Raw genomic sequence first — 56,054 nt, 5'->3', positions numbered from 1 at the left:
TGACCTGCTGCTGCAGCGCGGCCCGGCGGGACAGCGCCTCGCGCGCCAGGTCCTCACGGCCCAGTGCGAGCGCCTTGCGGCCCTGGTCCTCCAGCTTGGCGGACTGGCCCTGCAGCTGGTTCAGCTGCAGCTCCAGGCGCTTGCGCGAGGTCGCCACGTCCGCGACGCCACGGCGCACCTTCTGGAGCAGCTCCAGCTGCTTCTGGTACGAGTAATCGAGGGTCTCGCGCGGATCCTCGGCCCGGTCAAGGGCCTTGTTTGCCTTCGCGCGGAAGATCATCCCCATACGCTTCATGACACCGCTCATGGGCTTCGCGCGCCCCCTTCTGACGGAACTCGGCTGCAGCACTCCAACAGAACCCACAGTACGGGCCCTGCATCCATTACCGCACTGTTCGAGCGCGGATGCGCTCATCCCCAAGGACGACTGCGTACGCCTCCGATCCGGCGCAAGGAGTAGGGCCCTTGCCGGGGTGGACGCATGCTGTTGCCGGATCGTTCCCCGCGGGGGTGGGGTCCATGCGGCGTACCCCGTACCCTTGGGCTTTGTGTTCCGTAGCCGTTCGAAGGATGAGAAGGCCCCCACCGACAAGGTGACGGCGGACCTCTCCAAGCAGCCCCGCGACCCCGAGGCCCCCAAGGGCCGCCCGACCCCGAAGCGGAGTGAGGCCCAGACCCAGCGCCGTCGTGCCCAGACCGTGCCGACCGACCGCAAGGAGGCCATGCGCCGCCAGCGCGAGGCCCGCCGCGCGGACCTGGCCAGGCAGCGCCAGGCCCTTGCCAGCGGCGACGAGCGTTACCTGCCGGCCCGGGACAAGGGCCCGGTCCGCCGCTTCGTGCGCGACTTCGTCGACTCCCGCTTCTGCGTCGCCGAGTTCTTCCTGCCGCTGGCGGTCGTGATCCTGATCCTGTCCAGCCTGCCGTCCACGCAGCTGAAGAACATCGCCCTGCTGCTGTGGCTCGCCGTGATCGCCCTGATCATCGTGGACTCGGTCGGCATCTGGCTCCGGCTGAAGAAGCAGCTCGCCGCCCGCTTCCCGAACGAGCCGAAGCGCGGCGCCGTGGCGTACGGCCTGATGCGTACGCTCCAGCTGCGCCGGCTGCGGCTGCCCAAGCCGCAGGTCAAGCGCGGAGAGCGGCCCTGAGCACCCTGGTCTCCGGCTTCGGAGGCGCGTCGGGGGACTGGCTGGACGGGCTCGGCGGACTGCGCACCACGGTCCGCCAGGAGCTCGTCGCCCGCCAGCTGGACGAACAGATAGCCGCCCGCTACCCGGTGGGGCAGCGGCTGCGGATACTCGACGTCGGCATGGGGCAGGGCACGCAGGCGCTGCGCCTGGCCCGTGCCGGACACACCATCACGGGCCTGGAGTCCGACCCCGAGATGCTGAAGGGGGCCCGCGAGGCGCTGGCGTCCGAACCCGCCGGTATCCGGGAGCGGGTCCGGCTGATCGAGGGGGACGGCCGGGAGACCGGCGTGCACTTCCTGCCGGGCAGCTTCGACGTGGTGCTGTGCCACGGCGTGCTGATGCACGCGGAGGAGCCGGACGCCGTGCTGGCGGGGCTCGCCCGGATGCTCGCGCCGGGCGGTCTGCTGTCGCTGCTCGTGCGGAACGCGGACGCGCTGGCCATGCGGCCGGGGCTGGCCGGGGACTGGTCGGGGGCGCTGGCGGCGTTCGAGTCGGAGAGCGACATCGACAGGCCGGGACCGCCGGTGCGGGCCGACCGGCTCGAGACACTGACGGCGACGCTCGCGGGGATCGCGGCGCCGCTCCGGGCCTGGTACGGCGTGCGGGTCTTCACCGACAACGTACCGAACGAGGTGGGGCTGCCCGCCGCGGAGGAGCTGGAGCGGCTGCTGGCGGCGGAGGACCGGGCGGGGCGTACGGAGCCGTACCGCCGGGTGGCGGCGCTGCTGCACCTGTGCGGCGTGCGGGGCTGAAGCCCGGGGCGGCCCCCTGATCGGGTGCGCAGCGGGCGCCGCATCGGGGGGGCGAAAGGGATACTCCGGACATGGATGCCCTTCGTGTGCTCGCGCCCCTGACCTCCGTGGCCTGCGCGGCCGCCCTGGTGGGCGGCTGTTCGGCCGGTTCGCCGCCCGCCGGAAGGGCCGCGGCCGAGCCGCAGGAGCCCCGGCCGGCCGGAAACGCGCGGGCGGCCGAGCTGGAGGACGACTACCGGACCGCCATCAGGAACGTCCTGCCGTCGGTCGTGCAGATCGACGCGCGGGCGAGCCTCGGCTCCGGCGTCGTCTACGACGACCGGGGCCACATCGTCACCAACGCGCACGTCATCGGCCGCGAGAGGACCTTCCGGGTCACCGTGGCGACGGGCGAGGAGGCCCTCTCCGCCAAGCTGGTCTCCAGCTATCCGGAGCAGGACCTGGCCGTCATCAAGCTGGACCGCCCCCCGGACGGGCTGAAGCCGGCGACGTTCGGCGACTCGTCCAAGGTGGAGGTGGGCCAAATCGTCCTGGCCATGGGCTCACCGCTCGGCCTGTCCGGCAGCGTCACCCAGGGCATCGTCTCCGCGACCGGACGCACCGTCAGCGAGAGCCGGTCGGGCGGTGGCACGGGCGCGACGATCGGCAACATGGTCCAGACGTCGGCGGCGATCAACCCGGGCAACAGCGGCGGCGCGCTGGTCAACCTGGACAGCGAGGTCATCGGCATCCCGACGCTCGCGGCGGCGGACCCGGACCTGGGCGGCAGCCAGGCGCCGGGCATCGGCTTCGCGATCCCCGCCTCCATGGTGCGCACGGTCGCCGACCAGATCGTGAGGACGGGCCGCGTCACCGACTCGGGCCGGGCGGCGCTCAACATCACCGGCCGTACCGTCCTGACCGACGACTACCAGCCGGGCGGCGTCGCGATCGTCGAGGTGGCCCGGGGAGGCGCCGCGGCGGACGCGGGCCTCAGGGCGGGCGACATCATCACCAAGCTGGACGACGAGGCGATCACCACCATGACGTCCCTGCTGGAGGCGCTGGCGTCGTTGAAACCGGGCGACGAGGTGACGGTGACGTACACCCGTGGCGGGCGCCCGGCGACGGCACGGGTCACGCTGGGCGAGATCTGACGCCACCCGCACCCGGAAAGCGGGGCGGGAGCGGGGAGGCGGGGCGGGGCCGGCGGTGGGCGCCGGCCCCGCCGGCGGGGTCAGCCCTGCGCCGCGTCTTCCGCGTGGAGGCTCATCGGACCGTAGATCTTCGTGTCGTCCTCGAAGAGGACGACCTGGTCGGCGCCGCCGTCCTTGAGGTCCTTCCAGTACTCGCCGACCCACGATTCCGCGTCGCCCTGGGTGGTGAACTCCTCCGGCTCGACCGCCGGCTGGACCTCCGTGCCGTCGGACCGCTCGAACCGCCACGTCCATGCCATGTGGGCCTCCAGATGATCGGTTTCCTGCCCGCAGCGTAGCCGGGCGCGCAGCCCGCGCGGGGACGCGGGAGGATCGTCCCGTGGAAGTGACTCTGCTCGGCACCGGCGCCCCCGACGGCCTGCCCCGCCCCGACTGCCCCTGCGCCTCGTGCGCGACCGCCCGCGGCACCCGGGCACGCGCCGCCACCGCGCTGCTGGTGGACGGGGCACTGCTGCTCGACCTGACGCCCGGCGCCGCGCTGGCCGCCGCCCGGGCGGGGCACTCGCTGACCGGCGTACGGCAGGTGCTGCTGACCCATCCGCACGACGGGCCGGCGCTCGAACTGCCGGCCGGGCTGCCGGCGGCCGGGCGGGTACCGGACGGGCGGGAGCTGACGCTGATCAGCGGTCACCGGGTGCGGGCCGTGCCCATGGACTCCCCCGGCACCGGGTACGAGGTGACGTCGCCGGAGGGGCTGCGCCTGCTGTACCTGCCGCCGGGCGGCGCCCCGGCCGGGGTCGCCGAGGTGCGGCGGCCCTACGACATGGTGGTCGCCGACGTGGTGGCCCGGCCCGACGGGCTGGCCCGGCTGCGGGCGGCCGGGGCCGTCGGGCCGGCGACCGACGTGGTCGCGGTGCACCTGGACCACGACGTGCCGTCCTGCGGCGAGCTGGACCGGCGCCTGGCCGCCGCGGGGGCGCGGGCCGTGCCGGACGGGTCGACGCTGATCGTGGGCGAGTACCACGAGGTGCCGGACGTCCCCCGGCGCACGCTGGTCACGGGCGGGGCGCGGTCGGGCAAGTCCCTGGAGGCCGAGCGGCGCCTGGAGGCGTTCCCCGAGGTGGTGTACGTGGCGACGAGCGGCGCCCGGGACGGCGACACCGAGTGGGCGGCCCGGGTGACCGCCCACCGCGACCGGCGGCCCGGGGCGTGGCGTACCGAGGAGACGTGCGAGCTCGCCCCGCTGCTGCGGCAGGACGGGCCGCCGCTGCTCATCGACTGCCTGTCGCTGTGGCTGACCGACGCCATGGACCGGGTCGGGGCCTGGGACGACGACACCTGGGCCAAGACAGGGGAGCGGGAGCTGCGCGAGCGGGTGGCGGAACTGGTCGCGGCGGTGCGCGCCACACCGCGTACGGTCGTCGCGGTGACCAACGAGGTGGGCGCGGGAATCGTGCCCGCCGACGCGGGGAGCAGGCGGTTCCGCGACGAGCTGGGGCGGCTGAACGCGGCGTTCGCCGACGAGTGCGAGCACGTGCTCCTGGTGGTCGCCGGGCAGGCTCTTGTGCTGCGGGGATGACCGGTACTGTTCCTCGAATGAGCAGGCTGAATCTCGACGACTTCTCCGATCTGATCGAGCGCCCCGACAGCGGTACGCGGCAGGACGCCGAGGAACGCCGGGAGCGCCTCACCGTGCCGCCCGGTGCGCTCGGGCGTCTCGACGAGTTGGGCGAGTGGCTGTCGGCCGCCCAGGGGGCCGTTCCGGTGCGGCCCATCGAGCAGCCGCGCGTGGTGCTGTTCGCCGGCGACCACGGGGTGGCGCGGCTGGACGTGTCGGGGCGGCCCGCCGGCGGCACGCACGAGCTGGTGCGCGCCGTGCTGGACGGGGCGAGCCCGGTGGCGGTGCTGGCACGGCGGATGAACGTTCCGGTGCGTGTCGTGGACGCCGGGGTGGACTGCGACCCGGAGCTGCTGCCCGCCGACGTGGCGCGCCACCGGGTGCGGCGCGGCAGCGGCCGTATCGACATCGAGGACGCCCTGACGCCCGAGGAGGCCGAGCAGGCCGTACGCCTCGGCATGGCGATCGCCGACGAGGAGGCCGACTCGGGCACCGACCTGGTCGTGCTCGGTGACCTCAGCGTGGGCGGTACGACACCCGCCGCCACGCTGATCGCCGCCCTGTGCGGCACGGACGCCTCGGTGGTGACCGGCCGGGGCGGCGCCGGGATCGACGACCTGGCGTGGATGCGCAAGTGCGCGGCGGTCCGCGACGCGCTGCGCCGCGCCCGGCCGGTCCTGGGCGACCAGCTGGAGCTGCTGGCGGCGGTCGGCGGGGCGGACCTGGCGGCGACGACCGGGTTCCTGCTGCAGAGCGCGGTGCGGCGGATGCCGGTGATCCTGGACGGCGTGGTGTCGGCGGCGTGCGCGCTGGTCGCGCAGCGGGCGGCGTTCCGGGCGCCGGACTGGTGGCTGGCGGGCCAGGTGAGCGGCGAGCCGGCGCAGTCGAAGGCGCTGGACCGGATGGCGCTCAATCCGCTGCTCGACCACGGCGTCACCGTGGGCGAAGGGACCGGGGCCCTGCTGGCGCTCCCCCTCGTCCAGGCGGCCGCGGCGTTCGCGGCCGAACTGCCGGAGAAGGACTGAGGCGCCCACGGCCCACGGGGTACGGCCGCCGCCTGGAGGCGGCCGTACCCGTGGGCCCGCCATGTCATGCGATGCCCCATATGATCGCGTTTCATGGGAGATGCCCGGTTGTCCGACGATGCCCCCGGCAGCACCGTCCGTTCGCGCCGCGGCGCCGCGTTCGCCGTCTGGTACCTGCGTGTCGTCGCGTTCCTCAACGTCCTGGGCGCCGTCTGGGTCTCCTTCGGCCAGGACCTGCGGCGGCACAACACGGACGACTACTTCACGCCGTACCTGCTCACCGCCGGCTTCTTCTCCGGCGCGTTCACGCTCTTCCTGGCGATCACCATGCGCCGCCGCAAGCGCGCCGCGTGGATCCTCAACCTCGTCCTCGCCGGGCTGTTCCTGCTGCTGTTCGCCGTCGCGATGGTCTTCCCCGAGATCCGGCAGCACGCGCAGAACTGGGTCTCGCTGGCACTGACCGCCGCCTTCGTCCTGGCACTGCTGCTCGGCCGCCGGGAGTTCTACGCGAAGGGCGACCGCTCCAACCCGGTGCTCGCCACGGCGGTCGCCGTCGGCGGACTGCTCGTCACGTCCCTGCTCGCCGCGCTGCTGGTCACCGCCACCGACACCGCCCGCGCCGGTTTCCCCGAACGCTGGCGGTACGGCGTGCTGCGCCTGGTCACGCTGGCCACCGACACCTCGCCGGACATCCGTACACCCGGCTGGGTCGACGTCGTCATCAACATCATGTCGACGCTCCTGCTCATCGCCGTGCTCTACGCCGCGTTCCGCTCCCGCCGGGCCGTCGACCCGCTGAGCGAGCGGGACGAGCAGGAGCTGCGGGCGCTGCTCGAACGGCACGGTGAGCGCGACTCGCTCGGCTACTTCGCCCTCCGCCGCGAGAAGAGCGTCGTGTGGTCGCCCACCCGCAAGGCAGCCGTCGCCTACCGCGTCGTCGGCGGCGTCTGCCTGGCCTCCGGCGACCCGATCGGCGACCCCGAGGCGTGGCCGGGCGCGATCGAGCCCTGGCTCGCCCAGGCGCGCGAGCACGGCTGGATCCCGGCCGTGATGGGCGCGAGCGAGGAGGCGGGCACCGTCTACGCGCGGCACGGCATGGACGCCCTGGAGCTGGGCGACGAGGCGATCGTCGACACGGCCGAGTTCACCCTGGAGGGGCGGGCGATGCGGACCCTCCGCCAGGCGTACAACCGGGTCAAGCGCGCCGGGTACCAGGTGCGCATCCGCCGCCACGAGGACATCCCGCCCGACGAGATGGCCGAGCTGCTGCGGCTGGCCGACGACTGGCGCGACGGCGCCACCGAGCGGGGCTTCTCGATGGCTCTGGGACGGCTCGGCGACCCGGCCGACGGGCGGTGCGTGATGCTGGAGTGCACCGACGCCGACGGCGTACCGCGGGCCCTGCTGTCCTTCGTGCCGTGGGGGCCCAGGGGCCTGTCGCTGGACCTGATGCGCCGCGACCGGACCGCCGACAACGGCCTGGTGGAGTTCATGGTCATCGAGCTGCTCCAGCGCGCCGGAGAGACCGGGATCACGCAGGTCTCACTGAACTTCGCCATGTTCAGGTCGGTCTTCGAACGTGGCGCGAGGCTCGGGGCGGGCCCCGTGCTGCGACTGTGGCGCTCCCTGCTGAGCTTCTTCTCCCGCTGGTGGCAGATCGAGTCGCTGTACCGCGCCAACGCCAAGTACCGACCGATCTGGGAGCCGCGATTCATGCTCTTCGAGAAGAGTTCCGACCTGCTGCGCATCGGCCTGGCCGCAGGCCGCGCGGAGGGGTTCCTGGAGGCACCGGGCCTGCCCAAGTGGACGCACCGGCACCTGGAAGGCAGACGCCGGTGAGGCGGTTCGCGCGCCGCGAGTGGGGGGCGCTGTACGCGGCCGTACGGACGGCACTGGTGACGCGCAAGTGGCGGGCTGTCGCCATGACGCTCGGCGCGGTGTGCCTCACGGCGCTCTTCCAGCTCGTACAGAACCAGCCCTGGGGGTACGGGCCGGTGCAGAACATCGGCTCGGTGCGGGCCGAGGACCCGCTGTGGCTGGCGCTGCTGCGCACCCCGCTGTCGCTGTTCGTACCGGCGCTCGACCTGCCGGTATGGGGCGCGCTGGCGCAGATCCTGCTGGTGTTCGGCATCGCGGAGATCTGCCTGGGCCGGCTGCGTACGCTGCTGATCGCGTACGCCGCGACACTCGCCGGGACGATGTACGCGCGCCTCGGCATCGCGCTCGGCCCGGACGCCCCGCTGGGGCTCGGCCTGCCGGCCTCGGACGCGCAGGTCGTGGACACCGGGCCGTCGGCGGCGGTCGTCGGGCTCGCGGTGTACGTCTGCCGGCGCCACCGGGCGTGGGTGACGGGCGCTCTGGTGGTCGTGGCGATGGTGGTCGAGGTGCTGGTGAAGTCCAACCTCGCGGGCAAGGAGCACCTGGCCGCGATCGCGGCGGTGCTGGTCGTCTGCGCGGTGGTGTCGTGGCGTCAGCGCCGCTCGGGTCCGTCGTCCGGTGGGCGGTCGCCGGGCGGGTGGCGCGAGGGCAGTACGCGGTCGGGGGCGCCGGCGATCAGGTCCTGAAAGCGGCGCCTGGCCGTGTCCCAGCGCCGGTCGTGGTGGAACGCCCGCAGCCCCGCCTTGGCGCGCGCCCTGGGCCTGTTGCGGTAGAGGCGGCGGGCCCACAGCGAGCCGGGGCGGGCCAGGCGCAGCGCGCCGAAGACGGCGACGGGCCACACGAACAGCCCGATGATCGCCATCCGGAACTTGCCCTTGAACAGGGCGACGAGCACGAAGACGAAGTTCAGCGCGATGGTGAGGATCAGGCTGCCCCGGCCCTGCCGCTCCTCCGGGGTGACCTCGTCGACGCCCAGCGGTGAGAAGCCGCCGAGGACCAGCAGGAGCAGCGCGGTGGTGAGGACCACGACCTCCACGCTCTTGCGGCCCTGTTCGGTCCAGTAGACGTCGTCGAGGTGGAGGATCAGCGCGAACTCGTCGAGCACCAGCCCGGCGCCCATCCCCAGCAGCACCGCGCAGGCGATGGCCCCGGCCTCGTGCCGTCCCACCGCGACGGAGCCGAAACCACCGATCAGGGTGAGGACGACGCCGGGAACCACATGGTGGATGTGCAGCCCGCCGGGCCTGACGTTGCGGAAGGGCCCCCTGCCCGCCCGGATCAGCCTGGTGACGGTGCGGGTGGCCAGGAAGGTCAGCACGAAGGAGGCGAGGGCGACGAGCAGGGGCAGCTTCCCCGGTTCGACGATGTTGCGGTAAAACCAGTGACCCATCCCACCCGCTCCAGGATCGTGCGTTCTACCGACTACCCTGCGCGCGGTGACCATTTCCCGCACCCGTACCCGCGCCCGTGCGAGCGCCGACGGCATACGTTTCGCCTTCGGGACCCTGACCGTGCTGCCCGTGCGGGTGACCCGCTGGGACCGGGAGGCGGCCCGCGCCGGAATGCTGTGGGCGCCGCTCGCCGGCCTGGTGGTGGGGCTCGCCGCGGCGGCCGCCGGCGGGCTGTTCCTGCTGCTCGGCTCGGGCCCGCTGCTCGCCGCCGTGGCGTCGGCGGCCGTACCCGCCGTACTGACCCGGGGCCTGCACCTGGACGGGCTCGCGGACACCGCGGACGGGCTGGGCAGCGGGAAACCCGCCGAGGACGCGCTGCGGATCATGAAGCAGTCGGACATCGGTCCGTTCGGGGTGATCACCCTGCTGCTGGCGCTGCTCGCCCAGGTGGCGGCGCTGTACCAGCTGTACGGGTCGGGCGGCTGGGCGTACGGGATGACCGGCGCGGCCGTCGCCGGCACGGTCGCCCGCCTCGCGCTCACCCTCGCCTCCCGTACCCGCGTCCCGGCGGCCCGCCCCGAGGGGCTGGGCGCGGTGGTGGCGGGGACGGTCCCGGTGCGGTCGGCGGTGGCGGTGGCGGCGCTGGTCCTGGTGTGCGCGGCGGGGGCGGGCGGCGCGCTGGACGGCCCCTACGGGGCGCTGCGGCACGCCGTGGCGGCGGTGGTGGCCCTGGGGGCGGCGCAGTGGCTGCTAGGCCGCTGTGTGCGCCGTTTCGGCGGGGTGACGGGCGATGTGTTCGGGGCGGTGGAGGAGACGGCGGCGACGGCGGCGCTGATCGTGCTGACTTTCGGCTGAAGGGTGTTTGAGTGGCGTGGGTCCCGGTAGTCGGCGGGTGAACGAAGAAGGAGATCGATCACCATGGCTACTGGCACTGTGAAGTGGTTCAACCCGGAGAAGGGCTTCGGTTTCATCGAGCAGGACGGCGGCGGCCCCGACGTGTTCGTGCACTACTCGGCCATCGCTTCCACCGGTTACCGGGAGCTCCACGAGGGCCAGAAGGTGCAGTTCGACGTCACCCAGGGGCCCAAGGGCCCGCAGGCCGAGAACGTCAGCCCGTCCTAGGGCGACGCCGCCCCGTCGTAGGGGCCCGTCGTAGGGGCCCGTCGTAGGGCCCCGTCGTAGGGCTCAGCAGGGTCGGCGCCAGGCGCCCAGCTCGTACCGCTTCAGCATCGAGCTCATCCGCAGCCGTTCCGCCTCCGCGCAGAACTCCGGCGGGCTGAGCTCGTACTCCACATGGAACACCGCCTTGCCCGCCTCGATGAACGGGCTGAGGGCGGCGCACTCGTCGTGCTCCGCGCACTGTTCGTTGACGGCGAAGTCGAAGTCGTCCAGCAGCTGCGGGATCTGGTCGAGGTCGTTCTTGAGGCCCACCGCGAGGCCGCGCTCGTGCGCGAGGCGGGCGATGAGGCGGTTGTAGCGCAGCTGGTGCGCGGCCGTCAGGGGGAAACCGGTGCGGTTGGCGTAGCCGTCCATGTTGTCGGGCTCCACCGCGTCGAACCCTTTGTCGCGGCACATGTCGAGGCGGGCCGCCATCAGTGGTTCGAGGACGTCCGTGCGGCGGATGTCGAGCCACCGCTCGCCCTCCCAGCCGTTGCCCTTGCCGATCACGGACTTCGGGAACCTCGCGGCGTCCGGGCGCCAGTCCTCCCACGCCCCGGTGGACAGGTAGCAGATCACCTTGCGGCCGCGCCGGTGCAGGTCGGCGACGGTCGACGCCGGGTGGTCGAAGCCGTCGATGTCGTACACCGGCACGTCTACGGTCGGATCGAGCCGGCCGCTGAGCTGCCACTGCCACGCCTGGCCGGGCGTGGGCTGCCAGCGGTCCCGCCGGGGGCCGGGTTCGTCGTCGGACGTGCTCGTGCAGCCGGCCAGCACCAGGACCAGGGCGGCGAGGAGGAGGGGGGCGCGGCGGATCACGAGCGGCACTCCAGGACGTGCGGGAGGGTGCCCCACGGGTGTGCCCCGGCGCCGGGGACCGCGCACCGCACGCGGGTGGTGACCCGGGCGTCGGGCGGGGCCGCGTAGACCAGGTGGCAGTAGTGGTCGGCGACCGGCAGGTCCAGGTCGCGGTAGGTGTCCCAGGGGCCCTCGAAGGTGACGAGCAGTTCGGCCAGTTCGGCGTACGCGGGGTCGGGGTGGGCCCCGTGGTTGAGGACGACGGTGGCGGCGCCCGCCGCGCGGGCGGCCACCGCCAGGCGCCGGTAGTGCGGGGCGGCCCCGGGCTCGGTCGGCACCTGGTCGAGGAACGCGCCGTCGGCGCCGTACCAGTCGCGGTGGCGGACCAGGTCGGTGAGGACGTCGGCGTGCGGGCGGCGGCCGTAGTCGGTGTCGGTGTAGCCGAGGACGCACACCCCGGCCGCCCGGAGCCGGTCCGCGACGGTCACGAACGCGGGGTCGGGCGCCCGGCCCGCGCCGCTCGCGGGGTTGAGGATCACCCCGTACAGCAGCGGCGCCGAGGCGATGATCGCGTCCCATTCGGCGGGGCGGGCGGCGGGGTGCTCGTAGTAGGGCACCAGCAGGTCCACGTGCGCATCCTTCGTCTGTCTACGTACGGTGTGCGGTCGCCCGCCCGAGCAGGACGCAGCCCAGCACGGCCAGCACCACGGCGGCCGCCCCGGCGACGCCCGCGCCGACCAGCCGCGGGTCACCCGCCCCGGTCACCAGTGCCACCGTCTGCGCCCCGGTCGCCGCCCCGCACACCAGCGCCGCGCTGAGCACCGCCCCGAACGACTGGAGCAGCAGGGCCGCCCACAGCACCGTACCGATCAGGAGCAGTGACGCGAGCCGGATTCCGCCGATGTCCGGCGCGCCCGGCCACAGCAGTGTGCCCGTCACCGCGAGGGCCAGCAGCACCGCCAGGTAGACGGTGAGGCACAGCGCGAGCGTGGTGGCCGTGGCGCGGCGGAAGGCGCGGGAGCTGGTGGCGGCCCGCAGCCCGGCGCGGCTCTCGCTGCGGAACCGGTGCAGCAGCCACTCGGCGGGCCCCATGGACAGGGTGAGCGCCACGGCGGTGGGCCCGACGACCGAGGCCCCCGCCACCGGGGCCCCCGCCGCGGACGCCCCGGCGCCTTCGGCGAGGACGTCGCCGATCGCGGCGTACAGGACGAGCCCGCCCGTACCGAGGCCGAACAGCCCGTACGGCACGGACGCGGCGAGCCGGGGCTCGGCCCTCCCCCGCTCCCCGGCATGGCTCCTCCCGGGCCGCAGCTCCCGCCACGCGAGGACGACCGCCACGGCCAGGGAGGTGCCGAGCAGGGCCGCCCGCACCGGGTCGGGGAGGCCGACCCAGTGGGCGGCGGGCGTGCCGGCGATCAGCGGTGCCAGCGCGCCCAGCAGCGCCCGCTCCCGGTCCAGGACCAGCAGGACGGTCGCGGCGCCCAGGTACACGGCCTGACCGGCCGCGAACACGGCGCCGCCCCACTCCCCGGGCCCGGCCGCGGCCACCGCCACCAGGGCGCCGAGCAGGGCGCCAGCCGGGGCGCCGCGCAGCAGCGTGCGGGCGGCGGCGCGGCGGTCGCCCAGACCCAGCCAGGAGTAGGCGCGGTGGGACAGGGCCTGGTTCCACACCCAGCCGGTGACCGCCCCGGCGAGCAGCGGGACGGTGCCGGCGGGCAGCCCGAGCGGGCCGGGCGGGCCGGCCAGGAGCGGGGCGCCGAGCACATAGGCGAGGCCGGGCAGGGCGAAGACGAGGCCGCGCAGGAGGCACCCGCCGAGGCCGGTGTGCCACAGGTCCGTGGGCGGGCCTTCGGGTTCGGTGAAACGCCGCTCCACGCGCGCGTAGAGGTCCTCGGCGAGGGCGAAGGAGTCCTCCCGGCCGTAGGTGAGCCGTATGTGATCGTCCGTCATGCCGTCGGATTCGAGGATGGCGGCTATCTCGTCGGGGTGGACGGCGGCCGCTATCACGTCCTCCAGCCGGGTGGTCAGTTCGTCGATGGGGTCGGCGGCGGCCCAGCGGGGCCGGGGGCGGGGGACGGCGGGCAGGGTGTCGAGTCCGGCGGACTCGGCCTTCAGCCACAGGGAGCCGCTCATCAGGCCGCCTCCTCGGTGACGAGGTCGCGCCACGGGTCGGTGATCCGCAGCTGGAGGGTCCAGTCGTCGGCGTCGATCCGCTGAGGCTCCGGCTGGGGGTGTCCGGCCAGCTCCAGGTAGATGCGGCGGAAGCCGTCGACGGAGCGGCTCAGCGTGAACTGGTCGACGACCCGCTGCCGGGCCCGCCGCCCCAGTCCGGCGCGCCGCTCGTGGTCGCGCAGCAGGGTCAGCACGGCCTCGGCCATGACGGCCGGTTCGCGGGGCGGCACCACCAGTCCGGTGTCGCCGACCGCCTCCCGTACGCCGCCGACGTCGGTGGAGACGGTGGCCCGCCCGCACGACATGGCCTCGATGAGCGAGAAGGGGAACCCTTCGCTTATGGAGGAGAGCATCACCAGGTGGCCCGCCGCGTAGGCGCTCGCCACGTCGGAGACCCGGCCCTCGTAGCTGATGCCGTCGGTGACGCCGAGTTCGGCGGCGAGCTTCTCCAGCTTCGTCCGGTAGTCCTCGTTGCCGGCCGGGACGGGGCCGAACAACCGCAGCCGCAGCTCGGGGAGTTCGGCGCGGGCGATGGCGTACGCCCGGATGAGCGTCTCCAGGTCCTTGATGGGGTCGATACGGCCGCACCAGCTGAGCGTGGGCAGGGCCGGTTCGGGTCCGGCGAGGGGGAAGGCGTGCGGGTCGACGCCGTTGTAGACGGTGCGGATGCGGTCGGCGGGGGCGCCGCCGCGCTCCTCCCAGCGCCGGTTGTACTGGTTGCAGGGGGTGATGAGGTCGGCCTTGCGGTAGCCGAGGGTGTTGAGTTCCCGGTAGAACCCGAGCATCAGGGCCTTGACGGGCCAGCTCTGGGCGGCGCTGCGGTAGCCGAGGTAGCGCTCGCGCAGGTAGATGCCGTGTTCGGTGAGCAGGAACGGTACGCCGTCGAAGTGCTGGGCGGCGAGCGCGGGGAGGGTGGCCAGGCCGCTGGAGACGGCGTGGGCGACGCAGTCGTCGGGTATGCGGGCGGCGAGCGGGCGCAGCGCGTGTTCGAGGAGGTCGGTGGCGGTCAGGGCGTCGTGGACGGTGGGGCGGGCGGCCGCCGTCTTCAGGTGCGGCATGGTCCATATCCACATCAGCGAGCGGAGGACGGACTCGGAGCGGAGGGCCGCCGAGAGCCTGCCGCGCCGGGCGAGTAAGGCGAGGGCGTACAGGTTCTCGGCGAAGTCGCAGCCGGCGGACGGGTCGAGTATCGACAGCAGGAAGCGTTCGTACGTGTCGGTGAAGCGGCGCCGCTCGCGGCCGATGAGGGGCAGGGAGCGCCCCTGGGCCGGGCCCCACAGGGGGAACGAGGTGTGCCGGTAGAGGTTGGGCGGCAGCTCCCAGGTGACCGGTTCGCGGCCGCTGCCGGTCAGTGCCAGGACGTGGAAGTCGACCTCGGGCATGCCGCGGACGAGCTGGTCGCACCAGGTGCTGACGCCACCGTGGACGTGCGGATAGGTGCCTTCGGTGAGCATGGTGACGTGGCGGCCTGTGGTCGGCATCGGTTTCCCCCCGGAAGTGAGCTGGTCAGGCGGTCGGCAGCGTGAGGGTGACCGCCGACTGCAGGGTGTCGGGCGCGGTCCAGGCGGAGCGCGCGCCGGCGTACGGGGTGCCGAACGCCGTCGTACCGATCAGCTGCTGCTTGCGGGTCCCCTCGGGTGCGGTGACGGGCGCGGTCACTCCGGCAGGCGCCTTGACGGTGACGGTGGTGCCGATGCGGTACGCGGTGACCTTGCCGGCCGCTAGGGCCTTGTCCCAGGCGGCGCGGCGGGCCAGTTCCGTACCGGCGTCGCGGTGGCGGGGGTTGATGAGCGGGGTGTTGTCGGCGAACAGGGCGCGGTAGTCGGCGAGGACCTTGTCGAGGACGGGGTAGAGGAGGCGTTCCTCGGCGAGGTTGGACTGGTGGACGTAGTGCGGGCGGGGGTCGTTGGCGATGACGTGGCCGAGGGCGATACGGGCCTCCTGCGGCACGATGTACGAGGTGTACCCGGTGGTGACGTCGAGCGGCTCGTCGAGGCAGGTGGAGGCGGGGTCGGTCTCGCAGACGCCGCTGCCGCCGTCCTCCTTGGAGGTGTAGATCCAGTTGTACTCGTCGGTCATCTCGGCGGCGGTGCCGACGTTGTAGTACACGTTCACCGGGTGGCGCGGGACGGTGTTCGCGGCGCCGACGGGTCGCTGCCGGGGCTCGCGGGAGTTGTCGCTCGCGATCCACTTCACGCCGGTGTCGGCGAGGGCGCCGGCGAGGTTCGGGTTGTCGGCGGGCTGCTGCGGGAGGGTCCTGAGGCCGGAGTGCTCGCCGGTGACCAGTTCGGTGCGGTCGACGGCGATGCCCCGGTTCACGGCCCAGGTGTGGTTGTCGCGGATCTGGGCGGCGATCTCGGCGCGGCTCATCCAGCGGGTGTTCCCGTACGCGTCCTTGGCGCAGGTCCACGGGACGGTGGAGGTGTCCTGGACGCAGCCGAGGAACGGGTGCGTGTAGGTGTGGTTGACCCAGCGGTACTGGGCGCGGTCGGCCAGCAGCCGGGCGGTGAGCGGGTCGCTGCCGCCGTTCTGGGCCTTCCACTCCTCGCCGGAGCCCGCGTTGTAGACCATGTCGAGGGTGAAGCCGGCGGAGCGCTGCCACTGGGCGGCGTACTCGGCGTCGGCCGCGGTCATCCGGATCGGCTCGGTGCCCTCACCGTCGCCGTCGGCGCAGTCGAAGTCGCCGGGCGTGCAGTTGCGTTCGGTGTCCCAGCGGGCGTCGGGGGCGAAGACGTCGTCGACGTGGACGGACAGGTAGTTGCGGTTCTGCCCGAGGTGGACGCCTCCCGTCAGCCACTCCACGATGCCGCGGGCCAGGGCCCGGAACTGCCGCTGGTGCTGGTTGTAGGCGAAGGTGACGACCAGTTCGCGCCGGCCGTCGCGGGCGTACTCCCCGATGAGGCCGGCGCGGCCGCCGTCCTCGGTGGGGACGTCGAGGTAGCTGGTGAAGCCCTCGCGAGGCCGGCCGGCGTACCCGTAACTCTCGGCGATGTCCGGGTCGTTGTCCTCGAAGGTGACCGGCCCGTCCAGGTACCGGAAGGGGCCCGCCTTCCCGGCGGGGGTGAGCTCGGCGCGGACCCCGTCCATGACGCCGGAGCGGCCGCCTTCACTGGTGTAGTCGAGGCCGACGCCCGGGTGGGCCCAGGTGTGGGCGTCCACCTGGGGGATGGCGTACGCGCGTTCGTACGCGGTGAGGGCGGCCCGCTCCGCGGCCGCCAGGCCCCCCGGCGCCTCGTCCGGCAGCACCACGCCCTGGTACTTGGCGCGGGGCCGCCCGTCGACCGTGTCGGCGAGGAACGCGGCGTCGATGACGGGGCGTGCCGGGTCGGTGAGGCGGACCGTGCGGTACGGGACGCCGGAGCCGCTCAGTTCGGAGGTGATCGCCCCGACCGCGCCGCCGCCGTCGTCCACGACCAGCACCGTGAGGTCGATCCGCGGCGCGAGCGGGGCCGCCGCGGCCGGAGCGGCCGGAACGGCCGTGGCGAGCAGGGCCGTGGCGAGCAGCGTCACGGCCGGCAGCGCCCCCGCCGCTCTGCCGCCCCGGAGTCCGAATGTGTGCATATGCCTTCCCCCCTTGTGGGTCCTCCGCGCGCATGCGGGCACTGGGAGGATCTGTGGAGATGATGCAAAGCGGTACGTTGCTCCCTTGCGCAATTGCAGGGAGTGTGACGCAGCTCTCATCGGTTGACGTAGCAAACGTTGAGGAGACGCCACGGATGAGTGAATTGCCGCCGCCGTGAGCGAAACGGGACGGCAAGCGTAGGCTCGTTCCCGGTGTTTCCCGGGCGCGACTTACGATGCCGCAGGACCCGGTCGTCCCACCCCTCGACCGCCTCAGAACTCAATCGGAAGCGAGATTTCACCACCGTGACTGCTCTCACTCTCAGCACCGCCGGCGCGGCGACACTGCGCGCCGACGCTCTCGTCGTCGGCGTCGCCAAGAGCCCGGGGGGCGGCAAGGGACTCGTTGTCGCAGCGGGCGCCGAGGCCGTGGACAAGGCGTTCGGCGGAAAGCTCGCCACCGTCCTGGAGACCCTCGGTGCCTCGGGTGCCGAGGGTGAGGTGACCAAGCTGCCCTCGCCGTCCGGGCTGAAGGCCCCGGTCGTGCTCGCGGTGGGGCTCGGCACGGCACCGGAGAAGGACGAGGCGTACGACGCCGAGGCGCTGCGCCGTGCCGCCGGCTGCGCGGCCCGCGCGCTGAGCGGTACGAAGAAGGCCGCGTTCGCCCTGCCGATCGAGGCGGTGGAGGACGCCGAGGCGATCGCGGAGGGCGCGCTGCTGGGCGCGTACGCCTTCACCGCCTACCGGTCCGCCACGGACGGCGAGGCGGGCGGCAACGCCAAGGCCCCGCTCGCCGAGGTGGCGCTGCTGGGCGCCAAGCCGCGCGACAAGGCGTACAAGGCGGGGGCCGAGCGCGCGATCGCGCTGGCCGAGGAGATCAACCGCGCCCGCGACCTGGTCAACACCCCGCCGAACGACCTCTACCCCGAGTCCTTCGCGGCCATCGCCACCGCGGCCGGCAAGGAGCACGGCATCAAGGTGCAGGTCCTCGACGAGAAGGCGCTCGTCAAGGGCGGGTACGGCGGCATCCTGGGCGTCGGCCAGGGCTCGGAGCACGGTCCGCGCCTGGTGAAGCTCGCGTACACGCACCCCAAGGCGGAGAAGACCCTGGCCCTGGTCGGCAAGGGCATCACGTACGACTCGGGCGGCATCTCCCTGAAGCCGGCCGGCCACAACGAGACGATGAAGTGCGACATGAGCGGCGCGGCCGCGGTGTTCGCCGCCGTCGTCACGGCCGCCCGCCTGGGCCTGCGGGTGAACGTCACCGGCTGGCTGGCGCTCGCCGAGAACATGCCGTCCGGTTCCGCCGTCCGCCCCGGTGACGTGCTGCGCATGTACAGCGGCAAGACCGTCGAGGTGCTGAACACCGACGCGGAGGGCCGGCTGGTCCTCGCCGACGCGCTCACCCGCGCCTCGGAGGAGAACCCGGACGCGATCGTCGACGTGGCGACGCTCACCGGCGCGATGGTGCTGGCGCTGGGCAACCGCACCTTCGGCATCATGGCCAACGACGACGCCTTCCGCACCTCGATCCACGAGATCGCGGAGGAGGTCGGCGAGCAGTCCTGGCCGATGCCGCTCCCGGCGGACCTGCGCAAGGGCATGGACTCCCCGACCGCCGACATCGCCAACATGGGCGAGCGGATGGGCGGCGGCCTGGTGGCCGGCCTGTTCCTGAAGGAGTTCGTCGGCGAGGGCATCGCCTGGGCCCACCTGGACATCGCGGGCCCGGCCTACAACGAGGGCGGCCCCTTCGGCTACACCCCGAAGGGCGGCACGGGCTCGGCGGTCCGCACCCTGGTGAGGCTCGCGGAGCGCACGGCGGCCGGGGATCTCGGCTGATCCACGCGTGAGACCCGCGGCCCCGGACGGACGATCCGGGGCCGTGGGCTTTCGCCGGGACCACGACGGAATCCGTACCTTCGTACGCACCGCGGGTCCGCCGGGACGGACGATCCGCCGTCTCACACCCCGGCCCCGCGTCCCGCGCTCCGGCAACAAGTGCGAAGATGGGTTCTCGGCAGGACAGGGCCCCCACCACAGGGCCGAAGAAACAGCGGCCGAACACCAGCCGCCGCCCGGTCGCCCGCGACCGGCGACCGGCGCACATGCATGGAGGACGTGACGTGGCGAACGACGCCAGCACCGTTTTCGACCTAGTGATCCTCGGCGGTGGCAGTGGCGGGTACGCCGCGGCCCTGCGGGGTGCGCAGCTGGGCCTGGACGTCGCACTGATCGAGAAGAACAAGCTCGGCGGCACCTGCCTGCACAACGGATGCATTCCCACCAAGGCCCTGCTCCACGCCGGTGAGATCGCGGACCAGGCCCGCGAGGCGGACCAGTTCGGCGTCCTCGCCTCCTTCGAGGGCATCGACATCAAGGCCGTCCACAAGTACAAGGACGACGTGATCTCGGGCCTCTACAAGGGCCTGCAGGGTCTGGTCGCCTCCCGCAAGGTGACCTACATCGAGGGCGAGGGCCGGCTGTCCTCCCCCACCTCCGTCGACGTGAACGGCCGGCGGGTCGAGGGCCGGCACGTCCTCCTCGCCACCGGTTCCGTACCGAAGTCCCTCCCGGGCCTGGAGATCGACGGCAACCGCATCATCTCCTCGGACCACGCGCTGACCCTGGACCGGGTCCCGGAGTCCGCGATCATCCTGGGCGGCGGCGTCATCGGCGTCGAGTTCGCCTCCGCGTGGAAGTCCTTCGGCACGGACGTCACGATCGTCGAGGGCCTGAAGCACCTCGTCCCGGCCGAGGACGAGAACAGCTCGAAGCTTCTTGAGCGCGCCTTCCGCAAGCGCGGCATCAAGTTCAACCTCGGTACGTTCTTCCAGAGCGCCGAGTACACCGACAACGGGGTCAAGGTCACCCTGGCGGACGGCAAGACCTTCGAGGCCGAGGTGCTGCTCGTCGCCATCGGCCGCGGCCCGGTCTCGGCCGGTCTCGGGTACGAGGAGCAGGGCGTCGCGATGGACCGCGGCTACGTCCTCGTCGACGAGTACATGCGCACGAACGTGCCGACCGTCTCGGCCGTGGGCGACCTCGTCCCGACCCTCCAGCTCGCGCACGTCGGCTTCGCCGAGGGCATCCTGGTGGCGGAGCGTCTGGCCGGTCTGAAGACCGTTCCGATCGACTACGACGGCGTGCCCCGGGTGACGTACTGCCACCCCGAGGTCGCCTCCGTCGGCATCACCGAGGCCAAGGCCAAGGAGATCTACGGCGCGGACAAGGTCGTCGCCCTGAAGTACAACCTCGCGGGCAACGGCAAGAGCAAGATCCTCAAGACCGCGGGCGAGATCAAGCTCGTCCAGGTCAAGGACGGTGCCGTGGTCGGCGTCCACATGGTCGGTGACCGCATGGGCGAGCAGGTCGGCGAAGCGCAGCTGATCTACAACTGGGAGGCGCTGCCGGCCGAGGTCGCGCAGCTCATCCACGCCCACCCGACGCAGAACGAGGCGCTCGGCGAGGCCCACCTGGCGCTGGCCGGCAAGCCCCTCCACTCCCACGACTGACGCCTTCAGTCCGGGCGCGACGACCACTTTCCGCAATTCGTTAGGAGCAACCGAAACCATGTCGGTTTCCGTAACCCTGCCGGCGCTCGGCGAGAGCGTCACCGAGGGCACTGTCACCCGCTGGCTGAAGGCCGAGGGCGAGCGCGTCGAGGCCGACGAGCCGCTGCTGGAGGTGTCGACGGACAAGGTCGACACCGAGATCCCGGCCCCGGCTTCCGGTGTCCTGGCCTCCATCAAGGTCGCCGAGGACGAGACCGTCGAGGTCGGCGCCGAACTGGCCGTCATCGACGACGGCACGGGCGCCCCGGCCGAGGCTCCGGCTCCGGCCGCCGCCGAGGCCCAGGCCGCTCCGGCTCCGGCGCAGGAGGCCCCGGCGCAGGAGGCCCCGGCCCCGCAGGCCGCCCCCTCCACCGAGGCCGAGGCCCCCGCCCCCGCCCCGACCGCCGAGGCCGCCGCCGGCGGTGGTTCGGCCGAGGGCACCGACGTCGTCCTGCCCGCGCTGGGCGAGTCGGTCACCGAGGGCACCGTCACCCGCTGGCTGAAGGAGGTCGGCGAGGAGGTCACGGAGGACGAGCCGCTGCTCGAGGTCTCCACGGACAAGGTCGACACCGAGATCCCGGCCCCGGCTTCCGGTGTGCTGCTGGAGATCGTGGTCGGCGAGGACGAGACGGCCGAGGTCGGCGCCAAGCTGGCCGTCATCGGTGCCCCGGGTGCCGCTCCGGCCGCCCAGGCCCCCGCCGCTGCCCCGGCCCCCGCCGCCGAGGCCCCGGCCCCGGCTCAGGAAGCCCCGGCGCCCGCTCCGGCCCCGGCGGCGCCCGCCGCTCCGGCGCCCGCTCCGGCCCCGGTGCAGCCCGCGCCCGCCGCCGCTGCTCCGGCTCCGGCCGCTCCGGCTCCGGCTCCGGCCGCCCCCGCCCCGGCGGCTCCCGTAACCCCCGCTCCCGCCCCCGCCGCCGCACAGTCGGCGGAGGACGGCGCGTACGTGACCCCGCTGGTCCGCAAGCTCGCCGCCGAGAACGGTGTCGACCTGGCGTCCGTCAAGGGCACCGGCGTCGGTGGCCGTATCCGCAAGCAGGACGTCATCGCCGCCGCCGAGGCCGCGAAGGCCGCCGCCGCTGCCCCGGCCCCCGCCGCCCCGGCCGCCGCTGCCGCCCCGAAGGCTCCGGCCCTGGAGGCGTCCCCGCTGCGCGGCCAGACGGTCAAGATGACCCGGATGCGCAAGGTCATCGGCGACAACATGATGAAGGCGCTGCACTCGCAGGCCCAGCTGACCTCGGTCGTCGAGGTCGACATCACCAAGCTGATGAAGCTGCGGGGCCGCGCCAAGGACGCGTTCGCCGCCCGCGAGGGCGTCAAGCTCTCCCCGATGCCGTTCTTCGTGAAGGCGGCGGCCCAGGCGCTGAAGGCCCACCCGGTCATCAACGCCCGGATCAACGAGGACGAGGGCACGATCACGTACTTCGACTCGGAGAACATCGGCATCGCCGTGGACGCCGAGAAGGGTCTGATGACCCCGGTCATCAAGGGCGCGGGCGACCTGAACATCGCCGGTATCGCCAAGAAGACCGCCGAGCTGGCCGGCAAGGCCCGTGGCGGCGGCCTCACCCCGGACGACATGTCCGGCGCCACCTTCACGATCAGCAACACCGGCTCGCGCGGTGCGCTGTTCGACACGGTCATCGTGCCGCCGAACCAGGTCGCCATCCTGGGCATCGGTGCCACCGTCAAGCGCCCGGTGGTCATCAACCACCCGGACCTGGGCGAGACCATCGCGGTGCGCGACATGACGTACCTGTCGCTCTCCTACGACCACCGTCTGGTGGACGGTGCCGACGCGGCCCGTTACCTGACGGCCGTCAAGGCGATCCTGGAGGCGGGCGAGTTCGAGGTCGACCTCGGCCTGTGAGTCTCTGAGGCGTACGACAGCGGCGCCCCCGGCCGGAGCACATCCGGCCGGGGGCGCCGTCGCGTGACGGGCGTCTCCCGCACGGGGCAGCCGTACGGGCTGACCGGGCGGAATAATGGCGATCGACCGCCGCAGCAGCGAAGGAGCCCCCATGACCCCGCCCGTCGTCCACTCGCTGCGCGAGCAGATCCGCGAGCACATCGTGGAGGGCATCGTCAGCGGCCGCTGGAAGCCGGGGGAGCGGATCGTCGAGCGGCGCATCGCCACCGAGCTGGCGGTCAGCCAGACGCCCGTACGTGAGGCGCTGCGGGAGCTGGAGAGCCTCCGGCTGATCGAGTCGGCGCCCAACAAGGGCGTACGGGTGCGCAACCTCACCGCGGCGGACCTGGAGGAGAGCTATCCGGTGCGGGCCGGTCTGGAGCAGATCGCCGCCGAGCTGGCGGCGGACCGGCTCGGTGAGGACTGCTCGGCCCTGGAGCCGCACGTGGCGGCGCTGTACGAGGCGGACGCGCGGGCGGACGGTACGGCGCAGGTGCGGCACACGGTGGGCTTCCACCGGGAGCTGGTGCGGGCCGCCCACAACAGCGTGCTGCTGCACACCTGGGAGGGCCTCGGTATCGAGGTCTTCACGGCACTGTCGATCCGCTGGCTCGGCACCGTACAGAAGTCGTACGCGGAGGAGCACGAGGAGCTCGTGCAGGCCTTCCGCCGCCGCGATCCCCGGATCGGGGTCCTGGTGAAGGAACACGTCCTCGGCTGCGCCCCGCGCGCCTAGGTGTGCGCCGGGGCGCACGCCCCCCGCTCATCGGGCGCCAGGTGCGCTCATTCGGCGTCCCCACCTGCGAAAACAAGGCACCGGGTGCCCATTTTTGTGGCACCGAATGCCGACTTTGGGCTCTGGGGAAAGATTTTTGGCTCAACACTTTGATCGATCATCGATCACGGTCGTACAGTCGTCCGCGGACTTCAACAGAGGTCCCCTCGCCCTGTCCTGCCAAGACCAAGGGCTCCACACCCCTTCGACTCCGGAAGGCGGCGACTATGACCGACCCCACCCGCATCCAGCCGAGCGAGCTCGACCAGCTGCCGGACCGCGACCCCGAGGAGACCGCCGAGTGGCAGGCGTCCCTCGACGCCGTCGCCAAGGCCGCCGGGCCGCACCGCGCCGCGTACCTGATGCGACGCACCCTGGAGCGCGCCGAGGGCGCCGGTCTGGCGCTGCCCAAGCTGCTCGAAACCGACTACGTCAACACCATCCCCACCGCCGCTGAGGCCGGCTACGGCTTCGACGGCGACGAGGAGATGGAAGCGAAGATCACCGCCTGGAACCGCTGGAACGCGGCCGCCATGGTCTCCCGCGGCTCCAAGTACGGCGTCGGCGGCCACATCGCCACCTTCGCCTCCGCCGCCTGGCTCTACGAGACCGGCTTCAACCACTTCTTCCGCGGCAAGGAGCAGGACGGCTCCGGCGACCAGCTCTACATCCAGGGCCACGCCTCCCCCGGCATCTACGCCCGCGCCTTCCTCGACGGACGGCTGAACGCGCAGCAGCTGGACAACTTCCGCCAGGAGTCGGGCGGCAACGGCCTGCCGTCCTACCCGCACCCGCGCCGCCTGCCCTGGCTGTGGGAGTTCCCGACGGTGTCGATGGGCCTCGGCCCGCTGTCGGCGATCTACCAGGCGCGGTTCAACCGCTACCTGACCAACCGGAACATCAAGGACGTCTCGAACTCCCACGTGTGGGCGTTCCTCGGCGACGGCGAGATGGACGAGCCCGAGTCGACGGCGGCCCTCGCGCTCGCCGCCCGTGAGGAGCTCGACAACCTCACCTTCGTCATCAACTGCAACCTCCAGCGCCTCGACGGCCCGGTCCGCGCCAACTTCAAGATCGTGCAGGAGCTGGAGGCCCAGTTCCGCGGCGCCGGCTGGAACGTCGTGAAGTCGCTGTGGGGCAACGCCTGGGACGAGCTGTTCCAGCTCGACACCACCGGCGCGCTCGTACGCCGGCTGCGCGAGGTACCGGACGCGCAGATCCAGACGTACCAGACGCGTGACGCCGCCTACATCCGCGAGGACTTCTTCGGCAAGGACCCCGCCCTCGTCGAGATGGGCAGGCTGCTCTCCGACGACAAGATCATCGAGTGCTTCCAGTACTCCCGCGGCGGCCACGAGCCCCGCAAGGTGTACGCCGCGTACAAGGCGGCCCTGGAGCACAAGGGCGCCCCGACCGTGATCCTCGCGCAGACGGTGAAGGGCTTCACCCTCGGCAAGGGCTTCGAGTCCAAGAACGCCAACCACCAGATGAAGAAGCTGTCGGTGGAGGAGTTCAAGGACATGCGGGACCTGCTGGGCCTGCCGATCCCGGACTCCGCCTTCGTCGACGGCCAGGTGCCCTACGGCCACCCCGGCGCCGACTCCCCCGAGGTCCGCTACCTCCAGGAGCGCCGCGCGGCGCTCGGCGGCCCCGCCCCGGCGCGCCGCATGCACGCCCTGGACCCGCTGCCGGCGCCGGCCGACAAGACGTTCGCCGCGTTCGACAAGGGCTCCGGCCAGCAGTCGGTCGCGACGACCATGGCCTTCGTCCGCCTGATGAAGGACCTGATCCGCGACAATCAGACCGGCAAGCGCTGGGTCCCGATCGTCCCGGACGAGGCCCGCACCTTCGGTATGGAGTCGCTGTTCCCCTCGCTCGGCATCTACTCGCCGAAGGGCCAGACGTACGAGCCGGTCGACCGCGACCAGCTGATGTACTACCGCGAGGCCAAGGACGGCCAGATCCTCAACGAGGGCATCACCGAGGCCGGCTCGATGGCCGACTTCATCGCCGCGTCGACCGCGTACTCCACGCACGGCGAGCAGATGATCCCCTTCTACATCTTCTACTCGATGTTCGGCTGGCAGCGGACGGCCGACCAGATGTGGCAGCTCGGTGACCAGCTCGGCCGTGGCTTCCTCGTCGGCGCCACCGCCGGCCGCACCACGCTGACCGGTGAGGGCCTCCAGCACGCCGACGGCCACTCCCCCGTCATCGCGGCGACCAACCCGGCGGCGCTGACGTACGACCCGGCGTTCGCCTACGAGGTCGCGGCGATCGTCAAGGACGGTCTGCGCCGGATGTACGGCGAGACCGCGCCGGGCGAGGACCCGAACGTCTTTTACTACCTGACCGTCTACAACGAGCCGATGCCGCAGCCGGCCAAGCCGGAGGGCGTGGACGAGGGCATCATCAAGGGCCTGTACCGGTTCAAGGAGGGCACGCCCGTCACGGCCGACGCGCCGCGCATCCAGCTGCTGTCCTCCGGTACGGCGATCCACTGGGCGCTGAAGGCCCAGGAGCTGCTGGCCGCCGAGTGGGGCGTGACCGCCGACGTGTGGTCCGCGACCTCCTGGACCGAGCTGCGGCGCGACGCGCTGGAGGCCGACGCGGCCCTGCTGCGCGGCGAGGAGCGGGTGCCGTACGTCCGCCAGGTGCTGGCCGACGCGCCGGGCCCGGTGCTCGCGGTCACCGACTACATGCGCCAGGTCCCCGACCAGATCGCGCAGTGGGTCGAGCAGGACTACAGCTCGCTCGGCGCCGACGGCTTCGGCCTGTCGGACACGCGCGAGGCGGCCCGCCGCCACTTCGGCGTGGACGCCGAGTCGGTCGTGGTCGCGGCGCTGGCGCAGCTGGCCAAGCGCGGTGAGGTCCCGGCCTCCGTGGTGAAGGACGCGCGCGAGCGCTACGGCCTGTAAGGCCGGTGGTGTTGGGAGGCCCCCCGCTTGGGCGGGGGGCCTCCTGCATCATGTGGACATGCGCGCTGCCCGGCTGATCAAGATGGTGCTCCTGCTCCAGTCCCGGCCGTCCATGACGGCCGCCGAGCTGGCGCGTGAGCTGGAGGTGTCGGAGCGGACCATCACGCGGGACGCGCTGGCCCTGTCGGAGGCCGGGGTGCCGGTGTACGCGGACCGGGGCCGGGCGGGCGGCTACCGGCTCATCGGCGGCTACCGGACGCGGCTGACGGGCCTCGCGCGCAGCGAGGCGGAGGCGCTGTTCCTGTCCGGGGTGCCGGGCGCGCTGCGCGAGATGGGCCTGGACGACGCGGCGTCGGCGGCCCGGCTGAAGGTGTCGGCCGCGCTGATGCCGTCGCTGCGGGACGCGCCGGTGGTGGCGTCCCAGCGGTTCCACCTGGACGCCCCGGGCTGGTACCAGGAGCCGGAGACGCCGGAACTGCTGCCGGCGATCGCGGAGGCGGTGTGGGACGACCGGCTGGTGTCGGTGCGCTATCGCCGCGGAGACGCGGAGGTGGAACGGGAGCTGGCCCCGTACGGCCTCGTCCTCAAGGCGGGCGTCTGGTACCTGTGCGCCCGCGCCGGGGAGTCGTTCCGCGTCTACCGGGTGGACCGGTTCACGGCTGTCGCGCTCGGCGACGAGCGGTTCGTACGGGACGAGGAGTTCGACCTGCCGGGGTTCTGGGAGGAGCGGGCGGCCGAGTTCGCCCGCTCCCTCCTGCGTACGGAGGTGGTGGTCCGGCTGACGGAGGCCGGCGCGCGCCGCCTGCCGTACGTGACGGACCGGTCAGCCGCCCGCGAGGCGCTTCGGGCGGCCGGTCCGCCGGACGCGGAGGGCCGGGTGACGGTGACCCTGCCGGTGGAGTCGGACGAGGTCGCCTACAGCCAGCTCCTCCCACTCGGGCCCGAGGCGGAGGTGCTGGAGCCGGAACCGCTGCGGGCGCTGTTCGCGGAGGCGGCGGACCGGATGGCCCGGCTCTACCGGTAGTCGTCGGCGGTCGCCTTCTTCCCGCCGTGGACGACGTCGAGGAAGTAGCCCCAGGCGTCGGGCTGCGAGCCGTCGGTGTCGGTGAAGCCGTACTCCTTGGCGAGCTGCCCGCTGGAGAGGGACTGGCCGTTCCAGCGGTGGCGGCCGGGATCGGCGGCGAGCGCGGCGACCGCCCGGCCGACGTAGACCGGGGATTCGGCGATCGCGAAGTGCGGGTCCTTCTTCGTCCCGTCGCGCCAGTTGTCCTCCCGTACGCCGAAGGCGTCGAGCATCTCCTCCGAGCGCAGGAACCCGGGGGTGACCGCGACCGCCGTGCCGCCCACGCCCTTCAGGTCCTCGGCGAGGGCGAAGGCCATGCGGATGGGGCTGGTCTTGGCGAGGTCGTAGTAGAAGTTCTCGCGGAAGCGGGTGGTGTTGTACTCGGCCGTTCCGTCGGTCATCTCCACGACCAGGCCGCCCGGGTGGCGCACGAGCAGCGGCAGCGCGCAGCTGCTGGTGATGGCGTGGCTGCGGATCCCGAGGTCCAGCATGCGCAGTCCGGCCTCCAGGTCCGTGTCCCACATCGCGACGCCGAACTTCAGCAGGTGGTCGCCGCCCCAGAGGCTGTTGACGAGGACGTCGAGCCGTCCGCGCTCCTCGTCGATGCGGGCGACCAGCGCGTGGACCTGGTCCGGTACGAGGTGGTCGGTGGGGACGGCGATGCCCTCGCCGCCCGCCGCGGTGACGAGTTCGGCGGTCTCCTCGATGGTCTCGGCCGGCCGGCCGACCTCGCTGACGCGGGTGCGGGTGGTGCGGCCGGTGACGTACACGGTGGCTCCGGCGGCGCCGAGCTGGACGGCGATGGCGCGGCCGGCGCCGCGCGTGGCGCCGGCGACGAGGGCGGTCGTGCCGGCGAGGGGCATGCTGCGGGTCTTGGCGTTCGTCATACGACCACCATGCCCGTCATATAAGACATCCTCTGTCCGGTTTCATTTTGGCCGCTCCGCGTGCACTGTCACCCCTGACCCAGGATGCTTGTCCCGTGATGGACGAGACGGAGTTCTGGGAGATCATCGACACGACCCGCGAGGCCGCCGAGGGCGACCCCGAGGACCACGCCGAGCTACTCGTCGAGCGGCTGCTGCAGCTCGATCCGGACTCCGTGCTGGACTTCGCCCGGCACTTCGAGGCCCGCTACAACCGCGCGTACACCTGGGACCTGTGGGGCGCGGCCGCCGTGCTGCTGGGCGGCGCGAGCGACGACGCGTTCGACTACTTCCGCTGCTGGCTGATCGGGCAGGGGCGGGAGGTGTTCGAGGGGGCGGTGCACGACCCGGACTCGCTCGCCGAGCTGCTGGAGGACTTCGACGAGGAGATCGACGGGGACGGCGAGGAGCTGGGGTACGCGGCGGACGAGGCGTACGAGCAGCTGACCGGCACCGTCGCGCCGGACCTCGGCATCCCGCCGCAGGCCCCGGAGCCGGAGGGCACGCCGTTCGACTTCGACGACGACGCGGCGCTGGAGGAGCGCTTTCCGCGGCTCTGGGACCGTTTCGGGGTGTGACGCCGCTCGTTCAGAGGCTGCGGCCCATGAAGACGTCGTCGACGTACCGCCCGTCCAGGTAGAACTCCCCCGGCAGTACGCCCTCAACGACGAACCCCTCCGACGCGTAGAGGGTGCGGGCCGGCTTGTTGTGGCCCAGCACGCGCAGGGTGATGCGGGTGGCGCCCTGGCGGGCGGCCTCGTCGAACGCCGCGCGCAGCAGGGCCCGCGCGAGGCCCCGGCCGCGCGCCCGGTCGGCGACGGCCAGGCCCTGGATCTGCCGCACATGCGCGTTGCAGGCGAGGCGCGTGGGAGGCACGAGCCGTATGTATCCGGCCGGCCGGCCGCCGTCCTCCGCCACCAAGTAGTCCTGCGGGCCGTGGTCGGAGTCGAAGAACGGGTCGTACGGCGGCTGCGGCTTCGGCGCGACGGCGTGCAGCGGCGACCAGGTGTCGCGGTCGATCTCCGCCAGGGCGGGGCCGTCCTCGGGGCGTGCCGGACGTATGAGCGGGGTGGTCATGACCGACACTGTGCCACGGGGCAGGATAGGCCCATGAAACGTTCTGGTATCGCTCGGATCGCGGTCACCGGCTCGACCGGTCTCATCGGTACGGCCCTGGTCCGCTCACTGCGGTCCGACGGACACGAGGTGGTCCGGCTGGTGCGGCGCCCCGCGCAGTCCGGTGACGAGGTCGAGTGGGACCCCAAGCGGCAGTACGTGGACGCGGCGGGGCTGGTCGGCTGCGACGCCGTCGTCCACCTCGCGGGCGCGGGCGTCGGCGAGCGCCGCTGGAACGAGGCGTACAAGAAGGAGATCCGGGACAGCCGGGTGCTCGGCACGGCGGCGATCGCGGAGGCCGTCGCCTCCCTGGACACCCCGCCGAAGGTCCTGCTGTGCGGGACGGCGCTCGGCTACTACGGCGACACCGGGTCGCGCGCGGTGGACGAGACGGCTCCGGCCGGGGACGGTTTCCTGCCGTCGGTGTGCGTCGAGTGGGAGGAGGCCGCGGCGGCCGCGGAGGAGGCGGGCATCCGTGTCGCGTACGCCCGCACCGGGCTGGTCGTGGCGCGCGAGGGCGGCGCGTGGGGGCGGCTGTTCCCGCTGTTCCGCGCGGGGCTGGGCGGCCGCCTGGGCAACGGCGAGCAGTACTGGAGCTTCATCTCCCTGCACGACGAGGTGGCCGCCCTGCGCCACATCCTCGACACCGAGTCGCTGGCCGGCCCGGTGAACCTCACCGCCCCCGACCCGGTCACCAACCGCGAGGTCACCGCCGCCATGGGCCGCGTCCTGCGCCGCCCCGCCTTCCTGCACGTCCCGGCCCCGGCGCTGCGGATCGCGCTGGGCGACTTCGCCTCCGACGTCCTGGGCAGCCAACGCGTCCTCCCGGCCCGCCTCCTGAACTCCGGCTTCCGCTTCGCCTTCCCCACGATCGACACGGCCATCGCCTCCGCGAGGTGAGCCCCCCGGCCGTGCCTCGCCCCCGCCCCGGGGCGGTCGCCCCCCCCGGCGGGGTGAGCCCCGCAGCCGGTCTCCGCCCCGGCGGGGTGAGCCCCGGGGGCGGCGAGCGCGCGCGTGCCTAGGCCCGCCCCGGGAGCGCCCTTTGGGGGTAGCCGTGCGCGCACGCGTGCCGTTGGGGCCGCTCCGGGGATCGTGCCCCGGGCTCTCCTTCGCAAGCTCAGTCGTTTTACGCCCAGAACACGACCCACTGCGCGTCCCCCTTCGTGGCGGGCCGGAAGGCACCGGGCGCCTCGCGGCCGGCCTTGCGCAGCGGCCCGTCCGGCGCGAAGTGGCCGCGTCCGGGGGAGTGGGGGCCTCAGCCCCCGTGCAACCGAGCCTGTCCCGTCAGGGGTTCGGGGCTTGCCCCGGCTCCGCGCGGCGCGAAGCAGCCGCGTACCGGGGTGTGGGGGCGTCAGCCCCCGTCAGGGGCCCGGGGGCGGAGCCACCGGTTTCGGGAGCCGCCCGCGGCGGGGCGTGCGACCCCGTGCTTCGGTGACCCCCCGCACGCGCGTCTGACCCGCCCCGCCACTCGCTCATACGCTCGTAGCCCGAACGCGGGTATTCCACCGCCCTGTTAAGGGCATGAGCCCCCCACGCACCCCCACGCACCGAACCGCCACCCCGGGGAGGACACGTGCTCAAGCACGCACGCCACGCGGACGTCGTCATCGTAGGAGCCGGAATCGCGGGACTTGCCGCGGCTCATCAGCTGACCAGTGCGGGAGTGACCGTCAGCGTCCTGGAAGCCGCCCCTCACATCGGCGGCCGCATGGCCACCGAGCACATCGACGGGTTCCGGCTCGACCGGATCGGGCAGTTGCTCAGCACCTCGTACCCCGGCCTCGGCGGCGCCGATCTGCGGCTCTTCCAGCCGGGTGTCCTGGTGCACAGCGGCGGCAGGCTGCACCGCACCGGTGAGGTCGGCAGGGCCGCCCGGTGGGCCAGGGCGCGCGCCCTGGCGAGTGCGCCGCGTCCGCTGGACCAGGCCCGGCTCGGCGCGGCCCTGGCGCGGCTCGCCGCGACCGGGGACGCCCGGCTGCTGGCCCGCCCCGAGCGGCCGGCGCTGGACGCGCTCGCGGGCCGCGGCCTGCCGGCGCGTACCGTCAGCGGGTTCGTCCGCCCGCTGCTGTCGGCGCTGCTGTGCGACCCGGACCTGACCACGTCCAGCCGCTGCGCCGACCTCGCGCTGCGCGACTACGCGCGCGGCCGGCTGTGCGTGCCGGCGGGCGGCGCGGCCACGCTCCCGGAACGGCTGGCGGCGACGCTGCCGCCCGGCACGGTGAAGACCGGCGTCCACGTCAAGGACGCGTCGATCAACAAGGTCGTCACCGCCGAGCACGGCGGGCTGAGCTGCCGTTCCCTGGTCGTGGCGACCGGTGCCCGCGCGGCCGCCGAGCTGCTTCCGGGGCTTCGCGTACCGCCCTTCCATCCCGTCACGGTCCTGCACCACACCGCGCCCGCCACCCCGCTGCCGGACGCGGCGCTCGTCCTGGACGGCGACCGCACCGGCCCGGTGTCGCACTCCGCCGTGATGAGCGAGGTCGACCCCTCGCGTGCTCCGCACGGCCGCGTACTGATCAGCTCGACGGTCCTGGGCGCCCCGCCGGACCGGCTCGACCAGCGGGTCAGGACGCAGCTGGCCGCCCTGTACGGCACGGGCACCGACGGCTGGGAGCTGCTGGCCGTCCACCACGACCCGGAGGCCGTCCCGGCGATGCCGCCGCCGCACGACCCGCAGCGGCCGGTACGGCTGCTGGACGGGCTGTACGTGTGCGGCGACCACCGCGACACGAGCACCGTGCAGGGCGCGTACCGGTCGGGCCGCCGCGCCGCGGACGCGGTCCTCCGTGACCTCGGTGTTCCGACCGTGTGCGAGGCGCCCCCGCTGCGAGCCGCCGCCTAGCCGATGGCGCCGACCCGGTCCCGATAGTTCCGTACCGCACTCGCGTCCCGGTAGGGCTCCAGTCGACGCTCGAAGTCCCGGACGTAGTCCACCGCGCGCGCCGAGCGCATTTCGGAGGCCTGCTGTGCGGCCTCCGCGCCCAGGGCGCACGCCTGGTCCAGTTCTCCGAGGCCCAGGCGGGCGGTGGCGAGCACGATGCGGCAGAAGAGGCGGCTGCGGGCGAAGGCGGGCGCGCGCAGCTGGAGGGAGCGTTCCGCGTGCTGCGCGGCGGCCCGGTACTGCTGGAGGTCGCGGTGGCAGTGGCCGAAGTCGTCGGCGAGCTGCGCCTCGTCGAAGAACCGGGCCCAGTAGGGCACGTCGTCGCCGGGCCGGGCGGCGTCCAGTGCCCGCTCGGCCCGTACGAGGGAGGACGTGCACGCCCGCACCTCGCCGAGGACCGCGTGCCCGCGCGCCTCGACGGAGTGCAGCATCGCCTGGACGACGGGTGGCGCGGACGCGCCGACGCCCTGCTGGGCGACGCGCGCCAGTTGCACGGCCTCGCGCCCGTGGCCGAGGTAGACGGCCTGGCGGCTCATGGTGATCAGTACGTAGGAGCCGTAGGCGCGGTCACCGGCGGCCTGCGAGAGCCGCAGCGCCTGTACGAAGTACCGCTGGGCGAGGCCGTGGGCGGCGATGTCGTACGAGGTCCAGCCGGCCAGCCGGGTCAGGTCGGCGGCCGCGGCGAACAGCCGGCGCCCGACCGACTCGCCGTACACGCCGCGCAGCATCGGCTCGGCCTCGTGCTCCAGGTACCGGACGAGGGCCTGGCGGGCGTGCCCGCCGCCGTAGGCGTGGTCGAGGGTGCGGAACAGCTCGCCGACCGAGCGGAGCGCGGCGATGTCGCCGCCGGTGACGCGCTGGCCGGGCCCGCGGTCGGTGGAGCGCTGGCGCGGTACGGAGGCGGGGGCCCGGCCCTGGGCGGGGACGCGGGCCTCCGGGGGCGAGGAGGCGGGTTCGCCGCGGCTCACGCGCTCGTCGGCGCGGCCGATCAGCCAGTCGCGGCTGGGGACGACGAGCCCCGCCGGGGTGAAGGCGATCTTGCGGAGCTCGGCATGGCTGCCGGAGTCCTTGCGCCACAGCCCGCTGACGATGTCGACGGCCTCCTCGGGCGTGGCCGCGAATTCGAGCCCGGCGTACACCGGCGCGCACGCGTCCAGGCCCAGGTCCTGGGCGGACAGCCGTCGCCCCAGGCGGCGGGTGAAGACCTCGGCGATCAGCGCGGGCGTCGTGCCGCGCGGCTGCTGCCCGCGCAGCCAGCGGGTCACCGATGTCTTGTCGTACCGCAGGTCGAGGCCGTGTTCGAGACCCAGTTGGTCGACGCGTCTGGCCAGGCCGGCGTTGGAGAACCCGGCTTCGGCGATGAGGGCGGCGAGCTGGCGGTTGGGGGTGCGCTGCGGGGGGCGATCCGTCATCAGCTGTGCGGTCTCCTGCCTTGCCTTCTGGGCCGGGGTGCAGACCCCCTTGGAACGGCGCGAATTTAACCGCCCGTGACGCCCGGACCGCCACCTTCGCCCCAGATTCATCCGATCGTGTGAGGATTAGGGGCGCCGCTGACGGCCGTCGGCGGGGTACGCCGGGGGACGCACCTGCCCGTCCGGGATCCCCGGCGCCGCCGTACAGTGGCGTGGGGCGCGAACAGGTTCTAGGGAGGCGTTGCCGTGAGTGAGCTGCGATTCGTCCATGCGGGCTTCGGCGCGGACGCGGTGGAGTACCAGCGGGCGTGGGACATGCAGCGCGAGGTCCACGCCGCCCGGTTCGCGGACGAGGTCCCCGACACCTGCCTGCTGCTGGAGCACCCGCCCGTGTACACGGCCGGTCGGCGCACGGCGGACAGCGAGCGGCCCCTGGACGGTACGCCGGTCATCGACGTGGACCGCGGCGGCAAGATCACCTGGCACGGTCCCGGCCAGCTCGTCGGCTACCCGATCATGAAGCTTCCGCGCCCGGTGGACGTGGTGGCGCACGTACGCCGCCTGGAGGAGGCGCTGATCCGTACGGCGGCGGAGTTCGGCGTGGAGACCACGCGGGTCGAGGGCCGCAGCGGGGTGTGGGTGCTGGGCGACCCGGTGGAGCAGCGCCCGTCGCTGGGCGGACTGTCGCTGGACTTCGACCCGCGCCTGCACGACGAGGAGTTCGACGCGCGCCTGAACGGCCCCGAGTACGCCCCGTCCAACGCCGGTCAGCGCCGCGAGGACCGCAAGCTGGCGGCGATCGGCATCCGGGTGGCCAAGGGCGTCACCATGCACGGCTTCGCGCTGAACGTGAACCCGGACAACACCTGGTTCGACCGGATCGTGCCGTGCGGCATCCGGGACGCGGGCGTGGCGTCGCTGTCGGAGGAGGCGGGCCGGGAGGTGACCATCGCCGAGGTGCTGCCGGTGGTGGAGCGGCACCTGCGCGACGTACTGGAGAACGCGGAGCTCAAGCCCCGCGAGGTCGTGCGCGAACCGGACCCCGCCGCCCCGGCCGAGGCGGTCGCGTCGGCCTAGGAATGTGTACGTCTGGCCAGAGGTTGGCCAGGGCGTAACGACAGCCGCCGAGAAGGCCACACTTTTATCGGGCGTACCCTGGTGTTCGCCGAGGAATCGAAGCCGTAGGAGCCAGCCGTGTCCGCAGTCGCACCCGACGGACGCAAGATGCTGCGCCTGGAGGTCCGGAACAGCCAGACCCCCATCGAGCGCAAGCCCGAGTGGATCAAGACCCGGGCGAAGATGGGCCCCGAGTACAACCAGCTCCAGAAGCTCGTCAAGAGCGAGGGACTGCACACGGTCTGCCAGGAGGCGGGCTGTCCCAACATCTTCGAGTGCTGGGAGGACCGCGAGGCGACCTTCCTCATCGGCGGTGACCAGTGCACCCGGCGCTGCGACTTCTGCCAGATCGACACGGGCAAGCCGCAGGCGCTGGACCGTGACGAGCCGCGCCGCGTGGGCGAGTCGGTCGTCACGATGGACCTGAACTACGCCACCATCACCGGCGTCGCGCGCGACGACCTGGAGGACGGCGGCGCCTGGCTGTACGCGGAGACCGTGCGCCGGATCCACGCGATGACCGCCGAGCGCGAGGGCGGCCACACCAAGGTCGAGCTGCTGATCCCCGACTTCAACGCGGTGCCCGAGCAGCTGGCCGAGGTCTTCTCCTCCCGCCCCGAGGTGCTGGCGCACAACGTCGAGACCGTCCCGCGGATCTTCAAGCGGATCCGCCCCGGTTTCCGTTACGAGCGCTCCCTGGAGGTCATCACCAAGGCCCGCGAGGCCGGTCTGGTGACCAAGTCCAACCTGATCCTCGGCATGGGCGAGACCCGCGAGGAGGTCAGCGAGGCGCTCCAGCACCTGCACGACGCGGGCTGCGAGCTCATCACGATCACCCAGTACCTGCGCCCCTCGGTGCGCCACCACCCGGTGGAGCGGTGGGTGAAGCCGCAGGAGTTCGTGGAGCTGAAGGAGGAGGCCGACGAGATCGGTTTCTCCGGTGTGATGTCGGGCCCGCTGGTCCGCTCCTCGTACCGGGCCGGCCGGCTGTTCCAGCAGGCGATGGAGCGGCGGAGCCAGGCCACTGTGTGAATCGCCGCACAAGCGGCAGTGGGCGTGACGACGCGGCCCGTGCATGCGCCCAGGTGAGGGGCGCGCACGGGCCGCGTCGGCGTACCGGCGCCCACACCGGTGTTTCATCGGCGTTTGACCGGTCGGTCACGCCCTGGTAACACCAATCAGTGACGATGCTTGTACGCCCCGCGCACACGCCGCCGCGTGCGCCGCGCGCGCGTCACTCCCCCACTCCCGCCGAACCCGCTCTCAGGGAGGACCCCGACATGCAGGCCGCGACTCAGCAGGTACGCAAGGCAGACCGGACGCGCCGGACACACGCCGTACCCGATCTCCGTGAGGTCCGGGCCAACGCCTTCCCGTCCGTCACCGACGCCCTGCGCGCCGTGGAGTCCCTGCTCCTCAGCGGCGGCCAGCGCACCGCCCGCCGCAACGCCTGGACGTCCGTCCTGGAGGACCGGCGCCGGGCGAGGGACAGGGTCGAGGCACAGCACGTACTGGAGGCCGCGGCCGACCGCACTTCCTCGGCCACGTAAACTTCACAGCATGGCGAGGAAGGCAAAATCAGACAGCGGTGACGCCGCTGCGAACCCCGGGCGACTGAAGCAGATCGCTCTGACGTACAAGATGACCCGAAAGGCCGATCCTAAGGTCGGTCTTGTCGTCGCGGGCGTGGGAATCGTCGTCTTCGGCGTCCTCCTCGCGATCGGCTTCCTGGTCGGGCACCCCGTTTACCTGGGCATCCTGGGCTTCCTGCTGGCCTTCCTCGCGATGGCGATCGTCTTCGGGCGCCGCGCCGAGCGGGCGGCCTTCGGGCAGATGGAGGGCCAGCCGGGCGCGGCGGCCGCCGTCCTGCAGAACGTGGGCCGCGGCTGGACGACCACCCCCGCGGTGGCGATGAACCGCAACCAGGACGTGGTGCACCGCGCGGTCGGCAAGGCCGGCATCGTGCTGGTCGCCGAGGGCAACCCGAACCGGCTCAAGACGCTGCTGGCGGCCGAGAAGAAGAGGATGGCCCGCATCGTGGTGGACGTGCCGGTGCACGACATCATCGTCGGCAACGGCGAGGGCCAGGTGCCGCTGAAGAAGGTCCGTACGACCATGCTGAAGCTGCCGCGGGTGCTCTCCGGCCCGCAGGTGACGGCCGCCAACGACCGGCTCCGGGCGATGGGCGACCTGATGAGCAACATGCCGCTGCCGAAGGGGCCGATGCCGAAGGGCATGCGGATGCCGCGCGGCGGAAAGATGCGCTAGGAGTACGCGTACGAAGAGGGGCGCCCCGCCACGACGGCGGGGCGCCCCTCTTCGTACGCGTACCGCTAGCCGCGCACCTGCACGGCGCCCGAGAGACGGTCGTGCAGTCCACGGCCGTCGCGGTCCCAGATGAGCGCGGGAACGGCCAGGCACAGCAGCAGGCTGCGCACCGCGACGCGGCCGAAGCCCAGCCGCTCACCGGCGACGGAGATCACCCGCAGCCCGAGCAGCCGCTTACCCGGCGTGCTGCCGACCGTGCCCACGGTGAGCACGTTGAGTACGAACAGAACGACCACGGCCCAGTTGCCCGCCGCCGCCTGGTCACCCGGTGCGATCAGGCCGTATGCGATCACCATGCACAGGGCCCAGTCGATGAACAGGGCGCCGAAGCGCCGTCCGAGGGGGGCGAGGGAACCCGGCCCCTCCTGCGGCAGGCCGAGCCGCTGACCCCGGTAACCGAAGTCGGCGCCCATCTCCTCGGCGGCCGCGCGCGGCCCGGAGAGCCACGATCCGATTGCTTGCCTGTTGTCCACCCGACCACCGTACTGTGCCCGCTTTCGATCACTTCGACCCGGGTCTGGTCGGGCGCGCGAGCCCCCGCGCCGGTTAACTTGGTCGAAACAAATGGGTCACGCTTGAGAAATCCCGCGTCCCTAGGGTCAGAACCAGCGTGTGCCACCGCACTGGCCGCACGACCGAGCTACAACCCCGCCCTCCCCCGGGTGGGAGTAGGAGGAGTTGGATGTTCCAGAACGCCGACGACGTCAAGAAGTACATCGCGGACAACGACGTCAAGATGATCGACGTCCGCTTCTGCGACCTTCCCGGCGTGATGCAGCACTTCACGATTCCGGCCACGGCGTTCGACCCGTCCGAGGAGCTGGCCTTCGACGGCTCGTCGATCCGCGGCTTCCAGGCGATCCACGAGTCCGACATGGCGCTGCGCGCGGACCTGTCGACGGCGCGCCTGGACCCGTTCCGCCGCGACAAGACGCTGAACATCAACTTCTTCATCCACGACCCGATCACGGGCGAGCAGTACAGCCGCGACCCGCGCAACATCGCCAAGAAGGCCGAGGCCTACCTCGCCTCCACCGGCATCGCGGACACCGCGTACTTCGGCCCCGAGGCGGAGTTCTACGTCTTCGACTCGGTCCGCTTCAACACCTCGGCGAACGAGGGCTTCTACCACATCGACTCCGAGGCCGGCGCCTGGAACACCGGCGCCCTCGAGGACAACCGCGGCTACAAGGTCCGCTACAAGGGCGGCTACTTCCCGGCCCCGCCGGTCGACCACTTCGCCGACCTGCGCGCCGAGATCTCCCTGGAGCTGGAGCGGGTCGGCCTCCAGGTCGAGCGCCAGCACCACGAGGTCGGCACCGCCGGCCAGGCCGAGATCAACTACAAGTTCAACACGCTGCTGGCCGCGGCCGACGACCTGATGCTCTTCAAGTACATCGTGAAGAACGTCGCCTGGCGCAACGGCAAGACCGCGACCTTCATGCCCAAGCCGATCTTCGGTGACAATGGCTCCGGCATGCACGTCCACCAGTCGCTGTGGCAGGGCGGCTCCCCGCTCTTCTACGACGAGCAGGGCTACGCCGGCCTGTCGGACACCGCCCGCTACTACATCGGCGGCATCCTGAAGCACGCCCCGTCGCTGCTGGCCTTCACCAACCCGACGGTGAACTCCTACCACCGCCTGGTCCCCGGCTTCGAGGCCCCGGTCAACCTGGTCTACTCGCAGCGCAACCGCTCCGCCGCGATGCGCATCCCGATCACCGGCTCCAACCCGAAGGCCAAGCGCGTCGAGTTCCGCGCCCCGGACCCGTCCTCGAACCCGTACCTGGCCTTCTCGGCCCTGCTCCTCGCGGGCCTCGACGGCGTCAAGAACAAGATCGAGCCGGCCGAGCCGATCGACAAGGACCTCTACGAGCTCGCCCCCGAGGAGCACGCGGGCGTCCCGCAGGTCCCGACCTCCCTCCCGGCCGTCCTGGACGCCCTGGAGGAGGACAACGAGTACCTGCAGGCGGGCGGCGTCTTCACGTCCGACCTGATCGAGACGTGGATCGACTACAAGCGCACCAACGAGATCGCCCCGATCCAGCTGCGCCCGCACCCGCACGAGTTCGAGCTGTACTTCGACATCTAGGATCGCCTCAGGTCGGAGCGGGTTTCCGCGCGCCTGGGCCGTCTGTGGGCCGTCGGCCGTGCTCTCCTTCCGGAGAGGACGGCCGACGGCCTTGCCGTTGATCCAGCACGTCCTCCAAGAGGTGGCACCACACCGGTGTCCTCACGGCCGCCGAGGGAGGCGACATCAGCATCATCCGGCCGTCAGACGCGCTGTTGAGGCGGGCGGCCACGTCGGTGTGGCTGGTCGGGGCGCTTGTGCTGCTGCTCGGCGGCTGCGACGCCCTCTCCACCGACAGGACACCCGAACGCGTCAAGGACGGCACCGCCGGGCTCGAACTGACCGTCGAGGGCCGCCCCACCCCCGGCAGCCTCGCCACCACCGAGCACGTCCTGGCCCGTCTCAAGGCCAGGGACGCCGAGGGGCTGTCCGAGCTGGCCCGCGAGGACAGCGGTACCGGGAGCGAAGCGGAGCGGTGGGTGACCCGCTGGGGTGACGCAGCCCAGCGCCCCGCCACCGCGGACTTCTCCGCGGGCGAGAAGGAAGCCTTCGTCGAGGTCCGTTTCGCCGGTGAACGCTCCACGCTGTCGCTTCTGCTCATGCCGGAGGACGAGAAGAGCCCCTACGACGACAGGTTCGTGGTCGTTCTCCAAGAGGACCGGTGAGGTGATGGACCCCTGAGGGCCCGTAGACCCGCGTTACGGGCGCCCCGCCATCTCAGGCGGAAAGTTCCCGTTCCAGGGGGGTGCGGAAGCGGGGGGTGACGCGGGTGCCGTTGAGCCAGGTGTGGAGGCGGGCCGCTTCGGTTTCGATGGCGGTGTGGGCCTCGTGGCCCGGGTCGGTGTCCGTGAGGAGGCGCCAGACCGGTTCGCCGTCGGGGCGCACAGCCCAGCCGCCGATGACGCGGCCGTTCCACCAGACGGTGGGGCCGATGTTGCCGCTGCGGTCGAAGAGGGCGGCGCGGTGGGCCGGGGTGAGGTACCAGTCGCGGGCCTGCCAGCCCATGGGGGTGGGGTCGAGGGCGGGGAGGAAGGCCGCCCAGGGGGCCGGAGGTTCGGTCGGGGAGATGTCGTCGGGAAGGACGTGGCCGGTGGTGCCGTCGTCGAGGTCGACCGGGACGGCGTGCACGGCCTGGAGGGCCTTGCGTACGTCGGTGACCTTCCAGCCCGTCCACCACTTCAGGTCCGCCTCGGTCGCCGGGCCATGGGAGGCCAGCCAGGCGCGGGTGAGCGTGGCGCGGGCCTCGGCGGGCGGGATGTCGGGGAGCGGGGGCGCGATCGCCCAGCGGAACTGGCTGGACGTCCAGGAGCCGAGCGGCCTGCCGCGGACGACGCGGGCCTCGGTGCCGAGCAGGCGCAGCAGCCGGGAGGAGACGGTCTGGCGCTGCTCGTAGCTGGTGCCGGGGGCGTACACGAACTGTTCGCGCAGCCGTGGTTCGTCCTGGGCCAGTTCGGCGGCGGTGGCCTCGCCGCGCCGTGCGAGGGCTTCGAGGGTCGACTTCTCGACATCCGCGAGCCATGCCTCGTCGAGGGTGCTGCCGGCCGTCAACTGCTTGATGAGCGTGGCGCGCTCGCGGGCGGCGACGTCGTGGGTGGTGGAGGACTGTACGACGGGTGCGAGGGCGGTGGGCACGACGAAGACCGTGTGGCGCATGCCGTGCATGCGGACGAGGGTGCGGTCCTCGTACAGGGCCCGTTCCATGGCGGCGACCGGGCCGGCCGGGTCGGTGAGGCGGGCGCCGGCGGCGAGGTGGACGGTGGCGGGGTCGGTGCCGTGCAGGGCGGTGAGGGACATCGCCACCTGTTCGACGGTGGCCGCGCGGGCGGCCGGGGCGAGGTGGTGGCGTACCGCGAGGCGGGTGCGGCGCTCTTCGTCCGTCATACGGGGGCGGGGGCTGGGCATGGCATAGAACCTACCCATGGACGCGATCACATGTGATGGGGAGCGGATCAGCCATACGGTGCGCGAGCCGCGCGATGCGGCGGTGGCGGTGGCGGTGGCGGTGACCGTGGTGCTGTTGCACGGGGCGGGGACCAGCAGCTCGGAGCGGCTCCTTCCGCTTCTTGGGGAGTTCACGGGGCGGGGCTGCCGGGCGCTCGCCCTGGACTTCTCGGGGCACGGCGAAAGCAGCGGTGCGCTACGGGAGTTGAGCCTGGAGCGGCGGTTCGTCCAGGCGCGGGCGGTGATCGACCGGGTGGTGCCGGAGGGCGACGAGCTGGTGCTGGTGGGCTTCAGCATGAGCGGCCAGACCGTCGCCGACCTGGCCGGTCACTACGGGCGACGGGTGCGGGCGATCGGGCTGTGCGCGCCCGCCGTGTACGCGGAGGAGGCGTGGCGGGTGCCGTTCGGGGACGGGCGGGGAGCGTTCACCGGCATCCTCCGGCGGCCGGAGAGCTGGCGGACGTCCCGGGCGCTGGAGGCGTTCGCGGCGTACGAGGGTACGGCCGTGCTGGTCGTCCCCGGCACGGATCACGTGATTCCGCCGGCCGTGACGGAGGCGGTCGAGGAGGCGCTCACCGTCCGGTCCCGGTACCGGCGGCTGGACCTGGAGCGGGCGGACCACCACCTGGCGCGGTGGCTGCGGGACGAGGCGGACGACCGGCGGCGGTTCGTCGACGCGGTGCTGGCGGAGCCCCGGACGTTCGACTGGGTGGCGAAGCAACTGCCGGACGGGGACCGGGTGCGGTCGGTGCGCCGGCTGCTCGGTGGCGGCACGTCACAGATGCGCCTGCTGCGGACGGAAACGGAACGGGACCTCGTCCTGCGGTCGTTCGTCAAGCCGTTCTACCGGCGGCACGCGCCGGGGCTGCTCACCCGGGAGGCGGAGGTGCTCGGCCTGCTGGCCGGTACGGATGTGCCGGTCGCGGAATGCGTGGCCGTGGACGCCACGGCGGAGTTCTGCGACGCGCCCTCGCTACTGATGACGCGTCTGCCCGGTGTCGTACGGGTCGACGAGGCGGACCTGGACGCGCGCGTCGAGCTGCTGGCGCGGCAGCTGGTGGGCATCCACGGCGTGACGGTGCCGGAGGGGGCCCGCCCGCGCCCGTACCAGGCGTGGACGTCGCCGGAGCGGGTGAGGCTGCCGGAGGGTACGGCCCGGCCGGGGCTGTGGCGGCGGGCGGTGGAGGTGATCGGGCGGGAGGCACCGGCGTACGAAGGCTGCTTGCTGCACCGGGACTTCCATCCGGGCAACGTCCTGTTCACGGGCGTCGGTGAGGGGCTGCGGCTGAGCGGTGTCGTCGACTGGGTGGAGACCTCCTGGGGGCCGGCGGATCTGGACGTGGCGCACTGCTCGACGGCGCTGGTGCTGCTGCACGGGGTGGAGTGCGGGCTGCGGTTCACCGAGCGGTACGCCGCGCACGGCGGCGTACTGTCCGGGGACCCTCGGGACCGGCTGTACTGGCGGCTCCTGGACACGCTGGCGTTCGCCCCGTACGCGGACAGGGTGGCCCGGTCCTGGCGGGAGCTGGGCCGTACCGACCTGACGCCCCAGGTGCTGGCGGCGCGCCTGGAGGCGTACATCGGCGCGCTGTTCAGCGGGACCGGGGTGTAGCGGCGCGGTCCCGTGCCCGCCGGTCCCCCTTGTGGGCGGGCGGGCACGGGTGGTGCTCAGCGGCTGCTGTGGATCAGTGCACGGACCATCCGGCACGTGATGTCGGACGGCGGGTGGACGCCGATGCGCGCCGCCGTGCTCCGTATCGTCTCGTTGTCGGCCTTCGACGGGTGGTAGACGCCCGAGTCGAGCAGGGCGATCGCCAGCCGCATGGCCTTCAGGCGGCGGTTGTGGGACACGTACCACTCGCGGGGCCGACCCGCCGGCAGTGGCTTCTTCTTGAGGGGCTTCCAGGGTTCGAGGGGCAGTGTCGTGAGTGCGGCAACGGCCATCGGCGACCTCCTGGTACGCGGTGTGGGGACCCTCCCCCGGGCCCTCACGAACTACCTCGATTTTACTGCCGCCCACTGACAATCGGCCCTGGCCAGCACGGCTCTGACCCGTCGTGGGAAGGGCAGGCGGGTACGGTGACGGGCATGGAGATCTGGATCAATCCCGCGTGTTCGAAGTGCCGTGGCGCCCTGAAGCTGCTCGACGAGGAAGGGGCGGACTACACCGTCCGCCGCTACCTGGAGGACGTGCCGTCCGCCGACGAGATCCAGGACGTGCTGACCCGCCTCGGCCTCGAACCGTGGGACATCACCCGCACCCAGGAGACGGCCGCGAAGGAGCTGGGGCTGCGGGACTGGCCGCGCGAGGCCGGTTCGCGTGAGCGCTGGATCGCGGCGCTGGTGGAGCACCCGAAGCTGATCCAGCGCCCGATCATCACCGCCGACGACGGCACGGCGGTCGTGGCCCGGACGGACGAGGCGGTACGGGACGCGCTCAGCCGGTCCTGACCCCTGGACCGGGATCGGGCCGGGGCGGGGCCGGGTCGAGGGCGGGGCGGGGCGGGGCCGGGTCTAGGCCGGGTCGGGGCCGGGTCGAGGCCGGGTCGGGATCGGTCGGGATCGGTCAGGAACGGGTCAGGAAGTCGGCGATACGGCGGTCCGTACCGGGCGGGGAGGCCAGCGGCAGCGCGTGGTGCGTGGCGCCGGGCAGTATCTCCGTCCGTACGGCGGGCAGGTCCCGGGCGGCCGCGGCGACCTTGCGGACGTCGTGGGCCCGGGACCTCTCGGCGAGCAGTACGAGGGTGGGCACATCGAGGGTGCGCAGCGCGTCGGCGGACGGGCGGGGCCCGTTGACCGGTCTGGCGGCCGGGAAGCCGGCGGTGTGCGCGTCCAGCCGTAGCCAGGCCGGGTCGAGGGGCACCCCGCGCGTCTCCCATTCCAGGAACAAGCGGTTGCGGGCCGGGGTGGGGCGCAACAGCATCGGCAGGGCGCGGAGCAGGTAGCGGGGGCTGAAGCCGGCGAAGCAGTTCGTCGGGTCCAGCAGGACCAGCCGGGTCACGCGGCGCGGGGAGCGCAGCGCGTAGTGGAGGCCGGTCCAGGCCCCGTACGAATGGCCGCACACGGCGGCGGAGTCGAGCCCGAGCCCGTCCAGGACCGCGTCGAGCCAGGCCATGAGGTCGGCGACGGTACGGACCGGCCGGTCGCCGGGCCCTGCCACGCTGCGGCCCGGGTCACCGATGGTGTCGACGGCGTGTACGCGGTGCGTGCGGCCCAGTTCGGCGGCGGTGGCGTACCAGACGGTGGAGGTGGCGCCGCCGCCATGGAGGAGGACGACGGGCGGGGCGTTCCGGGGGCCGTGGCTGTTGACGTGGGTGCTGCCGTAGGGGGTCGGGACGGTCGACTGTCCGGTCCCCTCGGGCCATTGGGCGAGGACGGCGTCGTAGGCCGCGAGGAACGCGTCGGTCGCCATGGGTGCCTCCGGGTCGCTGGATCATCTCGCTCAGCGATAATCTCGATGAACGAGATGATACGCCGGAGGTGTCACGTGTCCATGGAGATGCCGAAGGAGATGGAGATCTTCCATCTGCTACGGGCAGTCACGGTCGAGTTCGGGCTGCGGCAGGCCGAGTTCGCCACCCGTAACGGCATGCACGCCACCGATGTACGTGCCCTGATCTGCCTGCTGGACGCCGAGCGGGCCGGTACGGACGCCACGGCCGGGTGGCTCGGCGCACAGCTCGGGCTCAATTCCGCCGGGACGACCGCGGTCATCGACCGCCTGGAGCGGCTCGGCCACATCGCCCGCGTACGGGACGAACGCGACCGGCGGCGCGTGCGGCTCACCGTCGAGGACCGCGCGAAGGAGCTGGGCAGGGCGCACTTCGGGCCGTTGATCGACGGCACGGTGGCGTTGCTGCGGGGCTTGGAGGAGGGCGAGGTGGAGGCGGTGCGACGGTTCCTGGGTGGCGTACGAAGTCTGCTGAGGGAGGAGGGAGTTGAGTAGAACCGGCTTGCTACTCGTACGTAGGGGCACACACGGAACCGATCCGGCCGTCGCTCCCCCGTACGGCCGGGGACAGGAGCCCCTACGTGTCACGCAAGAAGACGCTCAGCGGTAAGAAGAAGCTCGCCCTGCTCGTCGGCGCGGCCGCGATGGCCGGCGGCACGGCGATCGTGATGACCGGGACCAGTCAGGCGTCGGTGGCCTGCGACGGTCTGGCCACGGCGCTGAGCAACAACGAGAAGTTCATCGCCGGTCAACGGGCCAACCCGGACGCCCAGTCGGAGGCGCGGATCGCCAACCGGCAGGCCGTCATCGAGCAGATCGAGCGGCAGCAGGCCGCTGCCGGCTGCGAGGTCGGGCAGGGCGGTACTGAGGACGGTGGAGCCGGTGACGCGCAGGCGGGAGGGGCTCAGGCGGGCGGCGGCCAGGCGCCGGGTGCCGGCGCGGACAATGGCCAGGGTTCAGGCCAGGGCAATGGCCAGGCTGCCGACAACGGACAGGGCGCCGGCAATGGGCAGGGCAATGGGCAGGGCAATGGGCAGGGCAATGGGCAGGGCAATGGGCAGGCCGCGGGCAACGGTGCCGGTGATGCCACGGCCCAGCCGCCCGCCGGGCAGGGCGGCCGGCAGGGCGGTGGTGAGGCCGGCGAGGTGGTCTGCGCCGGGTCGACCGTGACCCTCTCGGGTGAGGGCGGCGCCCCTGCCGCCTCCAGCAACCAGTTCCCGCTCGGGACCAAGCTCAAGGTGACCAACCTGGACAACGACAAGTCGACGACCGTCGAGGTCACCTCCGTGTCCGGAAGCTGCGCCCTGCTCAACAACGCGGCGTTCGAGCAGGTCCGCGAGCCCGGCAAGTTCCTGATCCGCAAGGCCCGCATCGAACGCGTCGGCTGACGGGCGGGCGGGAGCCCCCGGACAGGAGGCGCGGTTCAGTCGGCGAGCCGCGCCTCCGCCTCCGCCAGGATTTCCGTCACGCGCAGCCCGAACCGTACGTCGCAGGGATGCGCCTCCCCGCTCCGTACCGACCCCAGCAGCGCGTCCACCGCCGCCCCGAACGACCCGACCGCGTCCGCCCACCCGGGCATCACCGCCCGCCCCTGCTCGCCGAAGAGCGCGATGCCCGCATCCGAGGCCCGCACCGGGGCGCTCAGGCTCAGCGTGACCGTGCTGCCTGCGCCCGACGCGTGCCGCAGCACCAGGTGCCGGGCGTCTCCCGGCCCCGCGACGGCCGACGTGACCTCCGTCACCTCCCCGAGCACGGGCAGGAGCACCGACAGCACATGCGGGCCCACGTCCCAGAGCCCGCCCTTCTCCCGGCGCCAGGGTGACGTGGCGTACGTGCTCGTCGACCCGGGCGAGAACAGCGCGCCCAGCCAGTGCGCCTGCGCCAGGTACCAGCCGCCCAGCGCCGCCTGCTCCTCGATCCACGGGGCGGTGTCCGAGGCGAACCGGAGCGTGCAGAAGACGACGGACGCCACGCCCGCCCTGTCGGCGGCCTCCGCCACCTCGCGGGCGCCCGCCACGCTCGTCGCGACCGGCTTGTCGAGCAGCAGATGGCACCCGGCCGCCGCGGCCCGTGCGGCGAGCGGGGCCTGCACGTCCGGCGGCAGGGCGAACGCCACCGCGTCGCTCGCCGCGAGCAGCGCGTCCACGTCGTCGTACGCCCGCGTCCCGTGCGTGGCGGCGAGGGCCACCGCGGCGTCGGGGCGCCTGCCCCACACCCCGCTGAACGTCACGCCGGGGTGGGCGGCCAGGGCGGGGGCGTGGGTGCGGTCGGCCCAGGGTCCGGTGCCGAGGAGTCCGATGCGGGGCGTGGTGTTCATGACCGCCAGTCTGCCCTCCGTCCTCCGTACCGGAATCATGAGCCCCGTATACGAAGCCGCCACTGAACGCGCACGCGCGCGCACAGCCGCCGCGGGAAACACGGGAAAGCTGAGTAACACGGGGTTCACAAACGGGCAACGGTCGGGAAATCCCGTATTGCGAAGCTGCGCGACATACCGCTGCACCCGCAAAGGATGAGGCCCCCCGTGACCACCATCAAGGCTGAGTACATCTGGATCGACGGCACCGAGCCGACCGCCAAGCTTCGCTCCAAGACGAAGATACTGGCCGGCTCCGCCGCCACCGGCGTCGCCGATCTGCCCATCTGGGGCTTCGACGGGTCCAGCACCAACCAGGCCGAGGGCCACGCCTCCGACCGCGTGCTGAAGCCGGTCTTCTCCTGCCCCGACCCGATCCGCGGCGGTGACGACGTCCTCGTCCTGTGCGAGGTCCTCAACACGGACATGACGCCGCACGAGTCCAACACGCGTGCCGCGCTGGCCGAGGTCGCGGAGAAGTTCGCCGCGCAGGAGCCCATCTTCGGCATCGAGCAGGAGTACACCTTCTTCAAGGGCTCCCGCCCGCTCGGCTTCCCCGAGGGTGGCTTCCCGGCCGCGCAGGGCGGCTACTACTGCGGTGTCGGCTCGGACGAGATCTTCGGCCGTGACGTCGTCGAGGCCCACCTGGAGAACTGCCTGAAGGCGGGCCTGGGCATCTCCGGCATCAACGCCGAGGTCATGCCGGGCCAGTGGGAGTTCCAGGTCGGCCCGCTGGCGCCGCTGGAGGTCTCGGACCAGCTGTGGGTGGCGCGCTGGCTGCTCTACCGCACCGCCGAGGACTTCGACATCTCCGCCACCCTCGACCCCAAGCCGGTCAAGGGCGACTGGAACGGCGCCGGCGCGCACACCAACTTCTCCACCAAGGCGATGCGCGAGGGCTACGACGCGATCATCACCGCGTGCGAGGCGCTGGGCGAGGGCTCCAAGCCGATGGACCACGTCAAGAACTACGGCGCGGGCATCGACGACCGCCTGACCGGTCTGCACGAGACCGCCCCGTGGAACGAGTACAGCTACGGCGTCTCGGACCGCGGCGCCTCGGTCCGCATCCCGTGGCAGGTCGAGAAGGACGGCAAGGGCTACATCGAGGACCGCCGCCCGAACGCCAACGTCGACCCGTACACGGTGACCCGCCTGCTGGTGGACACCTGCTGCTCCGCGCTGGAGAAGGCCGGCCAGGTCTGATCCGGCAGGTTTGGTCCGGCAGGTCTGATCGGGCAGGTCTGATCGGGCAGGTCTGATCCGGCACCCGGTTCACGACCGGAGGGCGCTCACCGTTCCCGGTGGGCGCCCTCCGGCGTTGTCGCTGCCGCGGTCACTGTCAGTGGTGTCTGCCACAGTGGGCTCATGCTTGCGATCAGGGTGGAGACGGAGAAGCACGGCGAGGAGTACGCCCGCGTTTCGGCGGAACGGCTCGGGGATCTCGTGCTGCGCATCGGCGCGGACGGGGACCGCTTCCTGGTGGTCCAGCGGATACCGGACGTGCCGGACGTCTTCGTCCAGGTGTGGCACGCGGACGGCGGCGGTTACCAGTTGGAGCACCGGGACGGGGCGCCCGAGCGGCACTTCATGGTGGAGCTGGCCGACGCGGGGCGGGTCGCCGAGGCCATGGTGCGCTGGGCCCGGCAGGAGAGCGCCTGGGACGCCGGACTGCCCTGGGAGCCCGTCCGCCTGCCGCTGCCCGAGCCGGTGCCGGAGCCGGCCGCGGAGATACGCGAGCAGGTCGAGGAGCATGTGCGCGAGCTGCTGGTGTGCGGGTACGCGAACCGGGCGCGGCTCGCCGAGGCCGCGGAGGAGTGGCTGGTCAGCGGGGACGAGCGGCCGGTGTCGCCGGCGCAGGCGCGGCAGTTGGTGGACCGGCTGTGGCGGGAGCGGCTGGAGGAGCAGGCCGGGTGGGTGGGGACGACGGACCCGGAGCGGGTCGCGCGGGCCTTCGCCGCGCTCGACGCGCGCGGCATCGTCGCCCGGGAGGACTTCACCTGTTGCCGCACGTGCGGGATGTCGGAGATAGGTGAGGAAGGGGACGCGAGTTCGCGCGGCTTCGTCTTCTTCCACTCGCAGTGCACCGCGGGCGCGGCGGCCGGGCATGGGCTGTATCTGCTGTACGGAGGGTTCGACGGCTCCGAGGAGACCACCGCCGCCATCGGGCGGGAGGTCGTCGCGGCGCTCGGCGAGGAGGGGTTGACGGTGGACTGGGACGGTTCGCCGGAGCAGGCGATCATCGTGACGGGGCTGGATTGGCGCAAGCGGCTGCCGTGACGCCTTGCCGGTCCGGAAGGGCCGAGAAGGGCGGGTGCCCGGCATCGGCATCTGATTCAATGGGGGCATGGCCAGCCTTCAGAACACCGCGACGGGTCGCAGCGACCTCCAGCCGTTCTGGCCGTCCCGTCAGCACCACGACTTCGACCGGGTGTGTTGCCGCGCGACGAACGCGTCGGCCCTCTAACGCCTTTCGGCACCCTGTTTCTCCAGCCCGGCTGCCCGGACAGGCCTTCGGCCGACGCGCATGACGTACTCCCGTCCCTTCGCGCGAAAGAGCTGACCTCATCATGGCCAACACCCGTACCCTCTCCGCCGTTCCCGCCACCGCGACCGCCACCGCGACGTCCGTGAGCAACCGGCACCGGCTGCGCGCCGTCGACGAGCGCGACGAGCCCGTACGCCTGCCGGGCGGCGTCGACGTCGCCGAGTTCCTGCCGCCGGGTGCCACCTGGGTGCCCGCGCCGCCGCACACCGTGCCCTCGCTGCCGGGGCAGCCGCCGATGGTCGGCTACCTGGTCCTCGTACCGGCCGGTGCTCCGGGCGAAGGGCCCGACGGGTCCGACTGGTCCCACGGGTCCGACTGGTCCGACGGGCCGGTGACGATTGACGGCGCCCGGCGCACCGCGCGGGTGGCCGGGCGCCCGCTGGACCTGACGTACCTGGAGTTCGAGCTGCTGGCGCACCTGGTCGCGCACCCCCACCGGGTGCACACCCGCGACCACTTGGTGACCACCGTGTGGGGGTACGGACATGTGGGGGACGGGCGGACGGTCGACGTCCATGTCGCCCGGCTGCGGCGCAAGCTGGGCGCCGAGCACCGCCACACGATCCGGACCGTGCGGCGGGTCGGCTACACGTACGCGCCCTGAACCGCTAGGCGGCGGCGCCGCGGGACCGCGCCCGCGCCCGTGCCACCAGGCCCAGGGTCACGTCCACCGCGAGGAACACCAGCAGGCTGACGCCGAGCATGGGCACGAACCAGCCCACCAGCGCCGTCGCGGCGGCCAGCGGAAGGAGCAGCGTGACGGGCACCTTGCGCCAGGCACCGCGCGGCATGGGCCGGCCCGCGCTCAGCTTCCGTTCCTGCGTCGGCCTGCGCAGCCACCACATCCGGTAGCCCCACACGATGAGGAGGATCAGCGCCACCATGAGGACGGCGAGCACGAGCTGGTTGGCGAGCCCGAACAGGACGCCCATGTGGGCGTCGATACCGAAGCGGGTCAGCTTGGCGAGCACCGGGTAGTCGGCGAACCGCAGTTCGTCGATGACCGTGCCGTCGGCCGGGTCGACCGCCACCGAGTCCAGGTGGACCGGGAACTGGGTGTCGGTCTCCTTGACCACGTACCCCTTGCCCTCGGCCGGGAGGGTGACGGCGATCCTCCCGGCCACGCCGGCGCCGCGGGCGGCCTCGACCGCCTTGTCGATGCCGACGTCGGGGCCCGTGGGGGCGGGGGCGGTGTGGTGGGCCGTGCCGTGGCCCTCGTGTCCGGTGCCGCCATCCGCGGCCGCGCCGTCGAGGGTGGCGGAGACGGTGGGCGTGGCGCCGCCGAGCTGCGACTGTACGGCGTCGATGTTCTCGCCCGCGTACCGGGACCAGGTCAGGCCGGTGGCGGAGAGGATGACGAGGCCGGTCACGGCCCACAGGCCGACCGACCCGTGCCAGGAGAGGGTGCGGCGGCGGGACGTGGGGCCGCGCTCGGGCAGGACCAGGGCGCGCTTGGCGGTGCGCTTGCGGCCGATCCACAGGGCCAGGCCGCCGAGGGCGACGACCCACATCCAGCTGGCGGCCATTTCGCTGTAGTTGCGGCCGAGCTCACCGAGCTGGAGGTTCGCGTGGAACTCGGAGAGCCAGGTACGCAGCGGGAGCGCGCCCGAACTGCCGTAGCTGGGCAGGTCCCCCCGTACCTCGGCGGTGTAGGGGTCGACGAAGACGGCGAGCGACTTGCCTTCCTCGACGGTCGGGCTGCTCATGAGTACGCGGGTGGTGGCGCCGTCCTCCGAGGAGGGCCAGACGGCGGTCACGGTGCCGTCCGGGTGGGCCTCGCGGGCCGCGTCGACCTGTTCGGAGAGCGGGAGGACCCGGTCGCCGACCGGGACCTGGAGCTCATGGCGGTAGAGGACCTTCTCCGCCTGGAAGGAGAGGGCGTACAGCAGTCCGCTGGTCGCGGCGACGAGGAGGAGCGGGGCTATCAGGAGCCCCGCGTAGAAGTGGATCCGGAGGAAGAGGGGGCGCAGGGCGCCCCAGGTCGACCGGCCTTCGGTGGGCGAAGGGGCGGTTCCGGCGGGTGGCTGGGCCGTCGTGCGGTCGTCAATGGCCATGACTGTCCTAGGAGTCGGCGTTGGTTGCATGTCTGCAGGGGGAAGCGGCCCCCAGGTCAGACGTGCGTCGCTCCGGGGACCGTGGCGCGGGGTGCGAGGGGCGTGGGCGGGCCGCGCCGCGAGAGGGTGTGCGCGAGGACGACGCCGTGGTGGCGGCGGAGGGTACGGGTCCGGAGGCGCGGCGGCCGTGGGGCGTCGGGCAGGCGTACGGCGGCGAGCAGCAGCCGCAGCGGGGTGATGGCGAGGGCGCCGACGGCGCGGGCGAGGCGGAAGAAGGCGGCCTCGCCACGGGCCAGCCAGAACGCGCACACGGCGGCGGCGAGCAGGTGGACGGCGACCATTCCGGCGGAGGCGCCGCCGACGAGCCCGGCGAGGAGTTCGGCCACGCCGCCGGATCCGGCGGGGACGCCCGGCATGGTGGCCCCGTGGGCCATGCCCGGCATCGCGTCCGGCGCCGGCCCGGCCGTCATGTCCGCCGCCGTACCGGCCCCGTGGCTGTGGTGCCCGCCGCTGCCCGTGAACGTCACGTGCAGCACGCTCTGGAGGGCGAGGAGTCCCGTACCGATGAAGGCGGGCCCTCGGCGGCGGCCCGCGGCGAGCCAGGCGAGGCCGCCGGTGACGCCGAGTGCGACGAGCAGCGAGCCCGGCGGAACATGGTGCGCAGACATGGACGAATGCCCCATCGCCGCCAATGTCACGCACACCGCCGCGAAGAGTGCGGCACGCAGGGCGCGCATCGGCGACCGGGCATTCGTCATCGTCGACTCATGCTGCCATCCCGGCGGCGAGGACGGGAGACCAGCCGTCACCGGCAATCGTCCGGCAGGTTCTTCTGGCAGCAGAACCACTGTTCGGAACGCGGCGGGCGAGGCAGGCTCGGATCATGAAACTTCTGATGCTGGGTGGGACCGAGTTCGCCGGACGCGCCGTCGTGGAGGCCGCGCTGGCCCGCGGCTGGGAGGTGACGGTCTTCCACCGGGGCCGCCACGAGCCGCCGCCCGGTGTGGTGTCGCTGCTGGGCGACCGGACCGCGCCGGACGGGCTCGCGGCGCTCGCCGAGGGGCGGTGGGACGTGGTCGTCGACACCTGGTCGTCGGACCCCACCGCGGTACGGGACGCCGCGCGGCTGCTCGCCGGCCGGGCCGGCCGCTATGTGTACGTCTCCAGCCGCAGCGTCCACGCGTGGCCACCGGCGGCGGGGCTGGCCGAGGACGGCCCACTGGTGGAGGCGTCACCGGACGCGACGGGCGTGCCCTACGCGGAGGCCAAGCGGGGCGGGGAGCTGGCGGCGCTGGCCGCCTTCGGCGAGGAGCGGGTGCTGTTGGGCCGCGCCGGGCTGATCATCGGCCCGTGGGAGAACGTCGGCCGCCTGCCGTGGTGGCTGAACCGGATCGCCCGCGGCGGCCCGGTGCTCGCCCCGGGGCCGCGCGACCTGCCCCTGCAGTACATCGACGTCCGCGACATGGCCGAGTGGCTGCTGGACGCGGCGGAGGCCGGGTTGTCCGGCCCGTACAACCTGGTGAGCCGGTCGGGCCACACGACCATGGGCGAGCTGCTCGACGCCTGTGTACGCGCCACCGGCTCGGACGCCGAGCTGCGGTGGACGGACCCGGAGGCGGTCCTCGCGGCGGGCATCGAGCCCTGGTCGGGCCTGCCGATCTGGATCCCGCCGGGCGAGCTGTGCGACGCGATGCACGGCGGTGACGTGTCCAAGGCGCTCGCGGCGGGCCTGCGGTGCCGCCCGGCGGCCGAGACGGTCGCGGACACCTGGGCGTGGCTCAGCGGGCTGGACGGCGTGGCGCCGCAGCGGGCGGACCGCCCGGAGCTGGGCGTCACGCCCGAGCAGGAGGCGAAGGCGCTCGCACGGCCTGGGAGTAGCGGTTCGCCCGCTTTGCGGACGTAGATTTCTACGAAATCACGCGCGTGCTGAACGGCGCCTGAATCACGCCCGTATGGAACGGAGCGGTTCACCCCGCCCAGGATTGGAGTTCCATGCGACGCACACGAAAACGCTCGACACTGGCCAACCGGGCGATCGCCGCCTCGGCTGCCCTGATACTGGGCGGCGGCGGGTTGATCGCGGCCAATGTCTACGCTTCCGCCGGCGAGGGCTGGTCGGGCTGGTCCGGCTCGTCGCCGCAGCAGCAGAAGCCCTTGAACGCCGGACAGCAGATGTCCACCATCGACTGCCCCGAAGTCGCCAACGGCCTTCGGGACGTGCCCCAGCAGGCGCGCGCCGAAGTGGACCGGGAACTGGCGACGATGGACACCCAGATCACCGAGGCGTACCAGCGGTTCGCCGATCAGAAGGAACAGATCCAGCAGGATCCGGCCTTTGCCCAGAATGCCATTCTCAATCCGCTGAAGGACAAACGGGTCGCCGCGATCGGCCGGATCGTGATCGCCATCGACCGCGTCGCGCAGCGCCCGAGCGGGCTGGAAAACCTCGCGCCGTGCGCCCTGCGCGCGGACGACGCCAACCAGGTCAAGGACCAGGACGGCGGCTTCGGCCAGGGCGGCGGCGGCGACCAGAACGGAGACGGCCAGGACCAGGGACAAGACCAGGGCCAGGACCAGGGACAAGACCAAGGACAGGACCAAGGCCAAGGACAGGACCAGGGACAAGGCCAAGGACAAGGCCAAGGCCAAGGCCAAGGGCAGGGTCAGGGCCAGGGGCAGGCGGGCAACGGGCCCGTGGTGGCCGACTTCGTCGACATCCAGAACGTCCAGCCCAACGTCCGCAACCCCCGCCAGTCGCGCGGCGCCTCGCGAGGCACCTTCACCACCGATTGCGGGCGTAACGAGAACGGCAAGTTCAACCCGGACAATGTCATCGTCGCGCCCGGTGTGAGCAATGGCGCCCACCATATGCACGACTACGTGGGCAACCAGGCCAACGACGCCTTCGCCAGTGACGACGATCTCGCCAATGGGCAGACCACCTGCCGGAACCAGGGGGACAAGTCCACCTACTTCTGGCCGGTGCTGCGCCTGCAGAACGGCCAGAACGAGAACGACGCCAACGCGGACGGCGGCGGCAAGGACCAGAACGTCGGTGAAATCCTCACTCCCAGCCAGGTCACGATGAATTTCGTCGGCAGCCCGGTCTCCCGGGTCACGGCCATGCCGAAGTTCCTGCGCATCATCACCGGTGACGCCAAGGCGTTCACCAACGGTGACGCGAACGCCAATGCGTCGTGGAGCTGCACCGGTTTCGAGGACCGGCAGCTGAAGGACAAATATCCGATCTGCCCCCAGGGCAGCCAGGTCGTACGGACGTTCAAATTCCAGAGTTGCTGGGACGGCCAGAACACCGACAGCGCCAACCACCGCACCCATGTCGCCTTCGCCGACGGGAACGGCCGCTGCCCCAACGGTTTCCAGGCCATTCCCCAGCTCGTCCAGCGCATTGTCTACGACGTTCCGCAGGGGACCGTGTTCGCCGTGGACTCGTTCCCCGAGCAGCTCCACAAGCCGATCACCGACCACGGAGACTTCATCAACGTCTTCAACAACCGGCTGATGCAGCAGATGGTGAACTGCATCAACGGCGGACGGCGCTGCGCCTGATCACCGTCTGACCCGACCGACGAACCCTCCGGGGCCGGATCACCCCTCGTGATCCGGCCCCTCTCGCTGTCCCGGCTCAGCTCCCGTGGTGCCCCGAGTGGCCGCCTTGGCCCCCCTCGCTCCCCCCGCCGCCGCTCCCCGAGTGGTGCGACGCGCCTCTCTCCACCGCACCGCCGAGACGGCCGCGCAGCGCCGTGACGACCTTCTCCTCGCCGACGGCCACCCACTTGCGGCCGACCAGGTACGCGCCGCCGTAGTCGTTCGCCTCGTTGATCCACTCGCGCTGGCCGCGGTCGGTGGCGAAGGTGGCCAGCACGTACTGGCCGTCCTTCGTCTCGCAGTTGGCCTGCCGGATCTCCTTCGCGTCCGTCTGTATGTTCGGCTCGCAGGAGACCTTCGCCGCCAGCTGCTCCAGGGTGCCCGTCGCCGTCTCCGGCGCGGCGTCGGACTCACCCCCGCCGCCCCCGCCCGCGTCGCACGCCGCTGCCGCGGGCAGAGCCAGGGCCACCAGGGCGGCCGTCACCAACGCCAAACGAGTTCGCTCCGTACGCATCTGGCCATCGTGCCGGTTCGCCCCCCTGCTCCGAGGGCGAACCCCGAGTAACGTGCGACACGTCCGCACCTGATGTGCCGTCAGCATCGTGGAGGAGCGCCGTGACCGACCTGTCGAGACGCACGCTGCTGGGAACCGCCGGGGCGATCGGCGTGGGCGCCGGTCTCGCCGGAGCGGCGCAGCCGCCCGCCCTCTCGAAGGAGAACCGCATGGGCCCGGCCCGCGCCGCCCTGGAACGGCTCCTGCCCGGCCACGCGGACCAGTTCGCTCTCCACCACCTCCGAGGCGGGCGGGAACGGTTCCGTGTCACGGGCGCCACCGGCCGCATCGAGGTCGCCGCCACCGGCCCCGCCGCGGCGCTCACCGGCGTGCACTGGTACCTGAAGTACGGGTGCGGGGCGCACATCTCCTGGTCCGGCTCCCAGCTGAACCTCCCGGCCCGCCTCCCCGCGCCCCGCACGCCGCTCGCGCACGAGGCCACCGTCCCGCACCGGTTCGCGTTCAACGACACGCACGACGGCTACACCGCCCCGTACGCCGACTGGGCGCGCTGGGAGCGGCTGATCGACGTCCTCGCCCTGCACGGCTGCAACGAGGTCCTCGTCACCGCCGGACAGGAGGCCGTCTACCACCGCCTCCTCCAGGACTTCGGGTATATACGGACGCCGAGGCCCGCGCCTGGCTGCCCGCGCCCTCCCACCAGCCCTGGTGGCTGCTCCAGAACATGAGCGCGTACGGCGGCCCCCTCGCCCCCGAGCTGCTCGCCCGCCGCACCGCCCTGGCCCGCCGCATCGCCGACCGGCTGCGCGAGCTCGGCATGCACCCGGTGCTGCCCGGCTGGT

Annotated in this window: 52 protein-coding genes and 1 pseudogene (2 of these 53 only partly in view); 34 read left to right on the top strand and 19 right to left on the bottom strand. The window is 72.7% G+C overall.

The window, feature by feature from the left end:
- Positions 1–307, bottom strand: partial view of a PspA/IM30 family protein gene (locus tag AMK26_RS04535; protein WP_073752091.1) — the 5' portion only. The gene continues 488 nt to the left of window position 1, outside the view; the window shows 307 of its 795 coding nt (coding positions 1–307); its start codon is at positions 305–307; its stop codon lies beyond the left edge, outside the window.
- A gap of 241 nt (positions 308–548) precedes the next feature.
- Between AMK26_RS04535 and AMK26_RS04530 the strand changes: the two genes are divergently transcribed.
- The 3 genes from AMK26_RS04530 to AMK26_RS04520 all read left to right on the top strand — a co-directional run bounded on the left by AMK26_RS04530 (position 549) and on the right by AMK26_RS04520 (position 3,075).
- Positions 549–1,145, top strand: a complete 597-nt coding sequence (locus tag AMK26_RS04530; protein WP_073752089.1) for a DUF3043 domain-containing protein — start codon at positions 549–551, stop codon at positions 1,143–1,145.
- Between the two features lie 59 nt (positions 1,146–1,204).
- Positions 1,205–1,939, top strand: coding sequence for a class I SAM-dependent methyltransferase (locus AMK26_RS04525; RefSeq protein WP_079277470.1), 735 nt, complete (start codon positions 1,205–1,207; stop codon positions 1,937–1,939).
- A gap of 71 nt (positions 1,940–2,010) precedes the next feature.
- Positions 2,011–3,075: a S1C family serine protease gene (locus AMK26_RS04520; RefSeq protein ID WP_073752088.1), complete on the top strand. Its 1,065-nt coding sequence runs from the start codon at positions 2,011–2,013 to the stop codon at positions 3,073–3,075.
- 80 nt (positions 3,076–3,155) lie between these two features.
- Here AMK26_RS04520 and AMK26_RS04515 read toward each other — a convergent pair whose 3' ends face one another.
- Positions 3,156–3,374 carry a hypothetical protein gene (locus AMK26_RS04515; RefSeq protein WP_073752086.1) on the bottom strand — a complete coding sequence of 73 codons (219 nt, stop codon included), beginning with the start codon at positions 3,372–3,374 and terminating at the stop codon, positions 3,156–3,158.
- A gap of 80 nt (positions 3,375–3,454) precedes the next feature.
- Between AMK26_RS04515 and AMK26_RS04510 the strand changes: the two genes are divergently transcribed.
- The 4 genes from AMK26_RS04510 (at position 3,455) to AMK26_RS37210 (ending at position 8,282) form a co-directional block, all read left to right on the top strand.
- A complete protein-coding gene (locus AMK26_RS04510) occupies positions 3,455–4,654 on the top strand; it encodes a bifunctional adenosylcobinamide kinase/adenosylcobinamide-phosphate guanylyltransferase (protein ID WP_073752084.1) in 1,200 nt (399 codons plus the stop codon).
- Between the two features lie 26 nt (positions 4,655–4,680).
- Entirely contained in the window at positions 4,681–5,718 is a 1,038-nt protein-coding gene (gene cobT, locus AMK26_RS04505) for a nicotinate-nucleotide--dimethylbenzimidazole phosphoribosyltransferase (RefSeq protein WP_198944004.1), read from the top strand.
- 93 nt (positions 5,719–5,811) lie between these two features.
- Positions 5,812–7,557, top strand: a complete 1,746-nt coding sequence (locus tag AMK26_RS04500) for a phosphatidylglycerol lysyltransferase domain-containing protein (protein ID WP_073752081.1) — start codon at positions 5,812–5,814, stop codon at positions 7,555–7,557.
- On the top strand, positions 7,554–8,282 hold the full coding sequence (locus AMK26_RS37210; protein ID WP_198943988.1) for a hypothetical protein: 729 nt from the start codon (positions 7,554–7,556) through the stop codon (positions 8,280–8,282). Before AMK26_RS04500 ends, AMK26_RS37210 begins: the two co-directional genes overlap by 4 nt.
- On the opposite strand, the gene AMK26_RS04490 is transcribed toward AMK26_RS37210, so the two are convergent.
- Positions 8,189–8,986: a hypothetical protein gene (locus tag AMK26_RS04490; protein WP_073752080.1), complete on the bottom strand. Its 798-nt coding sequence runs from the start codon at positions 8,984–8,986 to the stop codon at positions 8,189–8,191. The genes AMK26_RS37210 and AMK26_RS04490 overlap by 94 nt on opposite strands.
- A gap of 37 nt (positions 8,987–9,023) precedes the next feature.
- Between AMK26_RS04490 and AMK26_RS04485 the strand changes: the two genes are divergently transcribed.
- Positions 9,024–9,842, top strand: coding sequence for an adenosylcobinamide-GDP ribazoletransferase (locus AMK26_RS04485; RefSeq protein ID WP_443333148.1), 819 nt, complete (start codon positions 9,024–9,026; stop codon positions 9,840–9,842).
- Positions 9,843–9,905: 63 nt separating this feature from the next.
- On the top strand, positions 9,906–10,109 hold the full coding sequence (locus AMK26_RS04480; protein ID WP_073752079.1) for a cold-shock protein: 204 nt from the start codon (positions 9,906–9,908) through the stop codon (positions 10,107–10,109).
- 63 nt (positions 10,110–10,172) lie between these two features.
- Here the strand turns inward: AMK26_RS04480 and AMK26_RS04475 are convergent, their stop codons facing one another.
- Genes AMK26_RS04475 through AMK26_RS04455 form a run of 5 tightly spaced genes read right to left on the bottom strand, consistent with a single transcriptional unit; the run spans position 10,173 to position 16,676 of the window.
- Complete coding sequence (locus AMK26_RS04475; RefSeq protein ID WP_073753026.1) at positions 10,173–10,961, bottom strand: endo alpha-1,4 polygalactosaminidase; 789 nt, start codon at positions 10,959–10,961, stop codon at positions 10,173–10,175.
- Entirely contained in the window at positions 10,961–11,572 is a 612-nt protein-coding gene (locus tag AMK26_RS04470) for a spherulation-specific family 4 protein (protein WP_073752077.1), read from the bottom strand. Before AMK26_RS04470 ends, AMK26_RS04475 begins: the two co-directional genes overlap by 1 nt.
- A 19-nt stretch (positions 11,573–11,591) precedes the next feature.
- Positions 11,592–13,076 (bottom strand): hypothetical protein, encoded by a 1,485-nt coding sequence (locus AMK26_RS04465; RefSeq protein WP_073752076.1) that lies wholly within the window; start codon positions 13,074–13,076, stop codon positions 11,592–11,594.
- On the bottom strand, positions 13,076–14,596 hold the full coding sequence (gene pelF, locus AMK26_RS04460) for a GT4 family glycosyltransferase PelF (protein WP_073752075.1): 1,521 nt from the start codon (positions 14,594–14,596) through the stop codon (positions 13,076–13,078). The genes AMK26_RS04465 and pelF overlap by 1 nt, the downstream gene beginning before the upstream one ends.
- Before the next feature lie 25 nt (positions 14,597–14,621).
- Positions 14,622–16,676, bottom strand: coding sequence for a hypothetical protein (locus AMK26_RS04455; protein ID WP_073752074.1), 2,055 nt, complete (start codon positions 16,674–16,676; stop codon positions 14,622–14,624).
- 306 nt (positions 16,677–16,982) lie between these two features.
- Here AMK26_RS04455 and AMK26_RS04450 point away from each other — a divergent pair, with 306 nt between their 5' ends.
- From AMK26_RS04450 to AMK26_RS04425, 6 genes are all read left to right on the top strand, one after another.
- The gene (locus AMK26_RS04450) at positions 16,983–18,518 is read left to right on the top strand and encodes a leucyl aminopeptidase (protein ID WP_073752073.1); all 1,536 of its coding nucleotides are present in this window, start codon (positions 16,983–16,985) and stop codon (positions 18,516–18,518) included.
- A 284-nt stretch (positions 18,519–18,802) separates the two neighbouring features.
- Positions 18,803–20,191, top strand: coding sequence for a dihydrolipoyl dehydrogenase (gene lpdA / locus AMK26_RS04445; protein ID WP_073752072.1), 1,389 nt, complete (start codon positions 18,803–18,805; stop codon positions 20,189–20,191).
- A gap of 58 nt (positions 20,192–20,249) precedes the next feature.
- Positions 20,250–22,094 (top strand): 2-oxoglutarate dehydrogenase, E2 component, dihydrolipoamide succinyltransferase, encoded by a 1,845-nt coding sequence (gene sucB / locus AMK26_RS04440; RefSeq protein ID WP_073752071.1) that lies wholly within the window; start codon positions 20,250–20,252, stop codon positions 22,092–22,094.
- A gap of 151 nt (positions 22,095–22,245) precedes the next feature.
- Entirely contained in the window at positions 22,246–22,869 is a 624-nt protein-coding gene (locus AMK26_RS04435; protein ID WP_073752070.1) for a GntR family transcriptional regulator, read from the top strand.
- A gap of 266 nt (positions 22,870–23,135) precedes the next feature.
- Complete coding sequence (aceE, locus tag AMK26_RS04430; RefSeq protein WP_073752069.1) at positions 23,136–25,826, top strand: pyruvate dehydrogenase (acetyl-transferring), homodimeric type; 2,691 nt, start codon at positions 23,136–23,138, stop codon at positions 25,824–25,826.
- Positions 25,827–25,884: 58 nt separating this feature from the next.
- The gene (locus AMK26_RS04425) at positions 25,885–26,850 is read left to right on the top strand and encodes a helix-turn-helix transcriptional regulator (RefSeq protein WP_073752068.1); all 966 of its coding nucleotides are present in this window, start codon (positions 25,885–25,887) and stop codon (positions 26,848–26,850) included.
- Here AMK26_RS04425 and AMK26_RS04420 read toward each other — a convergent pair.
- The gene (locus AMK26_RS04420) at positions 26,841–27,776 is read right to left on the bottom strand and encodes an SDR family oxidoreductase (protein ID WP_073752067.1); all 936 of its coding nucleotides are present in this window, start codon (positions 27,774–27,776) and stop codon (positions 26,841–26,843) included. The two genes, AMK26_RS04425 and AMK26_RS04420, sit on opposite strands and share 10 nt — an antisense overlap.
- 98 nt (positions 27,777–27,874) lie before the next feature.
- On the opposite strand from AMK26_RS04420, the gene AMK26_RS04415 reads away from it, so the two are divergent.
- Positions 27,875–28,393 (top strand): DUF4240 domain-containing protein, encoded by a 519-nt coding sequence (locus AMK26_RS04415; protein WP_073752066.1) that lies wholly within the window; start codon positions 27,875–27,877, stop codon positions 28,391–28,393.
- 10 nt (positions 28,394–28,403) lie between these two features.
- Here the strand turns inward: AMK26_RS04415 and AMK26_RS04410 are convergent, their stop codons facing one another.
- Positions 28,404–28,892 (bottom strand): GNAT family N-acetyltransferase, encoded by a 489-nt coding sequence (locus AMK26_RS04410; protein WP_073752065.1) that lies wholly within the window; start codon positions 28,890–28,892, stop codon positions 28,404–28,406.
- Positions 28,893–28,925: 33 nt separating this feature from the next.
- Between AMK26_RS04410 and AMK26_RS04405 the strand changes: the two genes are divergently transcribed.
- Together AMK26_RS04405 and AMK26_RS04400 are read left to right on the top strand one after the other, a co-directional pair.
- Positions 28,926–29,831 (top strand): TIGR01777 family oxidoreductase, encoded by a 906-nt coding sequence (locus AMK26_RS04405; RefSeq protein ID WP_073752064.1) that lies wholly within the window; start codon positions 28,926–28,928, stop codon positions 29,829–29,831.
- Between the two features lie 673 nt (positions 29,832–30,504).
- Positions 30,505–31,773 (top strand): NAD(P)/FAD-dependent oxidoreductase, encoded by a 1,269-nt coding sequence (locus AMK26_RS04400; RefSeq protein WP_073752063.1) that lies wholly within the window; start codon positions 30,505–30,507, stop codon positions 31,771–31,773.
- On the opposite strand, the gene AMK26_RS04395 is transcribed toward AMK26_RS04400, so the two are convergent.
- Positions 31,770–33,224 carry a regulator gene (locus AMK26_RS04395; protein ID WP_073752062.1) on the bottom strand — a complete coding sequence of 485 codons (1,455 nt, stop codon included), beginning with the start codon at positions 33,222–33,224 and terminating at the stop codon, positions 31,770–31,772. The genes AMK26_RS04400 and AMK26_RS04395 overlap by 4 nt on opposite strands.
- A 246-nt stretch (positions 33,225–33,470) precedes the next feature.
- Here AMK26_RS04395 and lipB point away from each other — a divergent pair, with 246 nt between their 5' ends.
- The 4 genes from lipB (at position 33,471) to AMK26_RS04375 (ending at position 36,608) form a co-directional block, all read left to right on the top strand.
- Positions 33,471–34,301 carry a lipoyl(octanoyl) transferase LipB gene (lipB, locus tag AMK26_RS04390; protein ID WP_073752061.1) on the top strand — a complete coding sequence of 277 codons (831 nt, stop codon included), beginning with the start codon at positions 33,471–33,473 and terminating at the stop codon, positions 34,299–34,301.
- 117 nt (positions 34,302–34,418) lie between these two features.
- Complete coding sequence (gene lipA / locus AMK26_RS04385; protein WP_073752060.1) at positions 34,419–35,372, top strand: lipoyl synthase; 954 nt, start codon at positions 34,419–34,421, stop codon at positions 35,370–35,372.
- 248 nt (positions 35,373–35,620) lie between these two features.
- Positions 35,621–35,890: an SCO2195 family GlnR-regulated protein gene (locus AMK26_RS04380; RefSeq protein ID WP_073752059.1), complete on the top strand. Its 270-nt coding sequence runs from the start codon at positions 35,621–35,623 to the stop codon at positions 35,888–35,890.
- Between the two features lie 10 nt (positions 35,891–35,900).
- Positions 35,901–36,608 (top strand): DUF4191 domain-containing protein, encoded by a 708-nt coding sequence (locus AMK26_RS04375; RefSeq protein WP_073752058.1) that lies wholly within the window; start codon positions 35,901–35,903, stop codon positions 36,606–36,608.
- Positions 36,609–36,673: 65 nt separating this feature from the next.
- On the opposite strand, the gene AMK26_RS04370 is transcribed toward AMK26_RS04375, so the two are convergent.
- Positions 36,674–37,141: an RDD family protein gene (locus tag AMK26_RS04370; RefSeq protein WP_073752057.1), complete on the bottom strand. Its 468-nt coding sequence runs from the start codon at positions 37,139–37,141 to the stop codon at positions 36,674–36,676.
- A gap of 209 nt (positions 37,142–37,350) precedes the next feature.
- Between AMK26_RS04370 and glnA the strand changes: the two genes are divergently transcribed.
- Together glnA and AMK26_RS04360 are read left to right on the top strand one after the other, a co-directional pair.
- Positions 37,351–38,760, top strand: a complete 1,410-nt coding sequence (gene glnA / locus AMK26_RS04365) for a type I glutamate--ammonia ligase (RefSeq protein ID WP_073752056.1) — start codon at positions 37,351–37,353, stop codon at positions 38,758–38,760.
- Between the two features lie 194 nt (positions 38,761–38,954).
- The gene (locus AMK26_RS04360) at positions 38,955–39,404 is read left to right on the top strand and encodes a hypothetical protein (protein ID WP_143608460.1); all 450 of its coding nucleotides are present in this window, start codon (positions 38,955–38,957) and stop codon (positions 39,402–39,404) included.
- A gap of 52 nt (positions 39,405–39,456) precedes the next feature.
- On the opposite strand, the gene AMK26_RS04355 is transcribed toward AMK26_RS04360, so the two are convergent.
- On the bottom strand, positions 39,457–40,641 hold the full coding sequence (locus tag AMK26_RS04355) for a winged helix DNA-binding domain-containing protein (protein WP_073752054.1): 1,185 nt from the start codon (positions 40,639–40,641) through the stop codon (positions 39,457–39,459).
- Positions 40,642–40,657: 16 nt separating this feature from the next.
- Between AMK26_RS04355 and AMK26_RS04350 the strand changes: the two genes are divergently transcribed.
- Positions 40,658–42,292, top strand: coding sequence for an alpha/beta fold hydrolase (locus AMK26_RS04350; RefSeq protein ID WP_073752053.1), 1,635 nt, complete (start codon positions 40,658–40,660; stop codon positions 42,290–42,292).
- Positions 42,293–42,348: 56 nt separating this feature from the next.
- On the opposite strand, the gene AMK26_RS04345 is transcribed toward AMK26_RS04350, so the two are convergent.
- On the bottom strand, positions 42,349–42,624 hold the full coding sequence (locus tag AMK26_RS04345) for a hypothetical protein (RefSeq protein ID WP_073752052.1): 276 nt from the start codon (positions 42,622–42,624) through the stop codon (positions 42,349–42,351).
- A 144-nt stretch (positions 42,625–42,768) separates the two neighbouring features.
- Between AMK26_RS04345 and AMK26_RS04340 the strand changes: the two genes are divergently transcribed.
- A complete protein-coding gene (locus AMK26_RS04340) occupies positions 42,769–43,131 on the top strand; it encodes an arsenate reductase family protein (protein WP_073752051.1) in 363 nt (120 codons plus the stop codon).
- Between the two features lie 115 nt (positions 43,132–43,246).
- Here the strand turns inward: AMK26_RS04340 and AMK26_RS04335 are convergent, their stop codons facing one another.
- Entirely contained in the window at positions 43,247–44,092 is an 846-nt protein-coding gene (locus tag AMK26_RS04335; protein ID WP_073752050.1) for an alpha/beta fold hydrolase, read from the bottom strand.
- An 81-nt stretch (positions 44,093–44,173) separates the two neighbouring features.
- On the opposite strand from AMK26_RS04335, the gene AMK26_RS04330 reads away from it, so the two are divergent.
- Together AMK26_RS04330 and AMK26_RS04325 are read left to right on the top strand one after the other, a co-directional pair.
- A complete protein-coding gene (locus tag AMK26_RS04330) occupies positions 44,174–44,626 on the top strand; it encodes a MarR family transcriptional regulator (protein WP_241837787.1) in 453 nt (150 codons plus the stop codon).
- An 86-nt stretch (positions 44,627–44,712) separates the two neighbouring features.
- Positions 44,713–45,519: a hypothetical protein gene (locus AMK26_RS04325; RefSeq protein ID WP_073752049.1), complete on the top strand. Its 807-nt coding sequence runs from the start codon at positions 44,713–44,715 to the stop codon at positions 45,517–45,519.
- 35 nt (positions 45,520–45,554) lie between these two features.
- On the opposite strand, the gene AMK26_RS04320 is transcribed toward AMK26_RS04325, so the two are convergent.
- A complete protein-coding gene (locus AMK26_RS04320) occupies positions 45,555–46,448 on the bottom strand; it encodes a Gfo/Idh/MocA family protein (protein ID WP_073752048.1) in 894 nt (297 codons plus the stop codon).
- Positions 46,449–46,643: 195 nt separating this feature from the next.
- Here AMK26_RS04320 and glnII point away from each other — a divergent pair, with 195 nt between their 5' ends.
- From glnII to AMK26_RS04305, 3 genes are all read left to right on the top strand, one after another.
- Complete coding sequence (gene glnII, locus AMK26_RS04315) at positions 46,644–47,693, top strand: glutamine synthetase (protein WP_073752047.1); 1,050 nt, start codon at positions 46,644–46,646, stop codon at positions 47,691–47,693.
- A 162-nt stretch (positions 47,694–47,855) separates the two neighbouring features.
- Positions 47,856–48,767 carry a DUF6891 domain-containing protein gene (locus tag AMK26_RS04310; protein ID WP_073752046.1) on the top strand — a complete coding sequence of 304 codons (912 nt, stop codon included), beginning with the start codon at positions 47,856–47,858 and terminating at the stop codon, positions 48,765–48,767.
- A 290-nt stretch (positions 48,768–49,057) separates the two neighbouring features.
- Positions 49,058–49,639, top strand: coding sequence for a winged helix-turn-helix domain-containing protein (locus tag AMK26_RS04305; RefSeq protein WP_073752045.1), 582 nt, complete (start codon positions 49,058–49,060; stop codon positions 49,637–49,639).
- 4 nt (positions 49,640–49,643) lie between these two features.
- Here AMK26_RS04305 and AMK26_RS04300 read toward each other — a convergent pair whose 3' ends face one another.
- Positions 49,644–51,089 (bottom strand): PepSY-associated TM helix domain-containing protein, encoded by a 1,446-nt coding sequence (locus tag AMK26_RS04300; protein WP_073752044.1) that lies wholly within the window; start codon positions 51,087–51,089, stop codon positions 49,644–49,646.
- 56 nt (positions 51,090–51,145) lie between these two features.
- Complete coding sequence (locus AMK26_RS04295) at positions 51,146–51,847, bottom strand: hypothetical protein (protein ID WP_241837786.1); 702 nt, start codon at positions 51,845–51,847, stop codon at positions 51,146–51,148.
- 125 nt (positions 51,848–51,972) lie between these two features.
- Here AMK26_RS04295 and AMK26_RS04290 point away from each other — a divergent pair, with 125 nt between their 5' ends.
- On the top strand, positions 51,973–52,992 hold the full coding sequence (locus AMK26_RS04290) for an NAD-dependent epimerase/dehydratase family protein (protein WP_073752040.1): 1,020 nt from the start codon (positions 51,973–51,975) through the stop codon (positions 52,990–52,992).
- An 89-nt stretch (positions 52,993–53,081) separates the two neighbouring features.
- Entirely contained in the window at positions 53,082–54,659 is a 1,578-nt protein-coding gene (locus tag AMK26_RS04285; RefSeq protein ID WP_073752038.1) for a DUF1996 domain-containing protein, read from the top strand.
- A gap of 76 nt (positions 54,660–54,735) precedes the next feature.
- Here AMK26_RS04285 and AMK26_RS04280 read toward each other — a convergent pair whose 3' ends face one another.
- Complete coding sequence (locus AMK26_RS04280) at positions 54,736–55,212, bottom strand: hypothetical protein (RefSeq protein WP_073752036.1); 477 nt, start codon at positions 55,210–55,212, stop codon at positions 54,736–54,738.
- A gap of 101 nt (positions 55,213–55,313) precedes the next feature.
- Between AMK26_RS04280 and AMK26_RS04275 the strand changes: the two are divergent.
- Positions 55,314–56,054, top strand: a pseudogene (locus AMK26_RS04275) (alpha-N-acetylglucosaminidase); it runs 2,336 nt beyond the window's last position.

The organism is Streptomyces sp. CB03234 (assembly GCF_001905885.1).
Taxonomy (GTDB): Bacteria; Actinomycetota; Actinomycetes; order Streptomycetales; family Streptomycetaceae; genus Streptomyces.
Note: the sequence above shows the minus strand (reverse complement) of the source record. Positions and strands in the feature narration are given on the sequence as shown.

What these genes read in the sequence shown, in the direction of transcription:
- AMK26_RS04520 (WP_073752088.1), top strand. Translation starts at nt 2,011, where the DNA reads ATGGATGCCCTTCGTGTGCTCGCGCCCCTGACCTCCGTGGCCTGCGCG.
- AMK26_RS04515 (WP_073752086.1), bottom strand. Translation starts at nt 3,374, where the DNA reads ATGGCATGGACGTGGCGGTTCGAGCGGTCCGACGGCACGGAGGTCCAG.
- AMK26_RS04500 (WP_073752081.1), top strand. Translation starts at nt 5,812, where the DNA reads ATGGGAGATGCCCGGTTGTCCGACGATGCCCCCGGCAGCACCGTCCGT.
- AMK26_RS04490 (WP_073752080.1), bottom strand. Translation starts at nt 8,986, where the DNA reads ATGGGTCACTGGTTTTACCGCAACATCGTCGAACCGGGGAAGCTGCCC.
- AMK26_RS04480 (WP_073752079.1), top strand. Translation starts at nt 9,906, where the DNA reads ATGGCTACTGGCACTGTGAAGTGGTTCAACCCGGAGAAGGGCTTCGGT.
- AMK26_RS04465 (WP_073752076.1), bottom strand. Translation starts at nt 13,076, where the DNA reads ATGAGCGGCTCCCTGTGGCTGAAGGCCGAGTCCGCCGGACTCGACACC.
- pelF (WP_073752075.1), bottom strand. Translation starts at nt 14,596, where the DNA reads ATGCCGACCACAGGCCGCCACGTCACCATGCTCACCGAAGGCACCTAT.
- AMK26_RS04455 (WP_073752074.1), bottom strand. Translation starts at nt 16,676, where the DNA reads ATGCACACATTCGGACTCCGGGGCGGCAGAGCGGCGGGGGCGCTGCCG.
- sucB (WP_073752071.1), top strand. Translation starts at nt 20,250, where the DNA reads ATGTCGGTTTCCGTAACCCTGCCGGCGCTCGGCGAGAGCGTCACCGAG.
- AMK26_RS04435 (WP_073752070.1), top strand. Translation starts at nt 22,246, where the DNA reads ATGACCCCGCCCGTCGTCCACTCGCTGCGCGAGCAGATCCGCGAGCAC.
- aceE (WP_073752069.1), top strand. Translation starts at nt 23,136, where the DNA reads ATGACCGACCCCACCCGCATCCAGCCGAGCGAGCTCGACCAGCTGCCG.
- AMK26_RS04425 (WP_073752068.1), top strand. Translation starts at nt 25,885, where the DNA reads ATGCGCGCTGCCCGGCTGATCAAGATGGTGCTCCTGCTCCAGTCCCGG.
- AMK26_RS04420 (WP_073752067.1), bottom strand. Translation starts at nt 27,776, where the DNA reads ATGACGAACGCCAAGACCCGCAGCATGCCCCTCGCCGGCACGACCGCC.
- AMK26_RS04415 (WP_073752066.1), top strand. Translation starts at nt 27,875, where the DNA reads ATGGACGAGACGGAGTTCTGGGAGATCATCGACACGACCCGCGAGGCC.
- AMK26_RS04410 (WP_073752065.1), bottom strand. Translation starts at nt 28,892, where the DNA reads ATGACCACCCCGCTCATACGTCCGGCACGCCCCGAGGACGGCCCCGCC.
- AMK26_RS04405 (WP_073752064.1), top strand. Translation starts at nt 28,926, where the DNA reads ATGAAACGTTCTGGTATCGCTCGGATCGCGGTCACCGGCTCGACCGGT.
- AMK26_RS04395 (WP_073752062.1), bottom strand. Translation starts at nt 33,224, where the DNA reads ATGACGGATCGCCCCCCGCAGCGCACCCCCAACCGCCAGCTCGCCGCC.
- AMK26_RS04380 (WP_073752059.1), top strand. Translation starts at nt 35,621, where the DNA reads ATGCAGGCCGCGACTCAGCAGGTACGCAAGGCAGACCGGACGCGCCGG.
- AMK26_RS04375 (WP_073752058.1), top strand. Translation starts at nt 35,901, where the DNA reads ATGGCGAGGAAGGCAAAATCAGACAGCGGTGACGCCGCTGCGAACCCC.
- glnA (WP_073752056.1), top strand. Translation starts at nt 37,351, where the DNA reads ATGTTCCAGAACGCCGACGACGTCAAGAAGTACATCGCGGACAACGAC.
- AMK26_RS04355 (WP_073752054.1), bottom strand. Translation starts at nt 40,641, where the DNA reads ATGCCCAGCCCCCGCCCCCGTATGACGGACGAAGAGCGCCGCACCCGC.
- AMK26_RS04350 (WP_073752053.1), top strand. Translation starts at nt 40,658, where the DNA reads ATGGACGCGATCACATGTGATGGGGAGCGGATCAGCCATACGGTGCGC.
- AMK26_RS04345 (WP_073752052.1), bottom strand. Translation starts at nt 42,624, where the DNA reads ATGGCCGTTGCCGCACTCACGACACTGCCCCTCGAACCCTGGAAGCCC.
- AMK26_RS04340 (WP_073752051.1), top strand. Translation starts at nt 42,769, where the DNA reads ATGGAGATCTGGATCAATCCCGCGTGTTCGAAGTGCCGTGGCGCCCTG.
- AMK26_RS04335 (WP_073752050.1), bottom strand. Translation starts at nt 44,092, where the DNA reads ATGGCGACCGACGCGTTCCTCGCGGCCTACGACGCCGTCCTCGCCCAA.
- AMK26_RS04330 (WP_241837787.1), top strand. Translation starts at nt 44,174, where the DNA reads ATGGAGATGCCGAAGGAGATGGAGATCTTCCATCTGCTACGGGCAGTC.
- AMK26_RS04320 (WP_073752048.1), bottom strand. Translation starts at nt 46,448, where the DNA reads ATGAACACCACGCCCCGCATCGGACTCCTCGGCACCGGACCCTGGGCC.
- glnII (WP_073752047.1), top strand. Translation starts at nt 46,644, where the DNA reads ATGAGGCCCCCCGTGACCACCATCAAGGCTGAGTACATCTGGATCGAC.
- AMK26_RS04310 (WP_073752046.1), top strand. Translation starts at nt 47,856, where the DNA reads ATGCTTGCGATCAGGGTGGAGACGGAGAAGCACGGCGAGGAGTACGCC.
- AMK26_RS04305 (WP_073752045.1), top strand. Translation starts at nt 49,058, where the DNA reads ATGGCCAACACCCGTACCCTCTCCGCCGTTCCCGCCACCGCGACCGCC.
- AMK26_RS04300 (WP_073752044.1), bottom strand. Translation starts at nt 51,089, where the DNA reads ATGGCCATTGACGACCGCACGACGGCCCAGCCACCCGCCGGAACCGCC.
- AMK26_RS04295 (WP_241837786.1), bottom strand. Translation starts at nt 51,847, where the DNA reads ATGACGAATGCCCGGTCGCCGATGCGCGCCCTGCGTGCCGCACTCTTC.
- AMK26_RS04290 (WP_073752040.1), top strand. Translation starts at nt 51,973, where the DNA reads ATGAAACTTCTGATGCTGGGTGGGACCGAGTTCGCCGGACGCGCCGTC.
- AMK26_RS04285 (WP_073752038.1), top strand. Translation starts at nt 53,082, where the DNA reads ATGCGACGCACACGAAAACGCTCGACACTGGCCAACCGGGCGATCGCC.
- AMK26_RS04280 (WP_073752036.1), bottom strand. Translation starts at nt 55,212, where the DNA reads ATGCGTACGGAGCGAACTCGTTTGGCGTTGGTGACGGCCGCCCTGGTG.